Source organism: Streptomyces sp. NPDC047079, from assembly GCF_040643755.1.
Lineage (GTDB): Bacteria > Actinomycetota > Actinomycetes > Streptomycetales > Streptomycetaceae > Streptomyces.
Map to the genome: position 1 here is coordinate 173015 of NZ_JBEYUZ010000003.1, position 55464 is coordinate 228478.

Consider the following 55464-nt stretch of genomic DNA (forward strand, 5'->3'; position numbering starts at 1 on the left):
CCGGGGGAGCGCAAGCCACAGCAGTCCGCTGGGCCCTACCACCCGCCTCAGGCCTACTCGGCGCAGTCGGCGACGGGCGCCGTGCGCCGCCCCCGGACCGGCGCGTCCACCACTCCGCGCACCCGCAAGGCACGGCTCAGAGTGGCGAAGGCCGATCCGTGGTCGGTCATGAAGGTCAGCTTCCTGCTCTCCATCGCGCTCGGCATCTGCACGGTCGTGGCGTCCGCGGTGCTGTGGATGGTCATGGACGCCATGGGCGTCTTCTCCTCGGTCGGCGGCACGATCTCGGAGGCCACCGGCTCGAACGAGTCGAACGGCTTCGACCTCCAGTCGTTCCTGTCCCTGTCGAACGTGCTCATCTTCACGACGATCATCGCGGTCATCGACGTGATCCTGGCGACCGCCCTCGCGACGCTCGGCGCGTTCATCTACAACCTCTCCGCGGGCTTCGTCGGTGGTGTCGAGCTGACCCTCGCGGAGGACGAGTGAGCGAGGCGCCGAGGAGCCCCGCCGAGGCCCCCTGAGCGCTGCACCGAAGAGGGCCGCACCCCGGAGGGGCGCGCCCTCTCGTCCGTCCCCGGGTAACCGATTTTGGGACTTCCCACGTCGTGCGCTAATCTTCAGGGGTCAGCGCGCGGGACATACACCGCAGAGCGCGGCGGGGCTATAGCTCAGTTGGTTAGAGCGCATCCCTGATAAGGATGAGGCCACAGGTTCAAATCCTGTTAGCCCCACCAGCGAAAAGACCCCCGGCCCACTAGGGCCGGGGGTCTTTTGACACCAACGGTTGACACCAACAGCAACGGTCAGCCGATGAGCGGATCTTCCAGCAGCTCGGCAAGCATCGCGACGGCTTCCCGCTCACTGTCGCCGACCACGTGCGTGTAGACGTCCATGGTCATGCTGATCTGGCTGTGCCGAAGGATCGCCTGAGCGACCTTGGGATGCACCTTCAGGAAGGCGAGCAGGGTGCCGCAGGTGTGCCGGGCGAGCCGGACCGTGATGCGGCGGACGCTGGCACGCTTCACGAGCCGATCGAAGGTCCGGGAGAAGCCCACCGGGTCGATCATGCCGCCATGCTCCGAGGAGAAGATCAGATCGTGGTCCGGCTCCTGCGACCAGTGGTCACCGGCGATCTTCCGCTCCAGCTCCTGAACCTCCCTGCGCTCCTCCAGGGCGCGGGCGCAGAACTCCGGCAGCGGGAGCACAGCCTGTGAGGACTCAGTCTTGAGGTCTTTGAGGACCAGGCCGACGCCCTTCTCGCGCTGTACCTGCTTGACCGGCGTGAACTGGCGAGCCTCGAAGTCGATGTCTTGCCAGCGCAGGCCCAGGACCTCACTGCGACGGAGGCCGAGCACGAGCACCAGGACGCAGGCCGCGTAGAGGCGGTGAGCGCGGACCGAGCGAAGGAACGTGATCGCCTCACGCGCGCTCCATGCCTTGCCCTTGTCCTTGGTGACCTTGGGCATGTCGACCAGCAACGCGACGTTGCGCGTGAGCAGCTCCTCACGGATGGCCCGGTTGAGCGCGTTTCGGAGGACGCGGAGCACCTCGAAGCGGGTAGCCGAGCCGACCTTCTCACGCTTCAGCGTGGCCATGAACGTGCGGAGGTGGGCGGGCGTGAGCTTCACCAAGGGCTTCTTGCCGAGATACGGCAGCAGGTAGAGACGGATCTTGGACTCGTACTTGGCGTAGGTGTTGTGCTCGCGCTCCGGCTCGACGATGTGCTCAAGCCAGTACGTCAGCCACTCGCCGACTGTCCAGGAGCGGGAAGGCACCGGGACGCCGTTGCGCTCCTGGTCCTGAAGCTTGCCGAGCTTCTCGTTGGCTTCGTCCCAGGTGGCGCCGTAGACGGTCCGGCGGACACGGTTGCCGTCCGTATCGGTGACGTACGCGCGGCCCATATAGCGGCCGTCCGTCCGCTTTGAGATCGTGCCGCCACCGTTGGGGCGCCTCTTGGCCATCAGACACCCCTCTCGATCTGCCGCCGAATGAAGTCCCCGACTGAGTCAGCAGGGACACGGCGGCATCCGTCGACCTTGATCGAAGTCAGGCGGTGCGTGCGGATCAGGTCGTAGACCTTGCCCCGGCCGACTTTGAGCCGCGCCATGACTTCCGGCACTGTCAGGAGTTCGGCGGTAGCGGTGGTCATGCGGCGGCTCCTTCCTGGGCGAGTTGGTCTTGTAGGGCTTCGCGAGCGGTCTCGCGGTTGAGCTGGATGTCCCGGCGGATGTTGGCGGCGAACCAGGATTCGCCGGGAGTGTGGCCGTGGCCGGCATACGTCCAGTGGGCGAGCGTGAGCGTGGTCGTCTCCGGGGCGTCGTTGAGATCGGGCAGGCCGAGGGCTTCGCGTTGCTGCGCTGCGCGGTAGTCAGCGCGGGCCTGGCGGAGGGCGCCGAGGGTGGTCGAGTAGCGGCGGGACTTGGTGGAGAAGTAGCCGCGGAAGCCGAGCATGTGAGCCCAGTCCCGGAGCTTGCGGTCGGGGTAGAGCGGGTGCAGGTCGAGGCACGCCTCGATCAGCCTGCGCGGGTGGTCAGGTACGCCGAGCAGGACGAGGGCTTCTGTGTTGCCGATGCGACGGTCCACGGTGCCGGTGGTCTCGGCCGCCTTGGTGGCGTACTTGGCCACGTAGGAGGCAACGGCCTGTTCGGTGATCTCCTCGCCGTCGCCGAACGCGCCGATGGGCTGGACGTCGAGCTGTGTGCCCCAGCGCAGCGTGCGCGCTGGCTGGTCTCCGGCAGGCGCCACCTCGACCACGACGCGGGCCGCGGCAGCGCGGATCGCGTCGGCGAGCAGCTCGAGCGTGGCCCAAGCCGGGGGCGGGGTGTCTGGCCCCTCGGGGCCGTCGAAACGGACCACGGCGTGGAAATGGACGGCTCCGCGCTTCTGATACTCAGCAACCTTGCCGAAGGAGACGCGGGACTGTTCCCGGGCGGCTTTCTGGGTGAGTCCGGCGCGACGGGCGATCTCGCGGCGCAGGTAGATCGTGAAGTAGCGCCACAGCTCGGAGGCGTGGTTGTTCCACAGCACGGCGCCCGCGTAGTCGTACGCCGCCGGATTGAGGGGGGTACCCAGCTCCGGGGCGTCCTCGGGGTGGCGGGTGCCGCAGCGGCAGGGCCGGTTGCCGGGGCGGTTGTGTACGGGGCCGAACGAGGGGGCTGTGAGGGTGGCGAAGACGCGGGGATGATCGCGCACAGTGTGCGGGGTGCCCTTGGCCAGGTCACCGACGAGTCCGGCGCGGATGAGGTGGTAGGTGTCTCCGGCGTAGGTCCAGGCGCAGGCGGGGCAGCGGGAGGCGCGGCGGTTGCCGCAGGCGACGCGGAGTCGGCCGCCGGGTTCGGTGTCTGTGGAGTAGTGGTGCAGGACCTGTCCGGTGACCGCGTCGCGGGTGACGGTGGAACCTTGCAGGTGGATGGGGTCGGAGCAGCCGCCGGTGCGGCGGATCTGTTCTTGGATGCGGTCGTAGTCCGGAGACCCGGCCAGCCTCAGCACGTCTGCGAGGGTGGCCGGGTCCAGGCCCGCCATGGTGGCGGCGGTGGTCACGCGGTTACTTCCTTCCGTGTGCGGGGCCGTGGTTGGCGGTGTAGCCCTCGACCAGGGCGCGGACCTGGGCGTCTCCGGTGGCGGTGGCTTGGGCACCGCAGCGGCAGACGGCCGAGGCTTGGGCGGGGTCCGACGGCGACGGCTTGCTGACGTGCAGGCCGGGGCGGTCCGGGGTTGGGGTGAGGTCATCCATGGCCGATCACCTCCGGCGCGTCGGCGACCATGGCGTCCAGGGAGCCAGCGGCTTCGATTGCTGCGGCGGCCAGGTTGCGTAGGGCCTCAGCAGTGCCGGGGGAGGCGATCAGCGCGATCTCGACGAGGTCGCCCTCGATGCGGAGGCTGACGAAGGGGGTGGCGCGATCCGCGAACGGCGTGACGCGGAAGCGAGTGTCTGACTCGATGTGGGCCGAGGTGGTCAGGCTCTTCACGCGGTCACCTCCCCGCCCGAACCAGGGCCGGGGCGGCGGTGGCGTGGCCGGTGCCCTTGCAGGTCAGGCAGTGGACGCGGAGGGTGGCGCGGGTGCCGTCGTGGTGGCGGGTGCCGGTGGTCACGGCGGCAGTGCCGAAGCCGTCGCACTCGCGGCAGACGCGCGTGTTCTGGGCGTGCTGAGGCATGATGGGGCTCCCTTTCGGGTCCGTTGGATCAGGAAGAGGTCCAGGCGCCCGGGGCGGCGGAAGTTTGGCGACCGAGGCCGCCCCGGGGGCCGTTCAGTGCTGGTGCAGGTCCTTGATGAGCAGGCGCAGGACGACCGCGACCACGGCGACGGAGACGCCGGTGATGGCGACCGCGAGCAGCAGCGAGACCAGGACCGCGCCGACGACCAGGACCACGGCTCCGCCACCGGCGGCGAGGGCGAGCGCGCTGCCGGGGGTGAGCTGGACGGTCGGCCGGGCCGGGGCGACCGGCGCCGGGGCTGGTGTCGACGGAACGGGCACCGGAGTGTGGACCGTCGAGGCGGCGGCTGCGGCAGGCGGCGCGGTGTCCTGAGGCGGGTACTTCGGGGTGAACATGGGCGGGTCTCCCTTCCGGGTCAGGGGTTGCAGCGGTGGGAGCGGGCGGCGAGTTCAGCGGCTGAGCGGTCGCGGTGCTCGGTGGAGAAGCCGCACTTCGGGGCGGTGCAGGCGGCGGTGTGGCGGGTCTGGCCGCGGCCGTTGTTGTAGGTGCCGACCTTGACGGGACCTATCTGGATCACGTCGTAGAAGCGGTTCGGGCGCACTGGGTGGAACCTCCCTAGCTGTCAGGCGAGTTGGGCGGCGATGGCTCCGGCGAGGTCCTCGGGGACACCAAGGCGGGCACGCAGGGTGGCGGTGTCGATGTCCGTGCCGGTGCGGGTGCGGTGGTCGGCCGCGACCTTGCGGGCGTGGTCGACCAGCGCCGGGGGCACCGGAGGGGCCGGAGCCGCTTGAGGCAGAGCCGGAGCAGGCGCTGAGGTGGCGACCGGTTCGCGCTCGGGTTCCGGGGCCGGTTCGGTGGGCTGCGGTGCCGTGACCGCGGGTGCCGGCAGGACCGGCTCCCGGCCGTCGGCATGGCTGTGCGTGTGGGCGAGCAGGGTGCCGCCGAGGAAAGCCAGGGCTGGCCATCCGGCGACGAGGATCCGGAGCCAGGCCGGTACATGGCCCAGGTTGAGGAGTCCGGCGGTGGCGATGTTGGCGCCGAGCGAGGCGACCAGGGCCACGAGGAACCAGAGCCAGGCCAGGCGGGACGGGCCGTCGGTCCGGAGCCGTCGCCACACGGCGACCAGGAGCAGGTCGACACTGACGGGGTAGGCCCAGGCTTTCCAGCCGGTCTGTCCAGCGGCTGCGGCCAAGTCGTGGAGGTGGGCGAAGGACAACGCGCCAGCAATCACGGCCTGAACCAGCACGGCATCCAGGCGGATCGAGCGAGTCATGCCCTCACTTCCCTCTCGATGACCGGGCGCGCCTTGACCAGCGGCGGCACCGGCTCAGGCACCGGGGCGGGGCGGACGGTCGGCCGGAACGGAGCCAAGAAAGGCAGTTCCGGGGTGAGGTCGGCGAACTGGCGGCACACGGCCACCACGTCGTCCTTGGAGGTCTCGGGGGTTCGGATGCGGGACCAGCCGCCGGAGGTGTCACCGGCCACCGCTACACCGGGGCGGTCCGGGGCGATCGTGGTCGCCGCCATCACCGCGTCGGGGGCGATATCCCCTAAGCCCATCTCGGCTGTTTGCTTATCGTTGACGCGGTGCACCACGCGCCCAGTGAGCTGAGCGCGGAGCGCGGTCGCGCCCCTGCCCAGGTCCGAGCCGAAGCGCTGGCCGCAGACTTCCAGGAAGATGCCGACCGCACGGGCCATCTGGCCCAGGCGGACCATCTGCATGACCGAGCGGTCCCGGCGCTCCTCCTCCTTCTTCGAGGTGACCAAGAACAGCTCTGCCACCTCGTCGACCAGGACGACCAGAGGCACCGGCCGCACCGCATCCGGGAGTTCCCACACATCCGACGCCCCGTAATCGGCGAGCAGATCGAAGCGGACTTCCATCTCGCCCACCAGCGCATCCAGCAGACTGGAGGCGTCATCCGGCGTGGTGACCAAGGCGGACAGACGGGGCGCGTAGCGGGACTGTTCGACGCCTCGTTTGCAGTCGATGCCGACCAGGCCGACCGGTAGCCGGGCCAGGCCCTTGACCAGGTTGCGCTGATACATCGACTTGCCGGACTGGTTCGCCCCGAGCGTCAGCGCGTGCGGCACCTTGCGGTAGTCCCGCTCGAACACCGAGCCGTCCTCGCGCAGCGCCACCGGCACCACCAGGTCTCGGGAGCGCACCGAGCGCGGCAGACGCACCCGCTTGAGCACGTCATAACCCGTCATGCGCAGTTCGACGTAGCCCGGCTTGGTCTCCGCCACGGTCACCGACCGCACCCCCCAGGCGTGGCGTAGCCGCTCGGAGGAGGCGGCGACATCCGCGGGCTCCAGTCCGGCCGGCAGCCGGAGCGAGACCCGCAGGCCGGTGGAAGTCGGGCGGACCCGGCGAACCTTCGGCGGCACCGGACGAACCTCGCGGCGGACGACGTTGCGGGTCATGAAGGCCCGCAGACCGGACGGCTGCACTGTCAGTCCGCACACGTCCATCGTTGACCGGTAGGTCCAGGTGAACCGGCCCCAGGTGACCGGCAAGCCGACCAGCGACCAGTACACGCGCGGGGCGCGTACCTTCGCGTAGCCGAGCCCTCCGGCACTGGCCGCCGCAGTCCCGGCTTCGAGCCAGGTGGACAGGTCGGTCATGGTCAGGCCCCGGCCGTGATCGCGACCGCGCGGAACGAGATCCCGTGCCGCTTCTGGCCGTTGAACTCGTTCTCCCAGTCCCGGGCCTTCAGGCCGACCACGCGCACCGGCATGCCCGGCGTCAGGCTCTCGGGGAGACCCGTCTCCGGGATCGTCACCTGGTAGAGGTTCCCCTCCCCCTCATCCGAGACCAGCAGGCCCACCGTCGACAGGCTTGCACCGGTCTCCCGGTCCACGGCCCGCTCGCCGGTCTTCTGGCTCACCAGCTTCGGCGCGGGCGGAGTCGCGACGAACACCACAGCAGTCGAAAGGTCGATCTTGAACGACGGCATGAGCACATCCCTCGTGCAGAGGAGGCCGCCCGATGCGACCTCTCTAGACATCTCCATTGGAGCGCAGATCTCTAGAGACGTCAAGCAGGATGTCTAGAGACGTTCAGAGCGTCAGATTGGGGCTACACGCATCGAGCAGGTGACGTACGCATGGCCTAGGCTGTCTAGAGATGAGAGGAGGGCTCCGGAATGGCCAACACCGACGACGACCGTCGGCCGAAGTACCAGAAGATCGCGGACTCTTTGCGCGAGGCGATCGAGTCGGGCGGGTACGGCCCCGGTGATCGGCTTCCGGGGGAAAACGAGCTGATGGCCACGCATGGCGTGGCGCGTATGACGGCCCGCCAGGCCTTGAGCGTGCTCAAGGATGAAGGAGTCGCGGAGGCCCGCAAGGGTGCGGGCGTGTTCGTACGAGACTTCCGCCCCCTGCGGCGCAAAGGCATCCAGCGGCTCGCGCAGGAGCAGTGGGGAAGCGGCCGGTCCATCTGGTCTGCCGACATCGAGAACCGCACGCTAGTGGTCGACCAAGTGACGGTGTCGGAAGAAGCGGCACCGGAACGCATTGGGCAGGTTCTGGATCTGGGGGAGGAAGACACCGTCTGCGTGCGGCGCCGACGGTTCGTCTTGGACGGGAAGCCTGTTCTTCTCGCGACGAGCTACCTTCCGACCGCGGTAGTCGCAGGTTCGGCGATCACCCAGCAAGACACCGGCCCAGGCGGAACATACGCCCGCCTTGCCGAGCTCGGTTACAAGCCGGTGCACTTCCGCGAAGAGATCCGCTCACGCATGCCCACGAAACACGAAGCGGCGCAGTTGAGCATCTCCGCGGGCACGCCTGTCATCCTCATTTGCCGTACCGCCTTCGCGGACGAGGGCCGCCCCGTCGAGATCAACGAGATGACGCTCGACGCCGCCTCATACATCCTGGAGTACGACTTCGACGCGTAGCCCAGCGCGAGCTGTTACAGGTTTCTCTACCTCATCAAGCCCCGGCTGCGCTCCGCTCCGCCGGGCGCGCTTCCCGGCTCCGCTGCGGGCGCCGCTCCTGCCTCCGGCCCGCTCCGCCCGCGCTGCGCCGACGCGCGCCCACATGTGGATAGGGCCCGGAGGCCATGAGTCGAGCACCGCATAGAGCGGCGACGGTCAGAACGTGCCTCCGGCGGGGGCGCTCAGGCTCCGAGATGGAGGGGGCGCCGTTCGCGAGTGCCGGCCGAGTGGTGGCGTGCGCGGGGAGCTCCCATCCCGTCTGCCATCGACCCAGGCAGAGCCGAGCAGACGCGGTCCCTGGCGTCAAGGTCGTTCGTACAGTGGCGCGCTCCACCTTGACGCCAGGGACCACGCCCGCTCCACGGTGTGTGGGTCGACGGCAGACGGGATGGGAGCTGGGGTTAGTGGTGGCTTAGGTGGAGAGGGCCAAGCCGCGGAGGGGGGCCGCGCTGAGATGAACTACTACTTCGACGGTGACATGGCCAAGTGCATCCGCGAGGTACTCGATCCTTATGCTGCCGAGGTGATGAAGCGCGGCAAGACACCATCTCGGCAGGTCAGGCACGTTAAGCCGCTGTAGCTGACGTGCTTGTTTCACGTGAAACGGTGCCCCTGATGGTGTCAACGCGCGGTGTACGAAGCGGACTTGGGCTCCTCGCTTTGTCAGTGTCGTGCCCTAGAAAAGACGAGGCCCGACAAGACGCGGGGCGCGCCCGAGCACTTTGGCGAGAGACGGGCGCGCCCCCGGAGAGAACCAGGAGAGACACGGCGTGTCCATCCCGACCCCTCATGCCCCACTTCCGAACGGCAGCGGCGACACTACTGCCACTGTTCCATGGACCACTGACATCAACGCACGATGGCCGATGATCGCCGCTGTCGCCGCTTGCGTCATCAACCCAGATGCCATAGCGGCGACGCTCGACTCAGCATCCCAGTTGATCACTGTGATCATCGTGCTGATTCTCGTCCGGTCGCAGCTACGAGGAACCCGGTACGCCCCAGCTGGGCAAGCGTCAAGCACCCCCTTGGTGTCTGACACCAACGCCTGACACCAACAACCATGGACGATCACGGACTGGCGCGGACTCTAGCGACCGCTACAACGCCGCACGGCAGGTGACCGCCAGCATCGACAGCCCGTAGTGATCGACCTGATAAGGATGAGGCCACAGGTTCAAATCCTGTTAGCCCCACCAGCGAGAAGACCCCCGGTCCACTAGGGCCGGGGGTCTTTTGACGCAGGCGGTCGACACCGACGGCCGGGGGTTGCGTCAGGTGGCGCGGAGGGGGCATCGCTCGTCGGCTGCCAAGTGAATGGCTCCCTCCCAGACGCAGAAGCCCCCGTCCAGCCAGCCTGTCCCTCCACAGGCGCAGTCGGCGGGGTCCGGGCAGAGCCGCGGGCCCACGGTGTAGTGGGCTCCATCGGGTACCTCGCCGGAGCGGTGGGAGCCTAGGGGGCTTCGACTCCGTCGAATCGGACGAGGCCGCACCCGGTGTTCGACGGGTGCGGCCTGACTTTCACTGCTCCGTGCTCTTGCCCCAGCGGGCTACGGTCGCGCGGGAGATCCCGGTGAGTTCGGTGACGCGGCGGTAGGGGACCCCAGCGCCGATCGCTTCGAGGATCAAGGGGCGGAGGGGGCGCCGTACGGGGTGCGGGTCCGGAGGGGCGTGCGGAGAGGGGTGGGCGAGGGAAGTGGGCGGCTAATCAGTCACGCTTGGGCCAGATCGGGCCCTGGTCGGTCCAGATGACGCCCTTGTTGCGGCACAGGCAGAAGGGGTGGCCGACCGGGTCGGTGTAGACCTGCCAGCCGTAGCCGTTGGGGCCGATGAAGTCCTGCCTTAGCGTCGCGCCGAGGTCGAGGACGCGGCGCTGCTCGGACTCGATCTCGTCCACTTCGAAGTCGAGGTGGAACTGCTTGGGGTGCTCGCTGTCGGGCCACTGCGGAGCGCGGTAGTCGTCCACCCGGATGAATGCCAGCTCGATCTCGCCGAACTGGATGCCGGCCCAGTGCTCGGAGCTGCCTTCCTTGATCGGTCGGCCCGTCACCTCGGAGTAGAAAGCCGCCAGTTTCATCGTGTCCGGGCAGTCGATAATGAAATCGGTGAGTCGCAGCATCCCGGGATCTTGTCACAAGCTCACACCCGACTTCGGGACCGGCCCTAAGCGGCTCCACTGAGGTGTGGGAACAAAAAGTTCCTGGGGCTTCGCCCCCAGACCGCGTTCACCAGGGGCGGCCGGGTTTGTCCCGCAGGTGTGGATCAGCAGGGGACACCGCTCGTCGGCCGCCAGGTGAGCCGCTCCTTCCCGACGTAGAAGGCGCCGTCCAGCTGTCCAGCTACGAGGCGCAGCTTCAGTAGGTTCTGCGGCGCAGGCTCAGCACGAACAGTGGCACCGACAGCAGGAGCAGGGCTCCTTCGACGGCCAGGCTGATCAACCCGAGCGGTTCCGTCCAACGGCCGATGTCATCGCTGAAGTCGGGCAGTCCCGGACCCCTGGAGAGGATGTAGCCCAGCAGGGGTCCGGCGGCCACCCCTGCTGCCAGCAGCCATCCCAGTCGGATGACGCCGATGAGGAGCAACACGGCGGTGATCGCGGCCGCGATCTCCAGGACGTGGAAGGCGACGCCGATGTAGTAGGGGTCCCTCGTCGCCGTGATGCCGCCTTGGTCCACGACGTGGATGACGGCCACCGCGAAGCACAGCAGAGCTCCCGCCCACCTGGCCACCCAGGTAGCCCCCGGCACTGTCGCGGCCTGGTGTGACATGCGGAGGTACCTTCGCCCTTCTTCAGCAGCGCGTGCATGCCGCGCCGCGATCGCATCCGCCGGGTCGGCTCCTGAACAGGCAGTGCGCCGCACCTGTGTCAGGTCCCAGCCTCAGCGGACGGCTGCTCGCCGTCGTCCCCGACGGTGCAGACGAGTGACACGGACCGGGGTACCGCTGCGGACGGGGCTCCTCCACCAGCAGCCGGGGCGTCCACGGCGTTGGGACTTCAGCAGGCCTGGTGGGCAAAGTTGCCGGAGGAGCGGTGCGGCTCGCCGTTCGCTGGTGGGCGTGCCGACGGCCCGGCACCTGGGAGCAGGTGCCGGGCTGTCTGCCGTGGGGGCGTCGTACGCAAGAGCGCCCGGGGCGGAGCCGCGCTGTTCCCATGAGGGGTGCGGCCGGGAGGGTCGGTTCAGTGCTGGAGCCGCACGGTCGCTTCGGGAGGTTCGGCGGGCCGGCTGGGGGCTCTGAGGGCGCAGCGGGCGAGGCGGAGTGTCGGGGCGGAGGCCGGCAGATGGTGCCGGCAGGTCGGAGAGGAGCCGTGCGCCTCGGCGCGGATGCGTTGTTTCATCGTGGGGGGCAGGGACCGGTCGCGGGGCCAGTGTCCGTGGGCCGGTCGCGGCGGCGTCACCTGCGCCGCGGTGTTGCGGGCCGGCTTGGTCTGGGGTACCTCCGCGGCGGCGGTGGTCGTGGTGATGAATCCCAGCGCGGTGAACAGCGCGAGGAAGGCACTGACGACGGCGGTCCACAGCTTCATGACCTTGTTGCGGGCCATGACCCCTCACTTTCGGGTCGGGCGATTTGCGTACTTTCCTCATGATGTGTATGGGGGCTCCGAAGTGGTGGACCAACGCCCGTGGCGCGTCGATCTTCGGATGAACACCACTCGGATGGACGCACCGGACCCGGAAGAGTCAGGAAAGACGGGAGAGGGCGTCGATCGTCACCCTCTGTGAGGTGTGATGACGGGGAGCGCACCGGCGGCGCCCGGCCGTACTGCGGTGCCCGGGCCTGGAGTTGGGCACCGGCTGAGGTCACCGAACGGTATCGATCGGTGTGTATAGTCGGGCGCCAGAAGTCCCCTACGTCAAGGAAAGACGAGGTCGCGCGGTGAAGAAGCTTCTCCTGGTAGCACTGGCCGCCATCGGCGGGCTCCTCGTGTACCGCCAGATCCAGGCGGATCGCGCCGAGCAGGATCTGTGGACGGAGGCGACCGACTCCGTGCCCACGGGTTCGTGAGTCCTCACGGACAACAGAGACATCAGAGCAGGCCCCGACCGCCGGTGCGGTCGGGGTTTTGTGTTTCCCCGGCTCCTTGCCCGGGGGAGCGTTTCGGCCGCTCGCACACAAGAACGGGGTACGGCCGTGGCCTGCGGGGCAGGATGGGCGGCGGTCCGGGACGGCGGAGCACGGCGGGGGTGGAGCGTGAGGAAGCGGTGTACGGAAGCGGGACGCGGGTGCCCGCGGCGCGGTCGTACGACGGCGCACGCGGCCGTGGCCCTGTGCGCGGCGGTGGCGCTCGGCGTGGCCTCGGCGCTCCCCACGCGGGCCGCGCAGGCATCCTCGGCCGACGACGGCACCCCGGCCGCGTACGCGTTCGCCCGTGACGCCAGGACGGTCGCCGGCGCGTCGGGCACCACGGGTGCCGTACGCCTGGATCCCGGGCACACCTACAAAAGCGCCCTGCCCGCGGGCGCCAAGCGCTACTACCGTCTGGACCTGGACGCCTCCGCCAGCGCCTACGTCTCCGCGACGGCCGTGCCCCGGGCCGGGGCACGGGTCTCCTCCTCCGACGGCCTCAAGGTGTCCGTCCAGGACGCCGCCGGTACCACGTGCTCCTCGGAAACCTCCCACTTCGGGCCCACTCAGAGCCCGCACCCGATCGCCGCCTGGGCCTCGCGCGAGACCGGCCCCGGCACCTACGGCTGCAAGAGGGCGGGGACGTACTACATGGTCGTCGAACGGCGCGATCTGACCGCCTCCGTGCCGGTCGACTGGGACCTCGAGCTCGACTACGTCTCCGAGCCGGCCCCGCGCCGGGCCGGGGCCGCGACCCCGCCCGGGACATGGGACTCCGCGCCTGCCGAGCCCGTACCGGGGGAGGCCGCGCGTCGCGCGGGCGGGGCGGGCTTCGCCGCGGCGAGCGCTCTGGGGCAGGGCCTGTGGCAGGACGGGATCAGGCCCGGACAGACCCTCTTCTACAAGGTTCCCGTCGACTGGGGACAACAGCTTTCCGCCACCGTCGAGATGGGCGGCTCCGAGGGCGGCGAGGGCTATGTCGGCACCGCCCTGGCCATGTCGCTCTACAACCCGGTCCGGGCCTACGTCGACGACGCCGACGCCGGTTACAGCGGGGCGCGGATCTCGGCGGCGCTCGATCCGCTGCCGCCCGTGGACTACGCCAACCGCGGTGCCGTGGGCCACCGTGCGAGCGGGATGCGGTTCGCGGGCTGGTACTACCTCGCCGTGCATCTCGGCGCACCCGTCGCGGAACGGTTCGGCAACGGACCGTTCGGGCTGACCCTGAGCGTACGGGTCAGCGGGACACCGGTGTCCGGACCGGTGTACGCCGGGCGGTCCGTCCCACGCGACGTGTTCGAGGTGACGGCCGCGGACCGGGAGGAAGCTGCGGCCAGGACGGAGACCGACGCGGGCGGACACAGCGGCTCCGGCCGGTCCTGGTCTCCCGCCCCGACCGGCGTCGGCGGCGAGGCAGCGGGGGACACCCGCACCATGAAGATGGTCGCAGCGGGCGGGATCGGCACCGGAAGCGCGCTGGTCCTGTGGCTTGGGGTGTGGACCGTCGCCGCCCGTCGGCGGGGCAGCCGCCGCTGGGCGGGGTGAGCGCCGTTCAGATACGGGTCAGGGCCCAGAAGCCCACCGCGTAGCAGACGAGCGCGAGGAGCAGGATCGGTACGGCGACCTTCGCGGGCGGTCCGGCGCGCCGGGCGGCCGCTCTCCTGCCGTGCCGTGCGGTCCGCTGCGGCTGAACGGGGGTGTACGGCGACGGCCCGGTGTGCTCGTGGGCGGCCCGTGGGGCGGCCGCCGCCGGGCCCGTGGCCGGGCCGGGGGCGGGCATGTACGTGGGTGCGTGGTGCGGGGCGGGCGCCGTGTACGCGGGGGCCGGAGCCGCCACGGTGGCGGGCGGCGTGGGCGGCTGCTCGGGCGGGCCCGGCACCGCAGCGAGGGCCGTGCGCGGCACCGGAGGCGGCAGAGGGAAGCTTCCGGTGTCCGACATCGTGGACGGCCGCGACGGAGGCGTCGGATCGACGGCCGGGCGGGGCGGTACGCCGCGTGGTGCTGCCTGTGGTCGTGCGGCTTGCGGTCGTACGGCGGGGGGAGGGGACGCGGGCGGGCGGGCGCCGGAGGACGGTGACGGCGTGGGCGTGCAGGTGCCGGGAGGGGGCGATGGTGTAGGAGGGGCAGATGGTGCCTGAGGGGTGGGGGCGGGCATGTGGGAGACCGTCGGAGCGGTGGCCGGCCGCGGCGGTATCGCGCCGGTCGTGAGCGGTGCCGGTCCGGCGCCGGTCCCGGCGGACCCACCGTGTGCGCCCTCCGTCGCGGTGCCCGGTGTGCCGGCTGCGGCCCCCGGTGTGCCGGCTGTGGTGCCGAGTGTGCCGGCTGCGGTGCCCGGTGCCGCCCGATGCACCACCCCGGACGCCTCACCCAGCGGCCCCTCGGGCCCGAACCCCGCGGGCAGCGGCCCGAGTTGGTCGAAGATCTCGACCTGTTCCTCATCGGCCCCCGGCTCGGGCAGCAGCTCCCGGGCCGACGCGAGGGCCTTGCGCGCCCCCGTGGCGGTACGGAAGCGCACGGCCGGGTCTGGTTGCAGCAGCGTCGCCACGACCTCCCACAGCGGGCCGGGAATGCCGCGCGGTGCGCCGGGCGTGCCATGGGAGGCGAAGCGCTCGACCAGTGCCCTGGCGTCCGGCTTGGCGCCCTGGAGCAGATACAGCGCGACCAGACCCACGGCGAACAGGTCGGCCGCGAAGTCGGGCTCCGCGCCCAGCAGTTGTTCGGGCGCCAGATAACCGGGCGTACCCACCACGTAGTCGGTTTCCGTCAACCGCGGCTCTCCCAGGCGCATGGCGATGCCGAAGTCCGAAAGACGCAGCCGGGGCCGGGCGGTGCCGGTGGCCTCGAGGAGCACATTGGCGGGTTTGACGTCCCGGTGCACGACCCCCTCCGCGTGCACGGCCGCGAGCCCGGACAGCAGTTGGTCGAGCAGGGTGCAGACGAACGCGCAAGGCAGCGGGCCGTAGTCCCCGACGAGGTGCACCAGCGAGCCCCCGGCGACCAGGTCCATGGTGAACAGGACCTTGTCGTCGTCCGCGGCCCAGCTGGCGGGCGCGAGGACATGGGGGTGGTCGATGCGCAGCGCCTGCTCGCGCACGAACCGCAGCAGCGCATGGGCGTCGCTCTGCTGAAGGACCTTGGCGGCCACATAGCGGCGGCGCCGGTGGTCCCAGGCGCGCCAGACCGCACCGACTCCCCCGCGCCCGATGGGATCGACCAGTTCGTACCGTCCGGCGAAGACCTCACCCATGGTCGTACGTCGCTCCCCCTTCCGGACGGCCCGGGGACTCCCCCGCCCCCCCGGGCGCGAGAGCCCCCGGCGGCCGAGGCGTCGGCTAGCTCTGGTGGGACTGGTAGTGGGCGACCGCGTCGGAGGTGCGGCCGGCGCCGTACACCCGGAGGAACTCTGCCAGCTCCGGGTGGCTCGGGGCGAGGGTGTCCGCCGCCTCGATGATGTCGCCGGCGGCCGCGACCGAGCGCAGCAGCGACTGGATCTCGCGGACCACCCGCTTGACCGTGGGTGCTCCCGAACTGCTGGTCGTCTGCGTGGTGTTGTTGAGCACGGAACCCCCCTGCGACTTTCTGATCTCGTCCATCCGCTCGGTCGCCTCGGCCGCGCTCACGCTGCCGTCCGCGACCTGTCCCGCCAGGTCCTGCAACAGCTGCACCCGCTGGACCACCGCAGGATTGCCGATCTTGGCGCGCTGACCGCTCATCAGCTGCGACAGCATCGGCGCGGACAGCCCCAGTACGCCGGCGAGACGCGCCTGGTTGAGACCGAGATCTTCGATGAGCCTACGGAAGAGCGCCCCCAACGGCTCTCCGTACCAGTTCCGCTGCAGCTCCCGCGCTCTTGCGGTGGCTTCCTGCTGTGCGGCGTCCATTGCGTCTCCCCATCGCTTCCCCAAAACCGGGTTCGCTGTCGCGAACCACGACGAGCATCTTACGGAGAGTGGTCGTCCACGGGGACCCCCCTCTTTTTGCGAGATACCGGGGGTGACCCGGTACGCTGGTCCGCAGCGCCCGCCGGTGTGTGTCCGCGCCGGCCGGACGTGTCTTCTCGGGGCCTTAGCTCAGTTGGTAGAGCGCTGTCTTTGCATGGCAGATGTCAGGGGTTCGACTCCCCTAGGCTCCACATCCCGGACCGGTCAGACGCCCTTCTCGGCGGCTGACCGGTTTTTTCATGGGGTGATCCGTGTCACAGGAGTGGATTTGCAGCCGTTGCATTCCTTTGCGCAAACGCTCGGAGTGACTCCGGAGGCGTGAGTCCCAGCGTGAGTGGCTGGTGGGGTCGGGGGGCGGTGCGAGGTGATTTGAGGCGTCTTGTGGGGGACGATGCGTCCAGAGATGTGTAAGCAGGGGGATGCGGTCCGTAAGGAAAGTCTCCACGGAATGTGCACACATGACGCGTTGCAAACGTCATCGCGCGGGGAAGGCGTGGACGCTCCGCTCCCCTCGGCGTTCCACGTGAAACATCACCAGGGCAGCACTGTGGGGCAGGAGCCGTTCAAATCCCCTGCCCCACCAAAGTGTTGGAGCCCGGCCCGGGAGCCGGTCCGTTCAGCGCCGGTCGTCGTTCTCCGTGGAACCCTCCTCGGACTGCTTCGCCTGTACCTCCGGGTCCAGCTGGCCGCTGCCGTCCACCGACGTCAGACGGTCGTCCTGCGGGACCTCGGTCGCGGCGGGCGGCTCGACGAGCCAGTCGGGGTTCGCCTGCTTGTCCCACCACTTCCAGGCGGCGAAGGCGCCCCCCGCCAGGAGACTGAGCACGGCCAGCCCCTTGAAGGCACGGCCGGCCCTGGCCCGCCGCTGCTGCCGGCGCACGAGCTTCTGAATCTGCCGCGGGGAGACCTGCCCGCGCAACGCGGCCAGCGCCGCGGCTCCACGGGCCACCGCCTCCTCCCGCGCCGGACCGGCGACGGCGGCGGCATGCTCGATCTTCGGACGGGAGTAGTCGGCTGCCTGGCGGGCGGCCTTGCGGGTGTAGACGGCTGCTCCATGTGCGGCCAGGTCCACCTTGGGCGGCACATGGGTGCGAGCCTGTTCCAGCCGCGGGGCGAGATGGGCGTCGTACTGGACGCGGGCCTGTTCGGCGGCCTGCGACACCTTGGGCGCGAGACGAACGCGCGCTTCGTGTGCATAGTGCGCTGCCTTGTCCTTGGCCGTGTCGGCGTAGGGCGCCACCACTTCCGCGGCATGCAGCACGCTGTCCTTCGCCGAACCGGTCGCGGCGCGCACGCTGTCGATGCGGGTCACGGGGTTCCTCCTCCTCGGTGGCGTACGGTAATTCGACTTTCCAGCCTTTTACGGATCATGCCTCGCGAAGGACATCCGGGCATGCGAGGGCGGGCATCCGGGTCATGCGTCCCGCCAGGAGTCAGCGCGGAACGCCTACGGTCGGCATCCGGACGGGCGACCACCGGACGATCACGCGCAGGGAACGGGACCGCCGCGGGCACCGGCACCAGGTGCAGAAGCTGATCATGCATGGGCTGATCACGTGTGATAGCGGATGAATACGGGCAACAGAGGCTTGTCGACGACAATGCCACGGATCGCCGCACCGCGCCCCCGAGACGGGGCGACCGGGCCGATTTTCTCCAACACATCCCGGAAGTGACGGCAGAGGCGGGGCCGGACGATCCCGGACGCGTACCGTGCGAGGATCAGGGAGTCACAGAGGGACAACGGAAGGCACATCGTGGCTGAGCAGCTTTACGCCACCCTGAAGACCAACCACGGCGACATCGTCGTCCGGCTCCTGCCGGACCACGCGCCCAAGACGGTCCGTAACTTCGTCGAGCTCGCCAAGGGCGAGCGTGAGTGGACCCACCCCGCCACCGGCGAGAAGTCCACGGAGAAGCTCTACGACGGCACGGTCTTCCACCGGGTGATCAACGGATTCATGATCCAGGGCGGCGACCCGCTGGGCAACGGCACCGGTGGCCCGGGATACCAGTTCGAGGACGAGTTCCACCCGGACCTCGCCTTCGACAAGCCGTACCTGCTGGCCATGGCCAACGCCGGCCCGGGCACCAACGGCTCGCAATTCTTCATCACGGTCTCCCCGACGGCCTGGCTGAACCGCAAGCACACGATCTTCGGCGAGGTCACCGACGCGGCCAGCCAGAAGGTCGTGGACTCCATCGCCACCACGCAGACCAACCCGCGCACCGACCGCCCGGTCAACGACGTCGTCATCGAGTCGGTCGTCGTCCAGACCCGCGAGGGCTGACCCGCAGGGGTACCCGCACGAGGGAACAAAAGTGCCCCGCCCATCCGTAAGAGGAAGGGCGGGGCCACCCCGTCGTACGGAGAGTGAGGGGACCCATGGACCAGGCGCCAGGCAGCCCACAGGATCCGCCGAACCAGGACTCGAACGGCGCCCGGGAGCTGCCGGTCTGCTACCGGCACCCGGACCGCGAGACAGGCGTCCGCTGCACTCGCTGCGAGCGCCTCATCTGCCCGGAGTGCATGGTCAGCGCCTCGGTCGGCTTCCAATGCCCTGAGTGCATCCGCAGCGGCTCCGGCACGGGCCGCGCCCCCGCCGCCTCCCGGCCGCGCACCCTCGCGGGCGGCACGGTCACCGCCGACCCCCGGCTGGTCACCAAGGTCCTGATCGGCATCAACCTGCTCGTTTTCCTGCTCCAGCTGTCGCTGGGCGACGCCTTCACCAACCACTTCGAGCTCGTCGGGCACGCGAGATTCACGGACGGCGGCCCGTTGGAGGGCGTCGCGGACGGGCAGTGGTACCGGCTGCTGACGGCGATGTTCCTGCACGCCAACTACGTCCACATCCTGTTCAACATGCTCAGCCTGTGGTGGATCGGCGCCCCCCTGGAGGCGGCCCTCGGCCGGGCCCGCTATCTCGCCCTCTACTTCACCTCCGGGCTGGCCGGCAGCGCGCTCACCTATCTGCTCGCCGCCGCGAACGAGCCCTCGCTCGGCGCCTCCGGCGCGATCTTCGGGCTCTTCGGCGCCACCGCCGTGCTCATGCGCCGGCTCAGGTACGACATGCGCCCCGTGATCGGTCTCCTGGTGGTCAACCTGATCATCACTTTCGGCTGGGGCAACATCGCATGGCAGGCCCACATCGGGGGACTCGTCGGCGGTGTCGTGGTCGGCTACGCCATGGTCCATGCCCCGCGCGAGCGCCGGAACCTCGTCCAGTACGGGACGTGCGCGCTGGTGCTGGCCGCCGTGGTCGTCATGGCCCTGGTGAGAACCGCCCAGCTCACCTGAGCGGCGGATCCCCACGGGCCGTAGCCCGAGGTTGTACCCAGCGTTGTCCACAGCATGTCGCGGATCTTGTGCACGCTGCGGGAACAGGCGTGCCCCCTGTAACCGAGCGAAGTTTTCGCAGGTGGGACAGGGGGCGAACAGGTTTGCGGAGGGCCGGTGATTCCGTCGTACCGGCGTCAATGCCCGATGGGTTATCCACAGATCGTCGTTCTTTTTCCACTGGCGATCAGGTCTGTGGAAAAAGGCTGTGGATAACTCACCGCGCGGCCCTGGTCAGGGCGGCCGCGCGGCCGCCGGAGGCGGCTACTTCCACTGCGTGGAGACGCCGAACCCCGCGGCGATGAAGCCGAAGCCCACCACGATGTTCCAGTTGCGCAGCGCATGGATGGGCAGCGAGCCGTCTGTCACGTAGAAGACGACGATCCATGCGAGACCGATGAGGAACATGGCCAGCATGACCGGCGCGACCCAGCCCCGGCTGTCCAGCTTGATGCTCGCGGCCGGCTTGGACGGCGGCGGTGTGTAGTCGGCCTTCTTGCGGATACGTGACTTCGGCACGAGGGTCTCTCCTGTCGATGCGCTGCGTGGCCGCGCAGGGAACGGGGCGGGCTCCGGGGCAGCGTACAAGGGGACACTGAGCGCTCCCCCGGGCGTCCGTTAGCGTAGTGCTTCCGCGGCGCCGAAGGAGATAAGGGTACGTTGAGCAATACGGCCGACTCCCCCCAGGCGGGTTCCGTTTCCCCCCGGACGGGGCCCCTGCCCCGCCCTGCGCGCCGGCTGCGGCCTGTGCGTGTGCTCACGGTGGGAGTCTTCGCTCTCGCCGGGCTCCTCTTCTTCACGAGCTTCAACACGGCCAGGGGTACCAATATCCGCACGGACTCCTCGCTGCTGAAGCTGTCCGACCTGATCCACGACCGCAGCCACAAGAATGCCCGTCTCGACGAGTCCAACGCCGCGCTGCGTGACGACGTCGAGGCCCTCGCCAGGCGGACCGGCGGCGGTAGCAGCAAGGCCGAGGAGGCCCGGCTCGCGGCTCTGGAGGAGAACGCCGGTACCCAGAAGCTCACGGGCCGGGCCGTCACGGTCACCCTCAACGACGCACCGCCGGGCGCGACCGCCAAGCTCCCCGGGTACCCCGAGCCGCAGCCCGACTACCTGGTCATTCACCAGCAGGACCTCCAGGCCGTGGTGAACGCGCTGTGGCAGGGCGGCGCCCAGGGCATCAAGGTCATGGACCAGCGGCTGATCTCCACCAGCGCCGTGCGCTGCGTGGGCAACACCCTGATCCTCCAGGGCCGCGTCTACTCGCCGCCGTACAAGATCACCGCGATCGGCGACCCGGGCAGGCTTCAGAAGGCGCTCGCCGCCTCGCCCGCGATCCAGAACTACATGGTGTACGTCAATGTCTACGGCCTCGGCTGGAAGGTGACCGAGGACGGAACGGTGACTCTTCCCGGCTACTCCGGCGCAGTGGACCTGCACTACGCGAAGCCCGTGAAGTAGGGGCCCGGGGACAGCTGCCGCGGGGTTGGTCCATGTCCTGTTCCGGACCGGGGTGCGGGCGGACAGGGCGATGAACGAGCAGCTCGACCGGCTGCGACGGCAGTGGGCGGAAGGGGCGGTGACGACCGCCACCCCCGCGCCCGGCGGCTCCGCCGGCCCGGGGAAGCCCGGGCCGTACGTTCCGGGCAGGCCGCGTCATGTACGTTCCCCGGCTCGGTTTCACGTGGAACAAGTCCGCGCTCGAGGACACCGCGGCGGGCACCCTGAAGAAGAGCCTCGGCCACTACGCGGGTACCGCCCGGCTCGGCCTGGAGGGCAACTTCGCCGCCGCCGGGCACCGGCGCACCTACGGCACCCCTTCAAGGCTTCGCCCGGCTGCGGCCCGGCGACGCGGTCGTCCTCACGGACGGAGTGACCTGGTTCACGTATCGGATCGACAAAAGCCCTTACAAAACCATGCCCACGGACGTTGAAGTAATCGACCCTGTGCCACGTACGTCCGGTAGGAGCGCCGGGGACGGTGTCTCACACTGACCTCGTGTGATCCGGAACGGGGGCACGGTCGCCTGCTGATCGTCTGGGCGCACCTCGATTCCACACAGCCTGTGGACACAGGGAAACCGGCGGCCCTGCGCCGTTAGTCTGGTGGCGTACGGCGGGAGTCTGGTGCCGTGACGAGAGGGAAGGGACGGCATGTACGGCTGGATCTGGCGGCATCTGCCGGGGAACGCTTGGATGAGGACGCTGATCTCGGTCGTGCTGGCCCTGGCCGTGGTCTACGTCCTCTTCCAGTACGTCTTCCCGTGGGCCGAACCGCTGCTGCCCTTCAACGATGTGACGGTGGACAACCAGTGAGTGCGCGCATTCTCGTCGTCGACAACTACGACAGCTTCGTCTTCAACCTGGTCCAGTACCTCTACCAGCTGGGCGCCGAGTGTGAGGTTCTGCGCAACGACGAGGTGTCCACGGCTCACGCCCAGGAGGGGTTCGACGGCGTGCTGCTGTCCCCCGGCCCCGGCACGCCCGAGGGGGCCGGAGTCTGCGTCGAGATGGTGCGGCACTGCGCCGCGACCGGCGTGCCCGTCTTCGGTGTCTGTCTGGGTATGCAGTCGATGCAGGTGGCGTACGGCGGTGTGGTCGACCGGGCACCGGAGCTCCTGCACGGCAAGACCTCCCTGGTCGAGCACGAGGGCAAGGGAGTCTTCGCCGGGCTCCCGTCCCCCTTCACCGCGACCCGCTACCACTCCCTGGCCGCCGAGCCGGAGACGGTGCCGGCCGAGCTGGAGGTCACGGCGCGCACTCACGACGGGATCATCATGGGTCTCAGGCACCGGGACCTTCCCGTCGAAGGGGTGCAGTTCCACCCCGAGTCGGTGCTCACCGAGCACGGCCACCGGATGCTGGCCAACTGGCTGGCGGAGTGTGGTGACCAGGGGGCCGTGGCGAGGTCCGCGGGGCTGGCCCCGGTGGTGGGCAGGGCCACGGCGTGACCGCGCTGCGCCCCGAGCGCGAGAGCGGCGCCGCCTACGGGGGCGCCGCGGACCACGGATCCCCGTACGGGCAGCAGCCGTACGGGGACGGCGGCGCGTGGCAGGGGCAGGCGTGGCAGGGGGCAGGCGGGCAGGGCGACCAGCCTTACGGACAGCACATACCGCAGCAGGCGCAGGACCGGACGGCGGTGCTCCCCGCCTACGAGGACGCCGTGGCCGCCCCGTCCTACGACCCGTCCCTGCCGGTGGACAGCGAGACGGTCGCGCTGCGTGCCCTCGACGTCGAGGAGGCGCGGCGGGCCGTGGACCGTCCCGTCGGGTCCGCCGCCCCGCAGGGCGGCCGTGCCGCGCGACGCAAGGCGGCCAGGAGGCATGGACGGCACGGGGGAGGCCCAGCGGGCCCCAGCGGGCCGCAGACGGGCGCGAGAGGCCCTGGGACGGCCTCGGGGGCACCCCGGTCCCGAGTGGAGGCCCGGCGGGCCGCACGGGCCCAGAAGCCGGGTGCCGCGGTCCTGGTGAGCCGGCTGGTCGGCGAGCTGTTCATCACCACCGGTGTGGTGATGCTGCTGTTCGTGACCTACCAGCTGTGGTGGTCGAACGTGCGGGCGCACCAGGAGGCGGGCAGCGCCGCACAGCACCTCCAGCAGGACTGGGCGAGCGGCAAACGGGCGCCGGGGGAGTTCGCGCCCGGGCAGGGGTTCGCCCTTCTGCACATCCCGAAGCTGGACGTGGTCGCGCCGATCGCGGAGGGCACCAGCAAGACCGCCGTCCTCGACAAGGGCATGGTCGGCCACTACGGCGAGGGCAGCCTCAAGACGGCCATGCCGGACGCCAAGACCGGCAACTTCGGCCTCGCGGGGCACCGCAACACGCACGGCGAGCCGTTCCGGTACATCAACCGTCTCCAGCCGGGCGACGCCATCGTGGTGGAGACACAGGACGACTACTTCGTCTACCGGATGACGTCCATCCTTCCGGTGACATCGCCGGCGAACACCAGCGTCCTCGATCCCATACCGAGGGGCTCGGGCTTCACCAGACCGGGCCGCTACATCACCCTGACCACCTGTACGCCGGAATTCACGAGCAAGTACCGGATGATCGTCTGGGGCAAGATGGTCGAGGAACGGCCCCGCAGCAAGGGTAAGCCGGACGCCCTCATCCCGTAGGGCACGCCGGGTTCCGCAGGCCGCTCATTTCGTAGGGCACGTGGACGCACGGGCACATGGAGCAGACGGAGCAGATGCAGTGGGCGTGACGACCGACCAGGACGAGCAGACCGACGCGCCCGCGCCCGGTCCCGGCTCCCCCTCCACGCCGCGGCGCCCCCGGCCGGGCCGGATCGCGTTCGCCGTCAGCGTCTTCGGGGAACTCCTCATCACCGCAGGCCTCGTGCTCGGCCTGTTCGTCGTGTACTCGCTGTGGTGGACGAACGTCCTCGCCGACCGCAAGGCGGACCGGCAGGGCGACAGGGTGCGTGACCACTGGGCCGCCGGGCAGGACAGCGGTCCGGGTGCGCTGGACACCGGGGACGGCATCGGCTTCCTGCATGTGCCGGCCATGGACAACGGCGAGGTGCTGGTCGAGAAGGGCACGTCGGCGAAGGTCCTCAACGACGGCGTGGCCGGCTACTACACGGACCCTGTCAAGGCGACCCTGCCGACGACGGGCAGGACCGGCAACTTCTCGCTGGCCGCGCACCGCGACGGCCACGGGGCGAAGTTCCACAACATCGACAAGCTGAAGAAGGGCGACCCGGTCGTCTTCGAGACCAAGGACGACTGGTACGTCTACAAGGTCTTCGCGATCCTCCCGGAGACGTCCAAGTACAACGTGAACGTCCTCTCCGCGGTCCCCAAGGAGGCGGGCGTGAGGAAACCGGGCCACTACATCACCCTGACGACCTGCACCCCGGTCTTCACCTCGGAGTACCGCTACATCGTGTGGGCCGAACTGGTGCGGGTGGAGAAAGTGGACGGCAAGAGGACGCCGCCGAAGGAGCTGGACTAGCGTGACCTGCAGTCACGCTTGATGAGCCGGGCCCGAAGCCGCAACCATCCTTTGCGGCTTCGGGCCCTTCTGTTCGCTGCGCCTAGCCAAGGACTTGGAGGCGCACTCCGGCGCTCCACGCTTCCAGCTCACCGCGGTCCACGAGGACGATCCCGCTCAGACGCGCGACCGCCTGTGCCTCGTGGGTGAAGGAGCAGGTGGCGGCGAAGATGGCGACGTCCACCGGATCGACGGCACGTGCGGCCCCGGCGAACTTCTGCATGTCGGCGCTCGACACGTACTGCCGACCGGTCAGCTTCTTGCACTGGACGGCCACCGTACGTCCGTCGGCCGTGCGCCCGTGACATCGATGCCACGGTCGCTCTGGGCCTTCCGTACGACGACCTTCGTGCAGCCGTCGCTCCGCAGCAGCCCGGCGATGTGGTGTTCGAACGCCTGCCAGGTCATCGCACTGATGGATGCGCCGACCTTGTTCCTCGGCTGCCCACCCTCCAGCGCGCTGATCCGTTGGTGATGCCGGCAGAGCCTGCGCTCGACGTTCTCGATGTCCTCGCGGAGGGTGACGAGCTCTCGGCGGTGCTCGCCGGAACTCTCGATCAGCACGTTGAACATGGGGACGACGGTCTTGCCGAGGATGTGGTCGATGCGGTCGTCGAGAGAGACGCGGTTGGTGTGGGCGGGGTTTTCCACAGGCTGTGTGCGAGCCAGGTACTCCATGTCGAGGAGGTACACACGCACCTGACGTGCGACTTCGCTGTCTCGCAGCAGCATGGCGACGTTGAGGACGGCGCGGCGGGAAAAGAGCGCCAGGGAGCGTGTGCGTGACTCAATCCCACTGAGTTCCTTGAAGGAGCTCAGTTCTGTACCTGTCAGAACTCGGTAGCCGCTGGCCTCCAGCTCCGTACGGTGGTCAAGTACGAGAGAACGGATGGCCTTGATGCCGACCTCGAAATAGGACGCCACCATGGCGGTCGTCACATGCGTACCGTCCGGCAGCAGTGACAGTGTCCTGACCCGGTCGAGCACATCCGTGCGGTCCAGCACGCTGCTGCGCAGAGCTTTCGATTCCAGCAGAGCCGCTTCGTCGATCACGTCTTGTGTCCCTTCCCTTGCTGCGGTTGCCGTGTGGCTGGAGCGGAGACACGATCTCCTGCCCCCATCCGTGCAACGAGCCGGGACATATGAAGGTGTGGTCGAACTTCGTATGACCGGTCGGACGGCCAGGCCCGGTCGTACCGCCGGTCCTTCCCCGGCGGTACGACCGGGCCCCGGCATCGTGCCGGGGCCCAGTCGTCGTACGGGCGGGTCAGTTCCCTCTGCCGCCGAAGGCACCGCCGAAGATGCCGCCGTTGTTGCCGTTGTTGCCGCCCTGGTCGGTGGTGACGAGGTCCACCGCGGAGCCCTGCTGGACCTGGGTGCCGGGGGGCGGGTTCGACCCGACGACGGTGGCGTTGTCGTCCTGGGGGCCGACGATGTTGCCGACCTGGAGACCCGCCTGCGCCAGCGCCTGCTTGACGTCCTTCAGCTTCTGGCCCTGGATGTTGTTCGGGACCTGGGTCTGCTGGGGCGCCTTACCGATCTGGATGGTGACCGTGGAGCCCTTCTTGACCGTGCTGCCCGCCTGGGGCACGGTCCGGACGGCCTTGCCCGCCTGGTTCGGGTCGGTGACGTCCACGTCGACGCAGTTGGCCGTCAGGCTGCTGGCCTGCATCTGCTGCTTGGCGGCGTCACAGCCCTGGTTCGTCACATCCGGCACGGTGGTCGTAGCCGGGGCGACGGCGACCGTGAGGGTGATCGTCGAGCCCTTCTCCTTGTCGACACCGCCCTCGGGGTTCTGGTCGGTGACGACGCCCGGGGTCTGGTCGGACTCCTGCGTCTTCTGCTCGACCTTGAAACCCTTGTCCTGGAGCTGGGACTTCGCCTTGTCGAACTGCACGCCCCGGACGTCCGGAACGGTCACCTTCGGGGCGCCCGTCGACACCACCAGGTTGACCGTGGTGCCCTTCTTGACCGAGGTCTTCCAGACCGGGTCCTGGGAGCAGATGTTGCCCTTGGCCTGGTTGTCGCAGGGCTTGCTGGAGAAGGCCAGCTTCAGGTCGGAGTTGTCCGCCAGCTTCCGTGCGTCGGACTTGGACTGGCCGACGAAGTTGGGCACGGGTACGTCCCCGTTGCCGGCGCCGCTGCCGCTGAACATCCACTTGCCGATGAGGATCGCGCCGACAAGTACCAGTACAGCCGCGACGACCAGCAGGATCGTCGAGGTGTTGGTCTTCTTCTGGCGGCGGCGGTCCGGACGGTCGTCGTAGCCGAAGCCGCCTTCGTCCGGGTTCATCGGCGGCAGCATCGTCGTGGCGCCGGCGCCGGCGCCGGGCTCGGCGCGCAGGGCCGTCGTCGCATGGTCGTCGTGGTAGCCGCCGTAGCCGACGGAGCCCAGCGCCGCCGTCGCCGCGACCGGCTGGCCGTCGAGGCACGCCTCGATGTCCTGGCGCATCTCGTCGGCGCTCTGGTAGCGGTAGTCCGGGTCCTTGACCAGTGCCCGCAGCACGATCGCGTCCATCTCGGGCGTGATCTCGGGGTCGAAGACGCTCGGCGGCTGGGGCTCCTCGCGCACATGCTGGTAGGCGACCGCGACGGGGGAGTCGCCCACGAACGGCGGGCGCACCGTCAGCAGCTCGTACAGCAGGCAACCCGTCGAGTACAGGTCCGACCGGGAGTCGACCTGCTCGCCCTTCGCCTGCTCCGGCGAGAGGTACTGGGCCGTTCCGATGACCGCCGCCGTCTGCGTCATCGTCATACCGGCGTCGCCCATCGCGCGGGCGATACCGAAGTCCATCACCTTGACCTGGCCGTTGCGCGTCAGCATGACGTTCGCGGGCTTGATGTCACGGTGGACGATGCCGTTGCGGTGGGCGTACTCCAGGCCCTGGAGGATGCCGATGGTCATCTCCATGGCCCGCTCGGGCAGCAGCTTGCGGCCGCTGTGAAGGAGCTCACGGAGCGTGGAGCCGTCGACGTACTCCATGACGATGTACGGGATCGAGACCCCGTCGATGTAGTCCTCGCCCGTGTCGTACACCGCGACGATCGCGGGGTGGTTGAGTGAGGCGGCCGACTGGGCCTCCCGGCGGAACCGGGCCTGGAAGGAAGGGTCGCGCGCCAGGTCGGCGCGCAGCGTCTTCACCGCCACGGTGCGGCCGAGGCGTGTGTCATGCGCGAGGTAGACCTCCGCCATGCCACCACGGCCGAGCACATGGCCCAGTTCGTACCGGCCGCCGAGGCGACGCGGCTCTTCCATAGCTTCCTACCAGCCCTCTCCGTCGGTCCCGACCACACCCGCGTATGGTCCGGCGGTGTGCTGTCCGGGCATACGGTACCCGGCTCGCTTTGTGTGACCTGGCCACATCCGCCACCCGATACAGGACCGGTATCGCAACGTGCACTGATGTGAAGGGGACGTGACGGGGGTCACTTCTTGCTGTTGATGACGGCCTCCATGACGTTCTTCGCAATCGGGGCGGCAAGGCCGCCACCGGAGATGTCGTCACGGTTGGCGTTGTTGTCCTCGACCACCACGGCCACGGCGACCGGCGAACTGCCGTCGCCGAGCTTGGCGAACGAGATGAACCACGCGTACGGCTTCTCGCTGTTGTTCAGACCGTGCTGGGCGGTACCGGTCTTGCCGCCCACCGTCACGCCGCCGATCTGCGCGTTCTTGCCCGTACCGTCCTTAACGACCGTCTCCATCATCGACTGGAGGATCTGGGCGTTCTTCTGGGACAGCGGCCGGCTCAGCTCCTGCGGCTGGGTCTGCGTGACCACGTCCAGGCCGGGCGTCTGAAGCTTGTCCACCATGTAGGGCTTCATCAGCTTGCCGTCGTTGGCGACCGCCGAGGCGACCATCGCCATCTGGAGAGGGGTCGCGGCGGTCTCGAACTGGCCGATCGAGCTGAGCGCCGTCTGCGGCTTGTCCATGTTCTTGGGGAAGTTGGAGGCGTTGGACCGCACCGGCGTGAACTGCTGGGAGTCGAAGCCGAACTTCTTCGCCTCCTCCAGCATCTTCTCCTTGCCGAGGTCGGCGCCGATCTTGCCGAAGACCGTGTTGCAGGAGAACTGCAGCGCGACTCGCATGGTCGCGTTCTTGCAGGGGATGTTGCCCTCGTTCTTCAGCTCGGTCCTGGTGTTCGGGAGGATGTACGGCAGCGGCGAGTCGGTGTTCCGGTCCGCGCTGTCGTAGAGCCCGTTCTCCAGCGCGGCCGCCGCGGTGACCACCTTGAACGTGGAGCCCGGCGGGTAGGTCTCGCGCAGCGCCCGGTTCAGCATCGGGTCGCTCGGGTTGTTCTTCTTCAGCAGCTGCGTCCACGCCTTGGAGTCGGTGGTCGTGGAGTTGCCCGCGAACGACGACGGGTCGTACGAGGGGTAGGAGGCGAGCGCCAGGATCGCACCGGTCTGAGGGTCGAGCGCGACGGCCGCGCCCTTGCCGCCGACCTTCTTCAGGCCGTCGTAGGCGGCCTTCTGCGCGGCCCCGCTGAGCGTGGTGACGACGTTGCCGCCCTGCTGCTGCTTACCGGTCAGCATGTTGAGCGTGTTGCGGAAGAACAGCCGGTCGTCGTCGCCGGTGAGGATGCCGTCCTCGATGGACTCCAGCTGCGTGGCACCGAACGCCTGGGATGCGTAGCCGGTGACCGGCGCCCACATCGGGCCGTCCTTGTAGGTGCGCTTGTACGCGAAGTCGTTGAGGCTGTCCGCGGACGTCTTCTTGGACCCGGTGATCGGGTTGCCGTCGACGATGATGTCACCGCGGGGCTTGGAGTACCGGGCGATCAGGACACGGCGGTTGTTCGGATCGGTGCGCAGGCCGTCGGCCTTGAGGTACTGGAGCCAGTTGTCCCGGACGAGCAGCGCGAGGACAAGGAGCCCGCAGAAGATCGCGATCCGGCGCAGGGGCTTGTTCACGGGCGGACCACCTGGGTCATCTCGGCGTCGGGGTTGGGAGCGGGGGACGGGGCCGGACGGCGCGCGGTGTCGCTGATACGCAACAGGATGCCGACCAAGGCCCAGTTGGCGATGACGGAGGAACCGCCGTACGCCAGGAAGGGCATCGTCATACCGGTCAGCGGGATGAGGCCCATGACACCGCCGGCGACCACGAACACCTGGAGCGCGAACGCGCCGGACAGGCCCACGGCGAGCAGCTTGCCGAACGGGTCGCGGGCGGCGAGGGCGGTGCGCACGCCGCGCTCCACGATCAGGCCGTAGATCAGCAGGATCGCCATGATGCCGGCGAGGCCCAGCTCCTCGCCGAAGGTCGCGAGAATGAAGTCGGAGTTGGCGGCGAACCGGATGAGGTCGGAGTGGCCCTGGCCGAGGCCGGTGCCGAGGGTGCCGCCGGAGCCGAACGCCCACAGTGCCTGCATGGCCTGCTCGGAGTGGCCGACAACATTCTGCCGGGAGAGCGCGTACTCCTTCATCGGGTCGAGCCAGGCCTGGACGCGCTGCTGCACATGTGGTTCGAAGGAGGCCACGCCGACGGCGCCCGCCGCGGACATCAGCAGACCGAAGACGATCCAGCTGGTCCGCTCGGTGGCGACGTACAGCATGATGACGAACATTCCGAAGAACAGCAGCGAGGTACCGAGGTCGGTCTCGAAGACGAGGATGAGGATCGAGATCGCCCATACGACGAGGATCGGGCCGAGGTCGCGGCCGCGCGGCAGGTACAGGCCCATGAAGCGGCGGCTGGCCAGGGCGAGCGCGTCACGCTTCACCATCAGGTAGCCGGCGAAGAAGACCGCCAGCACGATCTTGGCGAACTCACCGGGCTGGATGCTGAAGCTGCCGACGTGGATCCAGATCTTCGCGCCGTAGATGTTCGCCCCGAGACCCGGGATGAGGGGCAGGAGCAGCAGGACGATCGCGCCCACCATGGAGATGTACGTGTACCGCTGAAGGACCCGGTGGTCCTTCAGGAAGATCAGCACGACGACGAAGAGGGCGATGCCCATCGCGGTGTACATCAGCTGGCGGGGCGCCGCGGTGCCGGCCTGCTTGATGGACTGCAGCAGCTTCGACTGGTCCAGCCGCCAGATGACGACCAGGCCGAGCCCGTTCAGCAGCGTCGCGAGCGGCAGCAGCAACGGATCCGCGTACGGGGCGAACTTCCGTACGACGAGATGGCCCACCCCGGCCAGCAGACCGAGGCCGACGCCGTAGCTCAGCAGGCCGGGCGGCACCTTGTTGTTGATGGCGAGGCCCACGTTGGCGTAGGCGAACACCGGAATGACGACGGCGAACACCAGCAGCGCCAGTTCCGTGTTACGGCGGCTCGGCGCGCCGATCGCGCCGATCGTGGACGTGTGATGCGTCGTCGTGTTCGTACTGCTGCTCATGGTGTGACAGGGCCCCTCACGGCTTGCTTACTGCTTACCGCACAGCGAGACGACCTTCTGCTCCTCCTCCGAGAGGCTGGGGCCGGGTGTGGGAGTGGGTGCGGTTGGGGTCTTGGTCGCCGGCGGCGACGCCGAGGACGTCGGGGTCGGCGAGGCCTTGGACGTCAGGGAGACCCTGGTGGTTCCCGTGGTGTCCCCGGCCCGGCCCGTGCCGGTCTTGGCGCTGGTCCGGGTCGTCTGGCTCTGCGGCGTGTTCAGGCGCTCGCTCTCCTTGCGGCACGCGGACGCCTGCACCGACAGCTCGGAGATCTTCGACTGGGCCGCCTTGAGACCGCCCTCGGCGATGGTCGCCCTGACCTGCTTCTGCTGGTACGGCGGCAGGTACTTCAGTTCGATCTCGGGATGGTCCTTCTCCACCTTCGACAGCGACACCCAGGCGAGGTCCTGGCTGATGCCGCGGTAGAGCGCGACGTGCTCGCCGTTGGCGCCGACGTAGTACTGCCCTTGCGTCCAGTGGTAGGCGCCGTAGCACCCGCCGCCGATGACGCCGAGCACGAGAGCCGTGTAGAAGGATCTCTTCAGCCACTTGCGGCCCTTGCGCGGCTTGACGAAGTCCTCATCGGTGTAGTCGCCGAAGCTGCCCGCCGGGATGTAGCCGGTGGTGTCGCCGCTGCCGGGGGGTCCGAACTCGCCGCCGCCCTGTCCGGGCACCTGCCGGCCGAGACCTGCGGCGCGGCCCGCGGGCGTCTGCATGATGCCGTTGTCGTGCAGGTGGTGCTGGTTCTCGGCGACCGCGCCCACCACGACCGGGGTGTCGGACAGCTGCCCGGCGAGGGTGTCCCCGGTGTCCAGGTCGAGGACGTCGGCCACGATGACCGTGATGTTGTCGGGGCCGCCGCCGCGCAGGGCGAGCTGGATCAGCTCCTGCACGGTCTCCTGCGGGCCCTGGTAGCTGGCGAGGGTCTCCTCCATCGTCTGGTGGGAGACCACTCCGGACAGCCCGTCGGAGCAGATCAGATACCGGTCGCCGGCCCGCACCTCGCGGATCGACAGATCGGGTTCGACGTGGTCGCCGCTGCCCAGCGCGCGCATCAGCAGCGAGCGCTGCGGATGGGTCGTGGCCTCTTCCTCGGTGATGCGGCCCTCGTCGACGAGCCGCTGCACCCAGGTGTGGTCCTGGGTGATCTGCGTCAGGACGCCGTCCCGCAGCAGATACGCACGGGAGTCGCCGACGTGGACGAGGCCGAGGCGCTGACCGGTCCACAGCAGGGCGGTGAGCGTGGTCCCCATGCCCTCCAGCTGGGGGTCCTCCTCCACCATCGCCCGCAGCTGGTCGTTGGCGCGCTGCACGGCCGTGCCGAGCGAGGTGAGGATGTCGGAGCCGGGGACGTCGTCGTCGAGCGCGACGATCGTGGAGATCACCTCCGAGGAGGCGACCTCGCCGGCGGCCTGGCCGCCCATCCCGTCGGCGATCGCGAGCAGGCGCGGCCCGGCGTAACCGGAGTCCTCGTTGCCCTCGCGGATCATGCCTTTGTGCGATCCGGCGGCGAAGCGCAGTGACAGACTCATGCGCACCTCGCCCGTCGGCTCCGGGTACATCCGCACGGTGCCCACCCTCCGGTCGGGAGCGCGCCGGGGCCCATCGTGTGGTCCGCCGCTGCGTGCTCGCTCCGCTCGCTCATTGTCGTACTACTTCCGCAGCTCGATGACGGTCTTGCCGATGCGGATCGGCGCACCCAGCGGAATCGGTGTGGGAGTCGTCAGCCGGGTCCGGTCGAGGTACGTGCCGTTGGTGGACCCGAGGTCCTCGACGATCCACTGGCCGTCCCGGTCGGGGTAGATCCGGGCGTGCCGGCTGGAGGCGTAGTCGTCGTCCAGCACGATGGTGCTGTCGTGGGCGCGGCCGAGCGTGATGGTCTGGCCCTGGAGTGCGACCGTCGTGCCGGTCAGGGAACCTTCGGAGACGACCAGCTTGGTGGGGGCACCGCGGCGCTGGCGGCTGCCGCCCGGCTGCTGCCGCTGCGGCGGCGGCCCCGCCGGCCGGGCGGCCTGCTGCGGCCGTCCGCCGTCCCGGCGCGAGCCGCGCTGTGTGACGCGCGTACCGAACAGGTCGCTGCGGATGACCTGCACGGCCACGATCACGAACAGCCACAGTACGGCCAGGAAACCCAGCCGCATGACCGTGAGGGTCAGCTCTGACATTGCCCCCGCTTCACCCTTCGGCTTGCCGGTAAATGATGGTGGTGCTGCCCACGACGATCCGCGAGCCGTCGCGGAGCGTAGCGCGGGTGGTGTGCTGCCCGTCCACCACGATGCCGTTGGTGGACCCGAGATCCTGGATCGTCGAGGGCGTTCCGGTCCGGATCTCGCAGTGCCGGCGGGAGACGCCGGGGTCGTCGATCCGCACGTCCGCGTCGGTGCTGCGGCCCAGCACCAGGGTCGGACGGGAGATCTGGTGGCGTGTGCCGTTGATCTCGATCCAGTAGCGGGTGCGCCCGCCGGCCGCCGGGGCGGCACCGGGGCGCTGGCCTGCGGGCTGCGGGTAGCCGTAGCCGCCGGAGCGTGCGCCGGGCGGCGGCGCGGACGGCATGGGCGGCGCCCCCGCGGGCGTGGCGGCCGGCGGATAGCCGTAGCCGCCGGGGCCCTGCTGCCCGGAGGGGGCGGGGCCGGGAGTCTGCTGGCTGGTGGAGGAGGCCAGTGTGCGGCTGCGCACCCGGTACAGGCCGGTGTCGAGGTCGTCGGCCTTCTCCAGATGGACCTTGATCGGGCCCATGAAGGTGTAGCGCTGCTGCTTGGCGTAGTCGCGCACCATGCCGGCGAGCTCGTCGCCGAGCTGGCCGGAGTAGGGGCTGAGGCGCTCGTAGTCCGGCGCGCTCAGCTCCACGATGAAGTCGTTGGGGACCACGGTCCGGTCGCGGTTCCAGATCGTCGCGTTGTTGTCGCACTCGCGCTGTAGCGCGCCGGCGATCTCCACGGGCTGGACCTCGGACTTGAAGACCTTGGCGAAGGTGCCGTTGACCAGACCTTCGAGACGCTGCTCGAACTTCTTCAGGACTCCCATGGGGCACCTCCTCCGTCGTTGCCGTCCTGGGTACTGCTTACCTGGTACTGCTTACTGATCGTATCCACGCGCCGGAAAATCGGCTGGTTCCCCCTGTCGGCGCTGTCGACGGGTGTCGACGCCTGCGGAGTTCCCGCCGGACGACCCCTTCGAACTCCTCCTGCTCGGACTCCCTGCTCGTACTCCTGGCATGGATCGTAGAGGCGGCCGCAGACCAGTGTCCCGCACCTGACCGTGGAGCCCGCCCCCTCCTGGAGAGATGGGCGGGACCGGTACGAGGTTGATACGTGAACCGATTCTGGTCGAGACGTTCTGGGCGTGGCGTGGCGGGGCACGGTGGCCGGGGTGCGGGGCGGGGCGTCGTGGCTGCGGCGGGTGCCGGGTGCCGGGTGCCGGAGGGGTGGAGGCCGAGGGCGGGCGCGGAGGGGTACGGGGCTCTTCTCGCTGGTCGGAGCGGTGTCCGCGAGGGCGGGCCGGGCCCCCGGGGAAGGGATGTGAACCCGCCCTCTCCAGCGTGCTAATGTTCTGGATGTCGGAAGGCGCCGGCACCGAAAGGGCCGAAGCCGGAAGACACACCCAATGCGCGGGTGGCGGAATAGGCAGACGCGCTGGATTCAGGTTCCAGTGCCCGCAAGGGCGTGGGGGTTCAACTCCCCCCTCGCGCACCAGAGAAACCGACGAAACGGGTCTCTGCCGGTGACGGAAGTCACGGCGGGGCCCGTTTCTCGTTGTGTTGGTGGTTGTGAGACATCGCACAACTTGGTCAAGGCAGACGGCGGGGCCCCGACGCGTGAGCTATCTCACGTCGGGGCCTGTCTGTGTTGTGCTGCGGTGCTGGGGCCGGGTCGGCTGGGCTCGGGCTATGCCGCCGGTGTCAGGTGGCCCGTCGGTGTCCAGGTCTTCGGTTCTCTGGTCCGGCGGCGGTGGTGGGTCCGGCGCCGTGGGCGTTCGCCGCCGAGAGCCAGGGTGCCGAGCCATTTCCTGATCTTGCGGCGGTTGGCGTGGGCCAGTCGGAAGGCGAGCAGGATCGTCTGGGCGGCGTTGCCGCGGATGCGGCGGGAGCCGGCTGCTTCGATGCCCTCGGCCGGAGGCTTCATGGCGTAGCCGTTGTAGCCCTCGATGCTGTTGCGGAGCCGGAAGTAGACCTTCTGACCACCTCGAAGCGTCCACCGCACGCGAGCACCGGTTCATCGCCGACGCCAGCCACGAACTGCGCACCCCGCTCACCCTGCTGCGTGCGGAACTCGGCCTCGCCCTGCATCGTCCCCGCACCGCAGAGGAGCTCACCGACACGCTGCGCGCGGTCGACACCGAGGTGCGCCGCCTGATCGAGCTGTCCAACGCCCTGCTCGACCTGGAGCAACTGGGCAGCGGCGAACCGATCCACCGCATCCCCGTCGACCTGGCCGGCCTCGTGCACACGGCAACCAACCGGCACCGCAAGGCCGCCGCCCGCGACGGCCGCACCCGGCTGGTGCGGGACCGCGTCCGCGTTGAAGTTCAGGCCGGCCTCCTTGATGCGGTGGCTGACCTCCAGCTCAAGCCTTCCCTGGAGGAGAGCAACGCCCGATTTCCGCCATGGAGTTGCCTGGCGCCCTGGACAAGGTGCGCACTGCCGGTCCGTACGGAGAGGCAGCGGGAGTCAGCGAAGGCTCTCGCTCGAGGTGTTGATCACACTGTGCGCGAGCTGTTCGAAGATCCCCCAGTCGGCCTCGGCCGGGCGGCGCAGGCGCTGATCGCCGACATCGGGGTTGAGGCCGACGTACTGGGCGCCCAGCTTCTCGAGGGTGACCAGGTCGGCATGCAGCTGCTCGATGCTGCCCTGCCCGAGGCGTCGGCTTCTGTCCGGCAGAGGACGTGCTGTCAGCGCCAAGGGGATGGTCGGGCAGAACGCCGGAGTGGCGCGACCGGCCGCGGCGGCGTCCTCGGCCAGGACTTTCAGCGCCGGCGCCAGTTCGGGCCCCTGGGGCCACAGGGGATGCCAGGCGTCACCGTACAGCGCGGCCCGGCGGACGGCGGCGCGACTGTTGCCGCCCACCCAGATCGGTGGGTGGGGGGAGCGCGCCGGGCGCGGATCGGTGTGGACGTGGTCGAAGTGGACCGTGTCGCCGTGGAAGCTGGCGATCTCCTCGGTCCACAGCACCCGCAGCGCGGCCAGGTACTCGTCGGTCAGTGCGCCCCGCCGGTGGTAGGGGACACCGAGCGCCTGGAAGGCCTGCCGGGCCCAGCCGACTCCTACGCCGAGCACCAGGCGCCCACCGGAGAGCCGGTCGAGGGAGGCGGTGATACGGGCGAGGTGCAGCGGGTGGCGCTGCGGGGCGATGGCCACGCTGGTACCGAGCTCGATGGTGCTCGTCTGGCCGGCCAACCATGCCAAGGTCGTGAAGGAGTCGTAGAAGGGGGCAGGCGAGCGGCGGTCGGCATCTGGTGTCAGCGCGATGTGGTCGGACACCGTCAGTAGGTGATAGCCGAGCCGCTCGGCTGTCGTGGCCCATCCCCGCAGGGTGTCGGGTCCGATGCCCGCACCGAAGTTGGGGAGATTGATGCCGAAGCGCACGGCGTCACCTTTCAGGAGTCGGGCCCGTGGCCGTGGGCGGCACGGGAGCGGATGCGGCCGGGCTCGGGAGCCGCGGCGCGAGGTCGGGGGGCCGCGTACGGCGGCTCGATGACGCCCAGTAGCGCATTGCCGGGCGTTCCACCCCCATGTACAGCAGCCAGGCGAGCAGCATGCTGAGTGCTCCGCACAGCACGATGAGACCGATACCGACGGGCAGGCTGTACTGCCGCTGCTCGCCCAGGAGGTGACGTCCGTACGTCAGTACCGGCCAATGGACGAGGTAGAAGGCAAAGGACACCTCGCCCAGCCACTGCAGGGTCCGGCAACCCAGCCACGTCTTCCGGGCCCTGATGTCCACGGTCGCGACGGCTGGTATAAGCAGGGCCAGCGGGACGACGGTGGCCGCAGTCAGGGCATACAGAGCCGGCAGGTACAGCGATCCGATGTAGCAGGCCACGAAGAGCACGGCCGGAAGGAGCGGTCCAACGCCGATCCAGCGCCGTTCCAGCACGATCCTGGCCATGACGATGCCGAGGACGAAGTCGAGTACGCGGGTCAGCGGGAAGATGTAGACCAGCCAGAAGGCGAGGGCGGGCGCGGCCTTGTCCGGCGCCATGATGCTCGGCTCGCTCGGCACGACCGCGGACAGCACGGCCGGCAGCGTGATGATCACCCCCATCAGCGTCGCGGCGCACCACCACAATCGGTGCGCCGCGATGCGTGCGAGCCACCGGTGCAGCAGGGGAAACAGCAGATAGAAGATCAGCTCACAACCCAGCGACCAGCTCGGGTGGTTGACACTGAAGTACACCGCTTCATCGGGTACCCAGGGCTGGAGCAGGAGCAGGTTGAGCACCGCGGTCGTACCTGTGACGGTGGCTCCGGCGTACAGCACCATCGTCACGGCGTAGGTGACCAGATGGTTGGGGACCACCTTGGTGACCCGTCGGCGCCAGAAGGAGCGGACGGAGTCCTGCGGGCGGGCCGACCAGGTCAGGATGAATCCGCTGAGGATGAAGAAGAAGGAGACTCCTGCCCAGCCGGCCTTGCTGAAGACGGTGAACAGACCATCTGACACACCGCGGTCGGCGAAGGGACTGCTGATGGCGATGTGGAACAGGAACACCATGAACGCCGCGAAGAACCGGACCCCGGTGATCGACGTCAGTCGGGGACGGGTGCCGCGCTCGGCGCTGTCGATGCTCATGGCCTCGCCTTCGGGTGGGGGCGGACGACGACGGGTTCCACGCTGCTCAGTTGACGGTGGCGGTGCGCGCCGACGGCTCGGTGGTGTCCTGCGTGGCTCGCGCGCGCCGGTCGCGCAGTAGTTCCAGGACGCCGAGCCCGAGACCCAGGACCGTGACCGCGGCACCCGCGACGGTCGTCCACCGCACCCCGGCCATGTCGACGACCCGGCCGCCGAGCCAGGAGCCGCCCGCATTGGCGAGCTGGAATGCGGAGATGTTCACCGCGAGAGCCAGCGTCGGAGCGCCCGCCGCGGAGCTGAGGATGCGTGCCTGCAGACCAGGGATGATCGAGAAGGAGGCCGCACCGAAGACGAAGACCAGTACGGCGGCGACGACCTGCACCGAAGCGGCCGCGCCGAACAGCAGTTGCACGATGGCCAGGCCGGCGAGCAGACCGCACAGGGCGGGCATGAGCGAACGGTCGGCCAGCTTGCCGCCGAGCATGGTGCCGAAGACCGAGCCCACGCCGAACACGATGAGCAGGGCTGCCACGGCGGTCGTCGAGAAGTCCGTCACATCGGTCAGCAGCGGTGCGATGTAGGTGAAGACGGTGCCGAAGCCGGCGTTGCCGAGGACCGTGATGGCGATGGCCGCCTGGACGCGCCGGTTGCCGAGCACCTTGAGTTCGGAGGCGGCTCCGTCGCCGGTCGCTGCGGCGGGGGGCACCACCGCAGCGACGAGCAGCGTGGCCAGGGTAGTGATTCCGGCGACCGCCCAGAACGTGGCCCGCCAGCCGTAGTCCTCGCCGATGAACGTACCGAGGGGAACACCCAGGACCGTGGCCAGATTCAGGCCCAGCGACACCTTGGCGACCGCCGTCCCCGACTGGCCCTCGGGGACCATGTTGACGGCCAGCATGATGCCCACCGCGACGAACGTGCTGTGCACCAGGGCTGCCACGACTCGGGCGACGACGATGACCCAGTAATTAGGCGCCACTGCGGCAAGCACATTGCCCAGGATGAAGACGGCCATGAGCAGCAGCATCAGCGTCTTCCGCTGGATGCGGGCAGTCGCGATGGTCACGATGGGCCCACCGATCACGACCCCCAACGCGTAGGCGGTGACCAGGAGTCCGGCCGTGGGGATGTCGACACCGAGGTCCTGGGAGAGCCCCGGCAGGATGCCGGCGATGACGTATTCGGACGTCCCGACGCCGAACACGCACAGCATCAGTGCGAAGAGCGGGAAGGTCATGGTGGTCCTTCGAAGTAGCTAGGCGAACAAGGTGAGTTGGGGCCGGGAGGAGAGCCGGGCTCATGCGCCCTGCGGACTGCGCCCACCGTAATGCACGCAACAAGCATTTGAAAGTACTTGACTAATCATGGAATCAGGATGAGAGTTCGACTGGTGGGCCGATCCGGCTGCCTCACCGACAAGGTGTCGCCCGGGGTGTTCCCCGCCGACCTTCCACATCGCGGTCCCCCTCCACCTACGAGGTGAACTCCCATGTCCCATTCAGACCTTCTGCGGCCTCACACCAACGGGTTGCAGACCAACGCCGGCGCCATACCGGAACCGTCCGGGCTCTTCACGTTCAGTCAGCAGGTCGACTCCTGGGTCGTCCGCACGGCCAAGCCGGTCAGTTACGAGATCCGCATCACCGAGGACGTGCTCAACCCCTCCCGCAGCGACCTGCTGGATGCCGGCGCGCACGGCGCCGTCCTCGGGACCGCGACGCGCCGTTTCGTGGTCGTCGACGCCAATGTGGACCTGCTGCACGGCGACCGCATACGCGCTTACTTCGAGCACCACGGAGTGGACCACCGGCTGTGTGTCGTCCCGGCCGACGAGTCGGTCAAGGGCTTCGACACAGCGGCCCGCATCGTTCGTGAGATCGACGACTTCGGTATCGCGCGCCGCCACGAGCCCGTGATTGTCATCGGCGGCGGCGTGTTGATGGACATCGTCGGCCTGGTGAGCAGCCTGTACCGGCGAGGTACCCCCTTCGTGCGCGTCCCCACCACCCTCATCGGCCTGGTGGACGCCGGTGTCGGCGCCAAGACCGGCGTGAACTTCAACGGCCACAAGAACCGGCTGGGCACCTACTTCCCGGCGGACCTGACCCTCCTGGACCGCTGCTTCCTCAACACCCTGGACCGACGGCACATCAGCAACGGGCTCGCGGAGATCCTCAAGATCGCCCTGATCAAGGACGAGGGCCTCTTCCAGCTGCTCGAACGCCACGGCACCCTCCTGCTGCAGGAGAAGCTCCAAGGGCTCTCCTCCACCGGCGAGCTCGCCGGTGCCGAGACGCTGCGCCGAGCCATCCACGGCATGCTCGAGGAACTCCAGCCCAACCTGTGGGAGGCCGAGCTGGAGCGCGTCGTCGACTACGGGCACACCTTCAGCCCCACCGTCGAGATGCGCGCGCTGCCCTCACTGCTGCACGGCGAGGCGGTCTGCGTCGACATGGCCCTCACCACCGTGCTGGCCCAGCAGCGCGGCCTGGTCAGCGAGACGGACCGCGACCGCGTACTCGCCACGATGCGCGCCCTCGAACTGCCCAGCTGGAACGACCTGCTGACGGGGGAGATCCTCGCGGACGCCCTCCAGGACACCGTCCGCCACCGGGACGGACAGCAACGGCTGCCGCTCCCCGTCGGCATCGGCAAGGCGACGTTCGTCAACGACGTCACCGCCGAGGAACTGGCCGACGCCGTTGCCGGTCTGCGCTCCCTCCAGACCGAAGAGGCCAGCCGATGACCGAGGCCGCCACCGCTGAACCGCCCGCGACGGCCTCCGGTGCAGCGTCGCCTACCGGGACCGTCCTGCTGGCCGACGTCACCACCCCGGCGGACGTGCACGGTGTCCACGGAGCGAAGGGCCTCTCGCACTGGAAGTGCCTGGCCGGCCGGCACGACCTGGCCGGCGAGTGGGAGGCCGTGGAGTGGGCCAGCATCCCACCCGGGGGCGTCAGCGGCGAACACCGGCACACTCGCACCGAGGAGCTGTACTTCATCCTCTCCGGCGAGGGCGAGATGTACCTGGACGGCGTCCCGCACGCCGTGGCCCCCGGCTCCCTCATCCTCACCGGCCTCGGCACCGTCCACGGCCTGAGGAACACCGGCGGCGTCCGCCTTGACTGGCTCGTCACCGAGGTCCGCTCCCCCCACACCAGCGACGCCTTGCGCGGCCGCGCCACGAAACCACCGGGCACCGCGCGCCGGAAGACGGAGGACGACATGAACGCTCAGGTCCACCACCTGCTCGACCAGCAGCACATCGACCCCACCGAACTTCTCACCGGCCCGCTGCGGCTGATCGAGACCGTGTCGCTGGCCCCGGGTGAGCACCTAGACCTGAGTTCGACCGGCAGCGAACACACCGTGTTCGTCCTGTCCGGCTCGGGCAGCGCCGCCACCGCCGACAGCGAGGCGGCCCTGCACGGCGGAGTGTCGGTCACCCTGCCCAAGGGCACCTCCGTCCGACTGACTGCGGACCAGGACGGCCTGCGGCTCTTCCACGCGGAGCTCGCGCTCGTGACATCCGGCGTGCGGGAGGGACGGTGATCGTCACGTCCCCAGGCACCCCCACCCGCGCCTTGCGGCCCACCGGCGCTCCCACGTCGACGTGGCGCTGTCTGGCCCGGCGCGGCATGCTGCACAGCGAGTGCGAGAGCTTCGACCATGTCGTCCTTTCGCCGGGCCTGCTCAGCAGGCACGACGACCCGGGAGTGGAGCAAGCGGTCCATGTCGCGAGCGGCTCCGCCACCCTGCGCGTGCGCGACGGATCCCGTCAGCTGAGGGCGGGTGACCTGGTGCTGGTGCCGACGACGTCCGGTGCCGTCCTCGAAGCCGGGCCAGAGGGCGCAGAACTCCTCGTACTCCGGGTCCTGTCGAGCGCGTCCCGGGCGGCCATGCCGCCGCGCGTACCGGAACTGCCCGTGCACGAGCGCGCCATCGGTGTTCCGGCCCAGGCGTCCGCGGAGCGTGTCGCATGACCCGCGTACCCATCGCGGGCGGATGGCCCGCGGGGGCGATGCGTGCCGCCGCCGTCGTCTCCCCGAACGTGGCCAAGGTCATCGACTTGCCGATACCCGAGCCGGCTCCCGGTGAGGTCCTCGTGTCCCCGCTGCGCGTCGGGTTGTGCGGTACCGATCTGGAACTGCTGCACGGCACCGCCAGTTACGTACGCGACGGCCGGGCGCCCTATCCCCACGTTTTCGGCCACGAATGGGTCGGCCAGGTGGTCGCGTTGGCATCCAGCGGGCCGACGGGCACGGGAGGACGGATCTCCGTCGGGGACCGGGTGGTCGGCCACACCATGATCAGCTGCGGCGACTGCCGGGCCTGCGATCGAGGGCGGCGCAACGAGTGCGGCCGGCTGCGCGAAGTCGGCCTGTACGGACAGCAGGGAGCCGCCGCCCAGTACCTGCGGATGCCCGCCCGTGCGCTGAGCGTCGTACCCGACGACGTGCTGGACGATGCCGCCATGCTGGTGGAGCCCGCCGTCACCGTGCTGGAGGGCCTCGTACAGGTGCGCTGCGCGCCGGGCGATCGGGCGCTGGTCATCGGCACCGGCACCATCGGCCTGCTGGCCGTGCAGCTTACGGGCCGCCTGGCCGGCACAGTCGACGTGGTCGGGGTCGAAGACAACGGCCTCGCCGCGGCCCGACGCATGGGCGCGCGCCAGGCCTTCCACCCCGGCGAGGCTCCGGCCGGTCACTACGACGTCGTCGTCGAGGCGTCGGGCGCGGCCCCCGCTTTTCACGAGGCCCTGCGCACCGCCGGCGTCGGCGGCCGGGTCGCCGCGGTCGGCGTCACCACCGAGGCCGTCGACGACGTGCACGTGGGCGACCTCGTCCTGCGCGGTGTCACCGTCCACGGCATCCGGCACGGACTCGACCAGTACGACCGTGTCCTGCAGCTTTTCGGGGACGGCGCGCTCGCTGCGGACGGCATGATCGCCGACGTTCTGCCGCTCGACCGGGTCGGTGACGCTTTCCGGCTCCTCCAGGACGGCAGCCGCCCGGCGCCCAAGGTGGCCCTCGACCCGCGCGCCGCCTGACTCGCTTTTCCCCAACACCGCCTTTCCCCTGACAAGGAACCTCATGACCAGGCCCATCAGCCTCATCACCGGTGCCAGCTCCGGTATCGGCGCGGCGACGGCCCGCGCTCTGGCGGCCGCAGGCCACGACGTCCTCATCGGCTACGGCGGCAACGAGGGGGCGGCCAAGTCGCTGGCCAGCGCACTCGCGGCTGAACACCGAATCGATGCGCAGCCCGTGGCGTTCGACCTCACCCAACCGGCCGTGGCCGTCGACCAGTTGCGCTCCGCGGTGGCCGCCGCGGGCGGTGTGGACGTCCTGGTGAACAACGCCGGCGTCAACCGGCGCTCACCCATCGTCGAGGAGAATCTGCGGTCCTGGTACCGGATCCTCGACATCAACCTCACGAGCCCGTTCGCCCTGGCTCAGGAGGCGGCGCGGACGATGATCTCCCAGGGCCGGGGCGGCCGGATCATCAATGTCACGAGCGTCCACGAGCACATTCCCATCAGCGGCGGCAGCACCTACTGCGCCGCCAAGAGCGGCCTCGGCATGCTCACCAAGGTCATGGCGATGGAGCTGGCGGCCCACGGGATCACCGTCAACTCCGTCGCCCCGGGCGAGACGGCCACCCCCATGAACGGCGTACCGGCAGGCCACCCCGCGAGCGGTATCGAGCGGCCCGACATCCCGGCCGGACGCCCCGGCAGCCCGGACGAGGTGGCGGCCCTGATCGCGCACCTCGCCTCCGCCGAGGCGGCGTACACCACCGGCACCTCACTGGTCGTCGACGGCGGCCTCAGCCTGGTCGCCGCTGAGGCCAACGCCGCCCGGGCCGGAAAGCTCTGACGCCGCGCCCAGCCCTGTCCGCCATCCCTCACCCGCAGCGTAAGGAAGACACCAGGTGAAACCCGCGACCTCCGCCCCCGCCGTGCAGACCACCCGTATCCCCGGCGCACGCAACGTCGACCACCACGCGTTCACTGTCCCCGACCTCGGCCAGGCCGTCCGCTTCTTCGTCGACGTCCTCGGCGCCGAGGTGCTCTACGTCCTCGGACCCGTGCAGGACGACGGCGACTGGATGGCGGTGCAGCTCGGCGTCGACCCGCGCGCCAGCGCCCAGATCGCCCTGCTGCGGCTCGCCGACACCAACATCGAGCTCTTCGAGTACAGCGCCCCCGAGCAGCGCACCGAACACCCGCGCAACAGCGACATAGGCGGCCACCACCTGGCCATCGGTGTGACCGACATCGAGGCGGCCGTCGCCTTCCTGCGGCAGCAGCCCGACGTCACCGTCCAGGGCGACATCCAGACCATCACCGACGGCCCGATCGCCGGCAACCGCTGGATCTACTTCCGTGCGCCGTGGGGCCTGCAGATGGAGCTTCAGCAAGTGGCCGAGGAGCTGCCGTACGAGAAGGAGACCGACGCCCGTCTGTACCGGCCCGCCGCGGACCCCTCGCGGCCCGTCCCCGGCCTGCCCACGGCGCTCGGCGTCGACCACATCTGCTACACCGTGCCCGACCTCGACGAGGCGCTCGACTTCTTCACGGGCGTTCTCGGCGCACAGCTCCTCTACCGTGTCGGCATCGAGGCCGACGCCGACTACTGCGACCGGCAACTGTCCGTCACCCAGGACATCGCGGTCGACGCGGCCATGGTCCGCCTGGGCCCGGTCACCAACGTGGAACTGTTCCAGTACACCGTCGCCGACCAGCGCACCGAGCTCCCGCGCAACAGCGACATAGGCGGCCACCATCTGGCCTTCTACGTGGACGACGTGGACAAGGCCGTCGCCCATCTGCGCACCGTGCCCGGTGTCGAGGTGCTCGGCGAGCCCCAGCTGATCGAGGACGGCGGCCCCATCCACGGCGACCGCTGGGTCTACTTCCGTGCGCCGTGGGGCCTGCAGATGGAGGTCCTCAACATGCCCGACGGCATGCCGTACGAACAGCACACCAGTGCGCGCCGCTTCGGCCCCAGCCCGTCCTGGGACCACCGCTGAGCAGCCCTGTCGACCGACACCCCACCACGGAAGGACAGCCATGCGCTGGGACGACATCCACATCGCCGGACTCGGCACGCACCTCCCTCCGCCCGTCGGCGCGCGCGAGGCGATGGAGGCAGGGCGCTACCCGGCCGACGAGTTCGAGGAGAACCAGCTCATCTCCGCGCTCGAGTCGGACGATCTGAGCGCGGTCGACATGGCCGTGGCCGCCGGCCGGCAGGCCATGGAGCGCAGCGGACGGGCGGCCGAGGACATCGCCCTGGTCCTGCACGCGAGCATGTACCACCAGGGCGAGGACTTCTGGACCCCCGCCTCCTACGTGCAACGCCACACCGTCGGGGGCACCGCACCCGCCATTCACGTCGACCACGCCTCCAACGGCGGCATGGCCGCCCTGGAGCTGGCCGCGTCCTGGCTGAACGGCCGCACCGACGCCTCCGCGGCCCTGGTCAGCACCGGCGATCGCTACGCCCTGCCCGGCTTCGACCGCTGGTACAGCGACAGCGGCCAGGTCTTCGCGGACGGAGCGACGGCGCTGGTGCTCTCCCGCGGCAGCGGATTCGCCCGGCTGCTGGCCACCCACTCCACCTCGGACCCGGAGCTCGAGGACGCCTACCGTGACGTCGACGGCGGCTTCACGCCGGTGCCGCACGCCACCGGCAAGCCCCTCGACCTCCGCGGCCGCAAGCGCCGCTACATGAAGAGGGTCGGCCACGACTTCGTGGTGGAGCGGCTGGTGACCGGGCTGCTGGCCAACACCGAGCACACCCTCGCCGAGGCCGACACGTCGATGGACGGGATCGCCCGGGTCGTGGTCCCCAACGTCGGCCGGGAACTGCTGGAGTGGGAGTTCCTGACCCCGTACAAGATCGATGTCGAGCGGACCGTGTGGGACTGGGGGCGCCGCACCTGCCACATCGGTGGCGGCGACCAGTTCGCGGGCCTCACCCATCTCCTGGAGTCGGGGCAGCTGCAGCCGGGCGACCAGGTGCTCGTCGTCGGGGTCGGCATCGGATTCAGCTGGACCACGGCAGTGGTCCAGGTGGACGAGGTGCCCGACTGGACGGGCCCGGACGCCGGCACCCTGCGCGTGCTCGGCCGGGCCTGAGCGCCCACCGCACCAGACAGGACACCAGCAACCCACGGAGCGGGGAGGAACGGCCTTGCGCTGGTCAGGGATATACATCGACGCCGTGTCAGCCAAACTCGGCGAACCGGTGGACACGGGCACCGCCATCGCCGAGGGGCGTTACAGCACGGAGGAGGCCGCGCGCGCCCGGCAGCGGGCGGCCCGGGTGAGTGACCGTCCCGCCCCCGACCTGGCGGCGGACGCGGGCCGTCTGGCGCTGAGCCGAGCGGGCCGTGATCCGGGAGAGATCGGGCTGCTCGTCCACGCCGGCTGCTTCCACCAGGGCGTCAGCTTCTGGAACACCGCCTCGTACGTCCAGCGGAAGGTACTGGGGCACGGCGAGGTCATGGCGTTCGAGCTACGTCAGATGTCCAACGGCGGCATGGCCGCGCTGGAACTGGCGGCGATCCACCTGAGCGCCGTCCCCACGGTGCCAGCGGCTCTGCTGACCACGGCCGACCGGTTCGCCGAGCCGCGCTTTCCCCGGTGGTCGGCGGACCGGGGTCTGGTCTTCGGCGACGGCGGCACGGCCATGGTGCTCTCGCGGGACCCGGGGCGGCTGCGGCTGGTGTCGACCGCGACCTACTCGGAGCCCTCGCTGGAAGGCCTGCACCGGGGCGACGACCTCCACGAACCGCCCGCCGATCCGGGGGCGCCCCTCGACCTGAGGGCGCGCAAGCAGGTCTTCCTGAAGGATCTGCCGGTCACCGAGACCATCGCCCGCAACGAGGCCGGGATGCTGACGGCGGTCAAGCGCTGTCTGGAGGACAGCGGCAGCGACATCACCGGGATGGCGGCCGTCGTGGTGCCGTTCTTCGGGGCCGACCTGGCCCACAAGCAGTGCATCGACCCGCTCGGCATCCCCGAGGAGGTCACCCTCCTCGACTACGGACTCGGCATCGGCCATCTCGGCCCCGGCGACCAGTTCGCCGGTCTGGACCACCTGATCGAGACCGGGCGGGTCCGGGCCGGCGACCGCGTCCTGCTGGTGGGCGTGGGCGCCGGATTCGTCTGGACGTGCGCGGTCGTGGAGGTCACGCATGACTGACCGGCCCTTCTACGTGCTGCTGGGCCCGGACGGCGCGGGCAAGTCCTCGGTCATGGCGGAGGTCGCGGCCCGGCTGCCCGGGTGGCGGACGCTCTCCACCGACGACGCCTTCCTGGAGCCGAGCCACGCACTCCTCGGCGCCCTGCGCCGCCATGTGGTCGAGGACGTCCTGCCGAACCTCGGAACGTCCTACTCGGCGGATTTCCTGGCCAGCCTCCTGCAGACCGCCGTCGTCCACCTCAAGGACCAGGTGGAGCGCCAGGACGGGAACGCTCCGCTGCTCATGGACTCCTACTACTACAAGATCCTCGCCAAGTGCCGGCTGGCCGGAGCCCGGCAGAACCCCATGTACACCTGGTGGCGCTCGTTCCCGCGCCCCCGCGCGGTGCTCTACCTCGACGTGTCCCCCGCGACCGCGTGGCGGCGTTCCGCCGCGGGCGCCCGGCTCAACCCGCTGGAGCACTTCGGGGAGCGGCCCGAATGGCTGGGCTTCGAGGACTACCAGAAGAGCCTTCGCAAACTGATGCTGGAAGAGGTACGGGACGTGCCCGTCACGATCATCGCGGAGCAGCCCAGCGTGGCCCGGACCACGGACGCCGTACTGGAGGTGCTCGCCCCGTGACCACGGACCAGAGGTGGGGGGCCGCCGGCCACGCCGAGCGCTACCGCGAGCGGGTCCTCGCCGAACGCGAGCGGCTGACCCGGGCACTCGGCGACCCGCACGGGCAGCAGCGGCGCGTTCTCGCCGACCTCCTCGACTTCAACGCGGGGACCGAGTTCGGCAAACGGCACGACTTCGCCCGGGTACGCGACATCGACGACTTCCGCAGAGCCGTTCCGGTACAGGACTACGCCGCACACGCGCCGCTGATCGAACGCACCGCGCAGGGCGAGCCGAACCTGCTGTCGGCGGACCGGCCGGTCGTGTACTTCACCAGCAGCGGCAGCACCGGCGCCCACAAGAAGATCCCGGTCACCCCGCGTTTCATGCGCACCACGTTCTTCCCCTTCTACTACGCGGCCTGGGCGCCCCTCATCGAGAACTTCCCCGATGTCACGCACCGGCCCGACGCCGTGCTCAACCTCAAGCACGATCCGCTCGCCGCGCCCCCCACCACAGCCGACGGTCATCCCCATGTGGGCGCCAGCCAGGTCGACTTCGGTGCGAAGTTCGGTGAACCCCTGTCCGCCGAGCTCGGAACCGCCGCGCCCTGGGCCACGCTTCCCGTGGACGTCGCGCCCGACGACCACCTGGAGAAGATGTACCTGCGGCTGCGGCTGGCCGTGCAGAGCGACGTGCGCTGCCTCATCGGCATCAATCCGGCGATGATCGCGGCCGTCCCGTACCAGCTGAACCTGTGGTGGGACCGCATCGTCAAGGAAGTGCGCGACGGAACCCTGGGTGGTGTTCCGCACGGCAGCCCCGACCCGCGCCGCGCCGCGGAACTGGAGCGGCTCGCCGACTACTTCGGCACGGTCTCCCCGGCCCATGTGTGGCCCCGGATGCGGGCCCTGTTCGGCTGGACGACCGGCGTCGCCTCGCTCTACCTCCCCGCGCTGCGAGAGCACTTCGGCCCCGGCGTGGCGGCGCTACCCGCCCCGGTGGCCGCGTCCGAGGGACCCGTGGGCGTGCCGCTGGACCGGCACGGCAGCGCGGGCAGCCTCGTGGTGACGGCGTCCGTGTACGAGTTCGCCGACGCCGACGCCGACCTCGGGCCCGACACCGCGACGCTGCTGCCGCACGAGCTGGAAGCCGGGCGCGAGTACCACGTGATCTTCAGCCATGTCGGCGGGCTGTACCGCTACGCCGTCGGCGACGTCGTCCGGGTCGTCGACCTGGTCGGGGGCGTGCCGCGGGTGGCGTACGCCGGCCGGGCCGGGCGCTGCGACGCGGCCGGCGAACGGCTGCGCGAGTCACAGGTCGTGCGTGCGCTGCGCTCCGCTCTCACCGCCACGGGCCTCGAACTCGGCAACGTGGCCTGCCGGGTCGAACCAGCCCCTGACACGGCATCGCCCCGCTACGTCTTCGCCGTCGCGCCGCACAGCCGGTGGCAGAACGCCGAAACAGCACGCTTCGCGGTCCTGCTGGACGCCGCCCTCGAGCGGGAGTCGGCCGGCTACCGGCGGGCCCGCGCGGATGACCGGCTCGCCGCTCCCGAGGTACGTCTGCTCGACCCGGACGCGTTCCACCGGGACTGGCACCTGGCCGTGGGCAGCGGCATCCGCCCGACCCAGGTCAAGGACCGGCTGTTCCGGCAGGACGACGCCCTGTGGCGCCGCCTGACCGGCGCGGCATCCCACTGACCCCCGAGCAGCAGCACAAGGAGCCTTCATGCCTGCCCTTCTGGATCCGGTGGAGCGGACCGCCCTGCTCACCGCCGCTCTGCGCGCCGCCGAGACCCGCCGCGAGGACCGCCTCTACGAGGATCCCTTCGCCGCCCGGCTCGTCGGTGACGTGGGCCCCGAACTGCTGGCCGAGATACGCGCCGCGACCTTCCCGCCGGACCGGCCGCGTTCCCTGCCCAGCACTCCCGACTACAACGCGATCCGCACACGGTTCTTCGATGACTTCCTGCACGGTGCCGCGCAGGACCCTCGGATGACGCAGATCGTGCTGGCCCCGTCCGGCATGGACTCGCGGGCCTACCGGCTGCGGTGGCCCGAGCACATCCGCTACTTCGAGGTCGACCGCCCGGCCGTGCTGGAGTTCAAGGCCGAGCGCCTGCAGGGTGTCGCCCCGCAGGTGACCCATCGCACCGTCGCCGTCGACCTCACCGCGCCCGACTGGGAGAAGCGGCTAGTCGACGCGGGGTACGACGCCTCGCTGCCCTCCACCTGGCTGCTCGAAGGGCTGCTCTACTACATCCCCGAACCCGACACGCACCGCATGCTCGAGCGGGTGGCGGCCATCTCCGCGCCCGGCAGCCGTATCGCCGCCGACTTGGTCAACGCCGCAGCACTGACCCTGCCGCACATGCGCGGACTGCTGGACGTCTTCGCCCGCTGGGGCTGCCCGTGGCTCTTCGGCAGCGACGAACCGGAGGCGCTCTTCGACCGCTACGGGTTCGACGTCGAGGCCACCCAACCCGGCGAGCCGGGCGCGGACTTCGGCCGCTGGCCGGATCCCGTCCCCGCACGTGAGGTCAAGGACGTCCGCCGGGTGTTCTTCGTCCATGGACGGCGGCGTTGACCGCGCCCGCCGCCGTGGTCGTGGGAGGCAGCGTCGCCGGTCTCGCCACGGCACTGGCCCTCGCCGAACGGGGCTTCGCCGTACGCGTCCTGGAACGCTCCGCCCCGCCGCCCGAGGGCCCGGCCGAGAAGGCCGCCGAGGACTGGCACCGGCCCACCGTCCCGCAGGCCGACCACTCCCACATCCTCAACTCACTCGGGGTGCGGGTCCTGCGCCGGTCGGCCCCGCACCTGCTGGAGACCCTGCTTCAGGGCGGCGCGCGGCTGCTGGACCTCACCGGGGCGGCACCCCCCGGCGCGGACGACGCCGCGGACCGTGAACTCGAGGCTCTGGCCGTACGCCGGGGTGTGCTCGAACTGCTTCTCCATCGTGCGGTGTCGAGCCTGCCCGAGGTGACGATCGACCACGGTACCGCGGTCCGGGGCCTGCTCCTGGACCCCTCCCGCTCACGCGTGCGCGGGGTGCTGACCGACGGCGGTGGACAGGTGCCCGCGCGGTTCGTCGTGGACGCCACCGGGCGCAGGGCGGCCGCCCGGTCCTGGCTGACCGCGGCCGGCTTCCCGGTGGGTGACGACCTGACCGACCCCACTCGGCTGCGCTGCTTCACCCGCTTCTACCGGCTGACCGACCCGGACGGCGCCCCACCCGGACCGCTCAACCGCGGCAACGCGGCCGGCGGCATCTGGGACCACTACGCGGCGGTCGTCCATCCCGCCGACAACGGGTCCTTCGCCGTCGCCCTCGGATCGCTCACCTCCGATCCGGCCACCACCGTGCTGCGCGATCCCACGGCCTTCACCGCCGCCGCCCGGCTCTCCCCCCATGTGGCGGAGTGGACCGGCGAGCGGGCCGCGGCACCGATCACGGACGTACGGGTCATCACCATGCCGCCGAACGTCCTGCGTGCCACGATCCGTCCCGGGTGGCGGCAACCAGCCGGCCTCTTCGCGGTCGGGGACGCCGCCTGCGTCACCGACCCGCTCTACGGGCGCGGCGTGTCACTCGCCCTCGACCACGCCTTCCGGCTGGCCGGACTGCTCGACGCCCACCCGACGGTGGGAGAGCCGCAGACCGAGCTCGCCGTGTGCCTCGCCGACGAGATCCACCGTCCCTGGTACGAGCAGGCCGTCCACGACAGCCGGGCGCGTGGCCGGCTCTGGCGGGCCCGGGCCGACGGCACCCCGCCCCCCTCGGTGCCGCCGGCCGCACCCGGCCGTCCGGATCTGGCCGAGGTGGCCCGGGCCGCCGCCGCGGACATCACGGTCTGGCGCGGTCTCGTGCGGGTCCTGATGGGCCTCGAAACCCCGGCGAAGATCTTCGACAGTGCCGCGTTCCGGCAGCGGGTGCGCGCTGCCCGCCCCGCCCCCGCGGCGACCGGTCCCCGCCCGCCGACCCGACAGGAACTGCTGGCAGCCCTCGGCACGGGGAGGCAGGAGTGAGGACCGGGACGCCGCGCAGGGTGCTGCTGGCACCGATCACCGTCACCCCTTCCAAGCCGTTGACCCCCAGCCACCTCAAGGGCCTGCTGTGGACGGACGTGATGTTCCGGGCCACGGCGCAGCTGGCCGATGTGACCTACCGCTACAGCCCCACGGTGTACCACCTGACCGAACAGACCCTGGGTTTCTGGGAGTTCCTGGACCGTACCGAGGGCGACGTCGACTACGGCGCGCTGTCCGAAGGGGAGATCGGCGACCTGTACGTGCGTTTCCGGGCCGAGGGGACACCACCCAGCGCCCGGGACCTGCGCCCGTACGCGGAGGCCGTCGAGCACGCCGGCTTCGTCCACCCCGCGAGCCTGCGCGTGCTGCAGCTGTGGAGCGGGCACTACGAGCGGCTCGGGCTGCACGACCCCGGACTGCTGGCGGTCCGGCCGCCCGGATTCGAGCTGGAGGAGATGATCGAGGACGTGGTGGCGGCCGGCCTGGGGCTGGACCAGCGGAACGAGGGCGGCCCCGTCTACCTCGACACCACCCGCTTCGGCCTTCCGCTTCGGCAGATCGTCACCGCCGACGGCCGCCCCAACTACCTCGCCTGTGCCCTGCGCGAACTGCTGCCGCTCGCCCCTCGGTACGACGAGGTCGTGATGCTGTACGACCGGGAACTGGATCCCGACTACCAGCTCCTGGAACGGGTGCTCTCCGGGAAGGGGGTCACTGTCCACCGGGTGCCCATCGGGCGGGTACCGATCAACGGCAGGATCACCTCCGCCCGGTACGGCGGCTGGCACGACCACACCGTCGACGCCCTACTGCGTTCCCTCTGCGACGGGCACGACCCCGCGGTGCTCCGGCTCGGCATGCGCCTGTACTTCATCGCCACGCTCGGGCCGGGGCAGCAGGAGTCATTCCGGTACGACCTGCTGCGCAAGAGCCTCGCCCGCGCGGAACGGCTGATCAGCCGCGCGCAGGAGACGCCGCAGCCCGCCGGGCTGATGCCCGCTCTGCTGGAGCGGCATCGGCGCGGCCATACGCACATCGACCCCTACCGGCTCACCTCGTCGCTGCTCGGCCGCAGCCGCCGGCCTCCCGCCAACGACCTTCTCACGACGGTGTTCCTATGACCCTCAGCCCCGAACTCCTTCTCACCGTCGCGGCCGACAGGCTGCGGACGACCCGCCCCGAACTCGCCGCCCACCTCGACCTGTCCACGCTCGACGCACTGCGCGAGGCCAAGGCCGCCATCGCCGGAGACGAGGCGGCCGGTACTGCCGACGGTGCCGTCGTCGTCGCTGTCATCGGCAGGCTCTCGCTGCCGCTCTGGGTGCGGGAGACCTGTCGATTCGCGCTGACGGTGCCGGCCGACCGCGCCGCGGCCTGGCGGCGCTCGTTCACCCGCACCCTCTATCTGGCCGGCCGGCCGGACAACCTCAGGGAACGCTTCACCTTCGACCACATCGCCGATGACGCCTCCATGGCCTGGGTCGGCCCGGTCGCCGACGAGGCCACCACCACCCTGCGCCGGCTGCTCAAGACATTCAGCGGCACCCGTGAACTCTCCGCCTGGGCTCCGGTCACCGTCGACGTCCCCGGGCCCGACGCGTCCGGGCCGCCGGGCCTTACGGTACGCGGCCCGCTCCACCGGGATCTGTACATCGCCACGGCGGGCGTCACCGTCTCCCAGCTGCTCGTCCAGGTGAACCACCTCCTCGCCGAGGCCGTCCTGGACGGGCTGATCCGGCCCGGAGACAGGCTGACCCTGCGTTCCGTGCCACGCCTGTCCGGCCTGGCCAGGCCGCTGGCCGCACTGCGCGTCGACACCGAGGCCCACCGGCCACACCGGCTGCGGGCCTACGCCGCACTGACCGAGGAGATCTGAAGGTGCCCGAACGCCGGCTCACCGTCCCACGCGGCGCCACGCGCCCCGTCCGCCTGGGCATCCACGGCTCACCGCACCTGGCCACCCGCATCATCACGGTCGCCGGCCACAGCCCGCACGAGGTGGAGTTCGTCCCGTACGACGTCTCCGAACCGTTCCGTCCGCTGCGCGACCGGGCGCTGGACCTCATGATCGTTAAGTACGGCCTGCGGGAACCGGACGTCGCCGTCAGCCGACCCGTGGCCTTCGACGGCCGAGCGCTGATCGTCGGCGTGAACCACCCCCTTGCGGACCGGACCACGGTCTCGATCGAGGAGGCCGCCCGCTACGACGGTTTCCGCTGCCCCGGCGACTTCCCGCCGTACGTCTGGGACCAGGTCGTACCGCCGCACACCCCGTCGGGGAAGCCGATACGCCGCGTCCACCCGATGACGACCGTGGAGGCGATGGTCGAGGTCCTTGCCGAGGGCCGGGCCGTCCATGCGTCGTTCCAGTCGCTCGACGCGGTGCTACCGGCGCACATCAGGGCCGTACCCGTGCACGATCTGCCACCCGCTCCGGTGACCCTCGCCTGGCTGCGCGACGTGGAGCTCTCCCCGTCGGCCGCCGCCCTCGTCGCCAACGCGGAGCGGAGTGTTCGCCCGTGAGCCCGACCGAGAAGTCTCCCGTCGCCCTGTTGCACGCCCTCCCGCTGAACTCTGCCATGTGGCAGGCCCAGGCGGCCGCGCTGCGGGCACGCGGCCACACGGTCCTCACCCCGGACCAGCGAGGCTTCGGCAGCACGCCCCTGGGCACCGTGCCCCCGTCCCTCGACACCGTCGCCGACGATCTCGCCGCACTGCTCGATGAGCACGGTATCGGATCCGTGGCGCTCGCCGGCTGCTCCATGGGCGGCTACGCGGCCATGGCCTTTCTGCGCCGCCACCCCCACCGCGTCCGCGCTCTCGCCCTGCTGGCCACCCGGGCCGCTGCCGACACTCCTGAGGCGGCGGCTCAACGGACAGGCTTCGCCGATCTGATGCTCGACGACACCCGGCGCGACCATCTGATCGCCCACACCACACCACTGCTGCTCGGTGCGACCACCAGGGCCCGATGCCCCGGCCTGGTCGGGCAGGTCACGGCGATGGCGGCGAGTGCCGATCCCGAGGCGGTGGCCTGGGCCCAGCGCGCCATCGCGGCCCGCCCCGACTCGCTGGACCTGCTGCGCGGCACCGAGGTGCCGGCCGTCGTCGTCACCGGCGCCGAGGACGAACTCGTGGCGGCCCACGAGGCGGCGCAGACGGCTGATGCCCTGCCGCGCGGACAGCTCGTGACCCTGCCTGCGGTGGGCCACCTCCAACCCCTCGAAGCTCCCGACAGGATCACGGAGCTCCTCATCTCACTGCTCGACGCCTCCGCCATGGCGGACCTGCACAGGGAAGGCACATGCTGACGAAGGATCACGCCTCCTGGGGTTACGCCGCGTCGACCGGACTCGGATTCACCCACGAAACGATCGTCGACGCGCACTTCGAGGCCTGTGCGCCGTACTACCAGACGGCGCTCGACGAGGTGGGCATCCGTGCCGGCTGGCATGTGCTGGACGCCGGCTGCGGCAGCGGCGCGTTCCTGCCCTGGCTGGCCGATCTCGTCGGCCCCGAAGGCCGGGTGTCGGCGATCGATCTCGCCGCCGAGAACACGGAGCTCGCCGCCGAGCGGATGCAGCGCTGTTCATCCCGGTGCGCCTTCGACGCGCGGCAGGGCGATCTGCTCGATCTGCCATACCCGGACGACACCTTCGATGCCGTCTGGTGCGCTAACACCACTCAGTACCTCGACGACGAGGAACTCGCCCGGGCGCTGCGGGAGTTGTGCCGTGTGGTGCGACCCAGTGGGGTCGTGGCGGTCAAGGATCTCGACGCCTCCCTGATCACCGTGCGCCCGGCGGATCCCTTCCAGTTCACGGATTTCTTCCGGCACGCCGCCCGCACTCCGGGCTACGCCCGGCAACTGCTGCGCACCCGCGATCTGCACCGCCGACTCGACGAGGCGGGGCTGCTGTCGGTACGGCAGCGGACCCTGCTGATCGAACACCACGCGCCGCTCAGCCCGGCCGCGCTGCGCTTCTACACGCT

At 70.0% G+C, this 55464-nt stretch carries 58 protein-coding genes, 3 tRNA genes and 2 pseudogenes (2 of these 63 only partly in view); 33 read left to right on the plus strand and 30 right to left on the minus strand.

What is annotated here, in order from left to right:
• Together ABZ823_RS05605 and ABZ823_RS05610 are read left to right on the plus strand one after the other, a co-directional pair.
• Nucleotides 1-489, plus strand: the 3' portion of a protein-coding gene (locus ABZ823_RS05605; protein WP_361654001.1) for a DUF3566 domain-containing protein. 228 nt of this gene lie to the left of the window's left edge; the window shows 489 of its 717 coding nt (coding positions 229-717); its start codon lies beyond the left edge, outside the window; its stop codon occupies nucleotides 487-489.
• Nucleotides 490-660: 171 nt separating this feature from the next.
• Nucleotides 661-737 (plus strand) — tRNA-Ile (locus tag ABZ823_RS05610).
• A gap of 69 nt (nucleotides 738-806) precedes the next feature.
• On the opposite strand, the gene ABZ823_RS05615 is transcribed toward ABZ823_RS05610, so the two are convergent.
• The 11 genes from ABZ823_RS05615 to ABZ823_RS05665 all read right to left on the minus strand — a co-directional run bounded on the left by ABZ823_RS05615 (nucleotide 807) and on the right by ABZ823_RS05665 (nucleotide 7119).
• Nucleotides 807-1964 (minus strand): site-specific integrase, encoded by a 1158-nt coding sequence (locus ABZ823_RS05615; protein ID WP_361654004.1) that lies wholly within the window; start codon nucleotides 1962-1964, stop codon nucleotides 807-809.
• Nucleotides 1964-2152: a helix-turn-helix domain-containing protein gene (locus ABZ823_RS05620; protein WP_361654007.1), complete on the minus strand. Its 189-nt coding sequence runs from the start codon at nucleotides 2150-2152 to the stop codon at nucleotides 1964-1966. Before ABZ823_RS05620 ends, ABZ823_RS05615 begins: the two co-directional genes overlap by 1 nt.
• Entirely contained in the window at nucleotides 2149-3543 is a 1395-nt protein-coding gene (gene repSA / locus ABZ823_RS05625; RefSeq protein ID WP_361654010.1) for a replication initiator protein RepSA, read from the minus strand. The genes ABZ823_RS05620 and repSA overlap by 4 nt, the downstream gene beginning before the upstream one ends.
• Nucleotides 3544-3547: 4 nt before the next feature.
• Nucleotides 3548-3736: a hypothetical protein gene (locus ABZ823_RS05630; RefSeq protein ID WP_361654013.1), complete on the minus strand. Its 189-nt coding sequence runs from the start codon at nucleotides 3734-3736 to the stop codon at nucleotides 3548-3550.
• Nucleotides 3729-3971, minus strand: a complete 243-nt coding sequence (locus tag ABZ823_RS05635) for a hypothetical protein (RefSeq protein WP_361654014.1) — start codon at nucleotides 3969-3971, stop codon at nucleotides 3729-3731. The genes ABZ823_RS05630 and ABZ823_RS05635 overlap by 8 nt, the downstream gene beginning before the upstream one ends.
• Nucleotides 3972-3975: 4 nt before the next feature.
• Nucleotides 3976-4158 carry a hypothetical protein gene (locus tag ABZ823_RS05640; RefSeq protein WP_361654017.1) on the minus strand — a complete coding sequence of 61 codons (183 nt, stop codon included), beginning with the start codon at nucleotides 4156-4158 and terminating at the stop codon, nucleotides 3976-3978.
• A gap of 93 nt (nucleotides 4159-4251) precedes the next feature.
• The gene (locus ABZ823_RS05645; RefSeq protein ID WP_361654019.1) at nucleotides 4252-4554 is read right to left on the minus strand and encodes a SpdD protein; all 303 of its coding nucleotides are present in this window, start codon (nucleotides 4552-4554) and stop codon (nucleotides 4252-4254) included.
• A gap of 20 nt (nucleotides 4555-4574) precedes the next feature.
• Nucleotides 4575-4760, minus strand: coding sequence for a mobile element transfer protein (locus ABZ823_RS05650; protein WP_361654022.1), 186 nt, complete (start codon nucleotides 4758-4760; stop codon nucleotides 4575-4577).
• Between the two features lie 21 nt (nucleotides 4761-4781).
• Entirely contained in the window at nucleotides 4782-5432 is a 651-nt protein-coding gene (locus ABZ823_RS05655; RefSeq protein WP_361654025.1) for a DUF2637 domain-containing protein, read from the minus strand.
• The gene (locus tag ABZ823_RS05660) at nucleotides 5429-6787 is read right to left on the minus strand and encodes an FtsK/SpoIIIE domain-containing protein (RefSeq protein ID WP_361654028.1); all 1359 of its coding nucleotides are present in this window, start codon (nucleotides 6785-6787) and stop codon (nucleotides 5429-5431) included. The genes ABZ823_RS05655 and ABZ823_RS05660 overlap by 4 nt, the downstream gene beginning before the upstream one ends.
• A gap of 2 nt (nucleotides 6788-6789) precedes the next feature.
• Nucleotides 6790-7119 carry a hypothetical protein gene (locus ABZ823_RS05665; protein WP_361654031.1) on the minus strand — a complete coding sequence of 110 codons (330 nt, stop codon included), beginning with the start codon at nucleotides 7117-7119 and terminating at the stop codon, nucleotides 6790-6792.
• A 189-nt stretch (nucleotides 7120-7308) separates the two neighbouring features.
• Between ABZ823_RS05665 and ABZ823_RS05670 the strand changes: the two genes are divergently transcribed.
• Together ABZ823_RS05670 and ABZ823_RS05675 are read left to right on the plus strand one after the other, a co-directional pair.
• Nucleotides 7309-8067: a GntR family transcriptional regulator gene (locus ABZ823_RS05670; protein ID WP_361654034.1), complete on the plus strand. Its 759-nt coding sequence runs from the start codon at nucleotides 7309-7311 to the stop codon at nucleotides 8065-8067.
• Between the two features lie 493 nt (nucleotides 8068-8560).
• Complete coding sequence (locus ABZ823_RS05675) at nucleotides 8561-8686, plus strand: hypothetical protein (protein WP_361654037.1); 126 nt, start codon at nucleotides 8561-8563, stop codon at nucleotides 8684-8686.
• A 1128-nt stretch (nucleotides 8687-9814) separates the two neighbouring features.
• On the opposite strand, the gene ABZ823_RS05680 is transcribed toward ABZ823_RS05675, so the two are convergent.
• The 3 genes from ABZ823_RS05680 to ABZ823_RS05690 form a co-directional block, all read right to left on the minus strand.
• Entirely contained in the window at nucleotides 9815-10225 is a 411-nt protein-coding gene (locus tag ABZ823_RS05680) for a VOC family protein (RefSeq protein WP_361654040.1), read from the minus strand.
• 235 nt (nucleotides 10226-10460) lie between these two features.
• Nucleotides 10461-10874, minus strand: coding sequence for a hypothetical protein (locus tag ABZ823_RS05685; protein ID WP_361654042.1), 414 nt, complete (start codon nucleotides 10872-10874; stop codon nucleotides 10461-10463).
• 410 nt (nucleotides 10875-11284) lie between these two features.
• Nucleotides 11285-11647 carry a DUF6344 domain-containing protein gene (locus ABZ823_RS05690; RefSeq protein ID WP_361654045.1) on the minus strand — a complete coding sequence of 121 codons (363 nt, stop codon included), beginning with the start codon at nucleotides 11645-11647 and terminating at the stop codon, nucleotides 11285-11287.
• A gap of 335 nt (nucleotides 11648-11982) precedes the next feature.
• Between ABZ823_RS05690 and ABZ823_RS05695 the strand changes: the two genes are divergently transcribed.
• Together ABZ823_RS05695 and ABZ823_RS05700 are read left to right on the plus strand one after the other, a co-directional pair.
• Entirely contained in the window at nucleotides 11983-12111 is a 129-nt protein-coding gene (locus tag ABZ823_RS05695; protein ID WP_003999697.1) for a DLW-39 family protein, read from the plus strand.
• Nucleotides 12112-12366: 255 nt separating this feature from the next.
• Nucleotides 12367-13716 (plus strand): hypothetical protein, encoded by a 1350-nt coding sequence (locus ABZ823_RS05700; protein ID WP_361654048.1) that lies wholly within the window; start codon nucleotides 12367-12369, stop codon nucleotides 13714-13716.
• A gap of 7 nt (nucleotides 13717-13723) precedes the next feature.
• On the opposite strand, the gene ABZ823_RS05705 is transcribed toward ABZ823_RS05700, so the two are convergent.
• Together ABZ823_RS05705 and ABZ823_RS05710 are read right to left on the minus strand one after the other, a co-directional pair.
• Nucleotides 13724-15418 carry a protein kinase gene (locus ABZ823_RS05705; protein WP_361654051.1) on the minus strand — a complete coding sequence of 565 codons (1695 nt, stop codon included), beginning with the start codon at nucleotides 15416-15418 and terminating at the stop codon, nucleotides 13724-13726.
• 85 nt (nucleotides 15419-15503) lie between these two features.
• The gene (locus ABZ823_RS05710; RefSeq protein ID WP_361654054.1) at nucleotides 15504-16052 is read right to left on the minus strand and encodes a DNA-binding protein; all 549 of its coding nucleotides are present in this window, start codon (nucleotides 16050-16052) and stop codon (nucleotides 15504-15506) included.
• A 178-nt stretch (nucleotides 16053-16230) separates the two neighbouring features.
• Between ABZ823_RS05710 and ABZ823_RS05715 the strand changes: the two genes are divergently transcribed.
• Nucleotides 16231-16303, plus strand: a tRNA-Ala gene (locus ABZ823_RS05715).
• A 425-nt stretch (nucleotides 16304-16728) separates the two neighbouring features.
• Here the strand turns inward: ABZ823_RS05715 and ABZ823_RS05720 are convergent.
• Nucleotides 16729-17424, minus strand: a complete 696-nt coding sequence (locus ABZ823_RS05720) for a DUF5324 family protein (RefSeq protein WP_361654057.1) — start codon at nucleotides 17422-17424, stop codon at nucleotides 16729-16731.
• 445 nt (nucleotides 17425-17869) lie between these two features.
• On the opposite strand from ABZ823_RS05720, the gene ABZ823_RS05725 reads away from it, so the two are divergent.
• Both ABZ823_RS05725 and ABZ823_RS05730 read left to right on the plus strand, forming a co-directional pair.
• Nucleotides 17870-18403 (plus strand): peptidylprolyl isomerase, encoded by a 534-nt coding sequence (locus ABZ823_RS05725; RefSeq protein WP_361654060.1) that lies wholly within the window; start codon nucleotides 17870-17872, stop codon nucleotides 18401-18403.
• Between the two features lie 95 nt (nucleotides 18404-18498).
• Nucleotides 18499-19410: a rhomboid family intramembrane serine protease gene (locus ABZ823_RS05730; RefSeq protein WP_361654063.1), complete on the plus strand. Its 912-nt coding sequence runs from the start codon at nucleotides 18499-18501 to the stop codon at nucleotides 19408-19410.
• A gap of 303 nt (nucleotides 19411-19713) precedes the next feature.
• Here the strand turns inward: ABZ823_RS05730 and crgA are convergent, their stop codons facing one another.
• Complete coding sequence (crgA, locus tag ABZ823_RS05735; protein ID WP_361654066.1) at nucleotides 19714-19968, minus strand: cell division protein CrgA; 255 nt, start codon at nucleotides 19966-19968, stop codon at nucleotides 19714-19716.
• Between the two features lie 141 nt (nucleotides 19969-20109).
• Between crgA and ABZ823_RS05740 the strand changes: the two genes are divergently transcribed.
• The 5 genes and pseudogenes from ABZ823_RS05740 (at nucleotide 20110) to ABZ823_RS05760 (ending at nucleotide 24413) form a co-directional block, all read left to right on the plus strand.
• The gene (locus ABZ823_RS05740) at nucleotides 20110-20913 is read left to right on the plus strand and encodes a DUF881 domain-containing protein (RefSeq protein ID WP_361654069.1); all 804 of its coding nucleotides are present in this window, start codon (nucleotides 20110-20112) and stop codon (nucleotides 20911-20913) included.
• 25 nt (nucleotides 20914-20938) lie between these two features.
• Nucleotides 20939-21554, plus strand: a pseudogene (locus ABZ823_RS05745) (class E sortase).
• 210 nt (nucleotides 21555-21764) lie between these two features.
• Entirely contained in the window at nucleotides 21765-22403 is a 639-nt protein-coding gene (locus ABZ823_RS05750) for an aminodeoxychorismate/anthranilate synthase component II (protein WP_361654072.1), read from the plus strand.
• Entirely contained in the window at nucleotides 22400-23572 is a 1173-nt protein-coding gene (locus ABZ823_RS05755) for a class E sortase (protein ID WP_361654075.1), read from the plus strand. The genes ABZ823_RS05750 and ABZ823_RS05755 overlap by 4 nt, the downstream gene beginning before the upstream one ends.
• Nucleotides 23573-23651: 79 nt before the next feature.
• The gene (locus ABZ823_RS05760; protein WP_361654078.1) at nucleotides 23652-24413 is read left to right on the plus strand and encodes a class E sortase; all 762 of its coding nucleotides are present in this window, start codon (nucleotides 23652-23654) and stop codon (nucleotides 24411-24413) included.
• An 82-nt stretch (nucleotides 24414-24495) separates the two neighbouring features.
• Here ABZ823_RS05760 and ABZ823_RS05765 read toward each other — a convergent pair whose 3' ends face one another.
• The 8 genes from ABZ823_RS05765 to ABZ823_RS05800 form a co-directional block, all read right to left on the minus strand.
• The gene (locus ABZ823_RS05765; RefSeq protein ID WP_361654081.1) at nucleotides 24496-24729 is read right to left on the minus strand and encodes a restriction endonuclease; all 234 of its coding nucleotides are present in this window, start codon (nucleotides 24727-24729) and stop codon (nucleotides 24496-24498) included.
• On the minus strand, nucleotides 24705-25505 hold the full coding sequence (locus ABZ823_RS05770) for a restriction endonuclease (RefSeq protein ID WP_361654084.1): 801 nt from the start codon (nucleotides 25503-25505) through the stop codon (nucleotides 24705-24707). Before ABZ823_RS05770 ends, ABZ823_RS05765 begins: the two co-directional genes overlap by 25 nt.
• A 214-nt stretch (nucleotides 25506-25719) precedes the next feature.
• On the minus strand, nucleotides 25720-27708 hold the full coding sequence (gene pknB / locus ABZ823_RS05775; RefSeq protein WP_361654088.1) for a Stk1 family PASTA domain-containing Ser/Thr kinase: 1989 nt from the start codon (nucleotides 27706-27708) through the stop codon (nucleotides 25720-25722).
• 170 nt (nucleotides 27709-27878) lie between these two features.
• Nucleotides 27879-29366 carry a penicillin-binding transpeptidase domain-containing protein gene (locus ABZ823_RS05780; protein ID WP_361654091.1) on the minus strand — a complete coding sequence of 496 codons (1488 nt, stop codon included), beginning with the start codon at nucleotides 29364-29366 and terminating at the stop codon, nucleotides 27879-27881.
• The gene (locus tag ABZ823_RS05785; protein ID WP_361654094.1) at nucleotides 29363-30799 is read right to left on the minus strand and encodes an FtsW/RodA/SpoVE family cell cycle protein; all 1437 of its coding nucleotides are present in this window, start codon (nucleotides 30797-30799) and stop codon (nucleotides 29363-29365) included. Before ABZ823_RS05785 ends, ABZ823_RS05780 begins: the two co-directional genes overlap by 4 nt.
• A gap of 27 nt (nucleotides 30800-30826) precedes the next feature.
• Nucleotides 30827-32368 (minus strand): Stp1/IreP family PP2C-type Ser/Thr phosphatase, encoded by a 1542-nt coding sequence (locus ABZ823_RS05790; RefSeq protein WP_361654097.1) that lies wholly within the window; start codon nucleotides 32366-32368, stop codon nucleotides 30827-30829.
• Between the two features lie 120 nt (nucleotides 32369-32488).
• Entirely contained in the window at nucleotides 32489-33001 is a 513-nt protein-coding gene (locus ABZ823_RS05795; RefSeq protein WP_361654099.1) for an FHA domain-containing protein, read from the minus strand.
• 10 nt (nucleotides 33002-33011) lie between these two features.
• Nucleotides 33012-33860, minus strand: a complete 849-nt coding sequence (locus tag ABZ823_RS05800) for a DUF3662 and FHA domain-containing protein (protein ID WP_361654101.1) — start codon at nucleotides 33858-33860, stop codon at nucleotides 33012-33014.
• 581 nt (nucleotides 33861-34441) lie between these two features.
• Here ABZ823_RS05800 and ABZ823_RS05805 point away from each other — a divergent pair.
• Nucleotides 34442-34528 (plus strand) — tRNA-Leu (locus tag ABZ823_RS05805).
• Between the two features lie 192 nt (nucleotides 34529-34720).
• Here ABZ823_RS05805 and ABZ823_RS05810 read toward each other — a convergent pair.
• The gene (locus ABZ823_RS05810; protein ID WP_361654104.1) at nucleotides 34721-35035 is read right to left on the minus strand and encodes a hypothetical protein; all 315 of its coding nucleotides are present in this window, start codon (nucleotides 35033-35035) and stop codon (nucleotides 34721-34723) included.
• Between the two features lie 14 nt (nucleotides 35036-35049).
• On the opposite strand from ABZ823_RS05810, the pseudogene ABZ823_RS05815 reads away from it, so the two are divergent.
• A pseudogene (locus ABZ823_RS05815) lies at nucleotides 35050-35223 on the plus strand (histidine kinase dimerization/phospho-acceptor domain-containing protein); the annotation flags it as partial.
• A 279-nt stretch (nucleotides 35224-35502) separates the two neighbouring features.
• Here the strand turns inward: ABZ823_RS05815 and ABZ823_RS05820 are convergent.
• The 3 genes from ABZ823_RS05820 to ABZ823_RS05830 are packed head-to-tail and all read right to left on the minus strand — an operon-like array spanning nucleotide 35503 to nucleotide 38861.
• Nucleotides 35503-36417 (minus strand): TIGR03619 family F420-dependent LLM class oxidoreductase, encoded by a 915-nt coding sequence (locus ABZ823_RS05820; protein WP_361654107.1) that lies wholly within the window; start codon nucleotides 36415-36417, stop codon nucleotides 35503-35505.
• A 4-nt stretch (nucleotides 36418-36421) separates the two neighbouring features.
• The gene (locus tag ABZ823_RS05825; protein WP_361654110.1) at nucleotides 36422-37624 is read right to left on the minus strand and encodes an acyltransferase; all 1203 of its coding nucleotides are present in this window, start codon (nucleotides 37622-37624) and stop codon (nucleotides 36422-36424) included.
• Between the two features lie 46 nt (nucleotides 37625-37670).
• Nucleotides 37671-38861 (minus strand): MFS transporter, encoded by a 1191-nt coding sequence (locus ABZ823_RS05830; RefSeq protein WP_361654113.1) that lies wholly within the window; start codon nucleotides 38859-38861, stop codon nucleotides 37671-37673.
• Between the two features lie 252 nt (nucleotides 38862-39113).
• On the opposite strand from ABZ823_RS05830, the gene ABZ823_RS05835 reads away from it, so the two are divergent.
• The 17 genes from ABZ823_RS05835 to ABZ823_RS05915 all read left to right on the plus strand — a co-directional run.
• A complete protein-coding gene (locus tag ABZ823_RS05835) occupies nucleotides 39114-40370 on the plus strand; it encodes a sedoheptulose 7-phosphate cyclase (RefSeq protein WP_361654116.1) in 1257 nt (418 codons plus the stop codon).
• Complete coding sequence (locus ABZ823_RS05840; protein ID WP_361654119.1) at nucleotides 40367-41176, plus strand: cupin domain-containing protein; 810 nt, start codon at nucleotides 40367-40369, stop codon at nucleotides 41174-41176. Before ABZ823_RS05835 ends, ABZ823_RS05840 begins: the two co-directional genes overlap by 4 nt.
• Nucleotides 41173-41607, plus strand: coding sequence for a cupin domain-containing protein (locus tag ABZ823_RS05845; protein ID WP_361654122.1), 435 nt, complete (start codon nucleotides 41173-41175; stop codon nucleotides 41605-41607). Before ABZ823_RS05840 ends, ABZ823_RS05845 begins: the two co-directional genes overlap by 4 nt.
• A complete protein-coding gene (locus ABZ823_RS05850; protein WP_361654125.1) occupies nucleotides 41604-42674 on the plus strand; it encodes an alcohol dehydrogenase catalytic domain-containing protein in 1071 nt (356 codons plus the stop codon). The genes ABZ823_RS05845 and ABZ823_RS05850 overlap by 4 nt, the downstream gene beginning before the upstream one ends.
• Before the next feature lie 43 nt (nucleotides 42675-42717).
• Entirely contained in the window at nucleotides 42718-43503 is a 786-nt protein-coding gene (locus tag ABZ823_RS05855) for an SDR family oxidoreductase (protein WP_361654128.1), read from the plus strand.
• A gap of 55 nt (nucleotides 43504-43558) precedes the next feature.
• The gene (locus ABZ823_RS05860; protein ID WP_361654131.1) at nucleotides 43559-44659 is read left to right on the plus strand and encodes a VOC family protein; all 1101 of its coding nucleotides are present in this window, start codon (nucleotides 43559-43561) and stop codon (nucleotides 44657-44659) included.
• A gap of 40 nt (nucleotides 44660-44699) precedes the next feature.
• The gene (locus tag ABZ823_RS05865; RefSeq protein WP_361654134.1) at nucleotides 44700-45770 is read left to right on the plus strand and encodes a ketoacyl-ACP synthase III family protein; all 1071 of its coding nucleotides are present in this window, start codon (nucleotides 44700-44702) and stop codon (nucleotides 45768-45770) included.
• Between the two features lie 85 nt (nucleotides 45771-45855).
• The gene (locus tag ABZ823_RS05870) at nucleotides 45856-46839 is read left to right on the plus strand and encodes a ketoacyl-ACP synthase III family protein (RefSeq protein ID WP_361654137.1); all 984 of its coding nucleotides are present in this window, start codon (nucleotides 45856-45858) and stop codon (nucleotides 46837-46839) included.
• Nucleotides 46832-47461, plus strand: a complete 630-nt coding sequence (locus ABZ823_RS05875) for a hypothetical protein (protein ID WP_361654140.1) — start codon at nucleotides 46832-46834, stop codon at nucleotides 47459-47461. Before ABZ823_RS05870 ends, ABZ823_RS05875 begins: the two co-directional genes overlap by 8 nt.
• Nucleotides 47458-49143 carry a GH3 auxin-responsive promoter family protein gene (locus ABZ823_RS05880; RefSeq protein ID WP_361654142.1) on the plus strand — a complete coding sequence of 562 codons (1686 nt, stop codon included), beginning with the start codon at nucleotides 47458-47460 and terminating at the stop codon, nucleotides 49141-49143. The genes ABZ823_RS05875 and ABZ823_RS05880 overlap by 4 nt, the downstream gene beginning before the upstream one ends.
• A gap of 28 nt (nucleotides 49144-49171) precedes the next feature.
• Nucleotides 49172-50029 (plus strand): SAM-dependent methyltransferase, encoded by an 858-nt coding sequence (locus tag ABZ823_RS05885; RefSeq protein ID WP_361654145.1) that lies wholly within the window; start codon nucleotides 49172-49174, stop codon nucleotides 50027-50029.
• Nucleotides 50026-51468 (plus strand): FAD-dependent monooxygenase, encoded by a 1443-nt coding sequence (locus tag ABZ823_RS05890; RefSeq protein ID WP_361654148.1) that lies wholly within the window; start codon nucleotides 50026-50028, stop codon nucleotides 51466-51468. Before ABZ823_RS05885 ends, ABZ823_RS05890 begins: the two co-directional genes overlap by 4 nt.
• The gene (locus ABZ823_RS05895) at nucleotides 51465-52592 is read left to right on the plus strand and encodes a hypothetical protein (protein ID WP_361654150.1); all 1128 of its coding nucleotides are present in this window, start codon (nucleotides 51465-51467) and stop codon (nucleotides 52590-52592) included. The genes ABZ823_RS05890 and ABZ823_RS05895 overlap by 4 nt, the downstream gene beginning before the upstream one ends.
• Complete coding sequence (locus ABZ823_RS05900; RefSeq protein WP_361654153.1) at nucleotides 52589-53347, plus strand: DUF6182 family protein; 759 nt, start codon at nucleotides 52589-52591, stop codon at nucleotides 53345-53347. Before ABZ823_RS05895 ends, ABZ823_RS05900 begins: the two co-directional genes overlap by 4 nt.
• A 2-nt stretch (nucleotides 53348-53349) precedes the next feature.
• Complete coding sequence (locus tag ABZ823_RS05905) at nucleotides 53350-53994, plus strand: LysR substrate-binding domain-containing protein (protein ID WP_361654155.1); 645 nt, start codon at nucleotides 53350-53352, stop codon at nucleotides 53992-53994.
• On the plus strand, nucleotides 53991-54782 hold the full coding sequence (locus ABZ823_RS05910; RefSeq protein WP_361654158.1) for an alpha/beta hydrolase: 792 nt from the start codon (nucleotides 53991-53993) through the stop codon (nucleotides 54780-54782). The genes ABZ823_RS05905 and ABZ823_RS05910 overlap by 4 nt, the downstream gene beginning before the upstream one ends.
• A protein-coding gene (locus ABZ823_RS05915) for a class I SAM-dependent methyltransferase (protein ID WP_361654161.1) crosses the window boundary here: on the plus strand, nucleotides 54776-55464 show its 5' portion. 166 nt of this gene lie beyond the right edge of the window; only the first 689 of its 855 coding nucleotides appear in the window; the start codon lies at nucleotides 54776-54778; its stop codon lies beyond the right edge, outside the window. The genes ABZ823_RS05910 and ABZ823_RS05915 overlap by 7 nt, the downstream gene beginning before the upstream one ends.

What these genes read in the sequence shown, in the direction of transcription:
- ABZ823_RS05670 (WP_361654034.1), top strand. Translation starts at nt 7,309, where the DNA reads ATGGCCAACACCGACGACGACCGTCGGCCGAAGTACCAGAAGATCGCG.
- ABZ823_RS05685 (WP_361654042.1), bottom strand. Translation starts at nt 10,874, where the DNA reads ATGTCACACCAGGCCGCGACAGTGCCGGGGGCTACCTGGGTGGCCAGG.
- ABZ823_RS05630 (WP_361654013.1), bottom strand. Translation starts at nt 3,736, where the DNA reads ATGGATGACCTCACCCCAACCCCGGACCGCCCCGGCCTGCACGTCAGC.
- ABZ823_RS05710 (WP_361654054.1), bottom strand. Translation starts at nt 16,052, where the DNA reads ATGGACGCCGCACAGCAGGAAGCCACCGCAAGAGCGCGGGAGCTGCAG.
- ABZ823_RS05665 (WP_361654031.1), bottom strand. Translation starts at nt 7,119, where the DNA reads ATGCCGTCGTTCAAGATCGACCTTTCGACTGCTGTGGTGTTCGTCGCG.
- pknB (WP_361654088.1), bottom strand. Translation starts at nt 27,708, where the DNA reads ATGGAAGAGCCGCGTCGCCTCGGCGGCCGGTACGAACTGGGCCATGTG.
- ABZ823_RS05690 (WP_361654045.1), bottom strand. Translation starts at nt 11,647, where the DNA reads ATGGCCCGCAACAAGGTCATGAAGCTGTGGACCGCCGTCGTCAGTGCC.
- ABZ823_RS05900 (WP_361654153.1), top strand. Translation starts at nt 52,589, where the DNA reads ATGACCCTCAGCCCCGAACTCCTTCTCACCGTCGCGGCCGACAGGCTG.
- ABZ823_RS05645 (WP_361654019.1), bottom strand. Translation starts at nt 4,554, where the DNA reads ATGTTCACCCCGAAGTACCCGCCTCAGGACACCGCGCCGCCTGCCGCA.
- ABZ823_RS05835 (WP_361654116.1), top strand. Translation starts at nt 39,114, where the DNA reads ATGTCCCATTCAGACCTTCTGCGGCCTCACACCAACGGGTTGCAGACC.
- ABZ823_RS05825 (WP_361654110.1), bottom strand. Translation starts at nt 37,624, where the DNA reads ATGAGCATCGACAGCGCCGAGCGCGGCACCCGTCCCCGACTGACGTCG.
- ABZ823_RS05680 (WP_361654040.1), bottom strand. Translation starts at nt 10,225, where the DNA reads ATGCTGCGACTCACCGATTTCATTATCGACTGCCCGGACACGATGAAA.
- ABZ823_RS05855 (WP_361654128.1), top strand. Translation starts at nt 42,718, where the DNA reads ATGACCAGGCCCATCAGCCTCATCACCGGTGCCAGCTCCGGTATCGGC.
- ABZ823_RS05705 (WP_361654051.1), bottom strand. Translation starts at nt 15,418, where the DNA reads ATGGGTGAGGTCTTCGCCGGACGGTACGAACTGGTCGATCCCATCGGG.
- ABZ823_RS05620 (WP_361654007.1), bottom strand. Translation starts at nt 2,152, where the DNA reads ATGACCACCGCTACCGCCGAACTCCTGACAGTGCCGGAAGTCATGGCG.
- ABZ823_RS05830 (WP_361654113.1), bottom strand. Translation starts at nt 38,861, where the DNA reads ATGACCTTCCCGCTCTTCGCACTGATGCTGTGCGTGTTCGGCGTCGGG.
- ABZ823_RS05795 (WP_361654099.1), bottom strand. Translation starts at nt 33,001, where the DNA reads ATGTCAGAGCTGACCCTCACGGTCATGCGGCTGGGTTTCCTGGCCGTA.
- ABZ823_RS05730 (WP_361654063.1), top strand. Translation starts at nt 18,499, where the DNA reads ATGGACCAGGCGCCAGGCAGCCCACAGGATCCGCCGAACCAGGACTCG.
- ABZ823_RS05790 (WP_361654097.1), bottom strand. Translation starts at nt 32,368, where the DNA reads ATGAGTCTGTCACTGCGCTTCGCCGCCGGATCGCACAAAGGCATGATC.
- ABZ823_RS05885 (WP_361654145.1), top strand. Translation starts at nt 49,172, where the DNA reads ATGCCTGCCCTTCTGGATCCGGTGGAGCGGACCGCCCTGCTCACCGCC.
- ABZ823_RS05875 (WP_361654140.1), top strand. Translation starts at nt 46,832, where the DNA reads ATGACTGACCGGCCCTTCTACGTGCTGCTGGGCCCGGACGGCGCGGGC.
- ABZ823_RS05865 (WP_361654134.1), top strand. Translation starts at nt 44,700, where the DNA reads ATGCGCTGGGACGACATCCACATCGCCGGACTCGGCACGCACCTCCCT.
- ABZ823_RS05675 (WP_361654037.1), top strand. Translation starts at nt 8,561, where the DNA reads ATGAACTACTACTTCGACGGTGACATGGCCAAGTGCATCCGCGAGGTA.
- ABZ823_RS05850 (WP_361654125.1), top strand. Translation starts at nt 41,604, where the DNA reads ATGACCCGCGTACCCATCGCGGGCGGATGGCCCGCGGGGGCGATGCGT.
- ABZ823_RS05660 (WP_361654028.1), bottom strand. Translation starts at nt 6,787, where the DNA reads ATGACCGACCTGTCCACCTGGCTCGAAGCCGGGACTGCGGCGGCCAGT.
- ABZ823_RS05800 (WP_361654101.1), bottom strand. Translation starts at nt 33,860, where the DNA reads ATGGGAGTCCTGAAGAAGTTCGAGCAGCGTCTCGAAGGTCTGGTCAAC.
- ABZ823_RS05655 (WP_361654025.1), bottom strand. Translation starts at nt 5,432, where the DNA reads ATGACTCGCTCGATCCGCCTGGATGCCGTGCTGGTTCAGGCCGTGATT.
- ABZ823_RS05640 (WP_361654017.1), bottom strand. Translation starts at nt 4,158, where the DNA reads ATGCCTCAGCACGCCCAGAACACGCGCGTCTGCCGCGAGTGCGACGGC.
- ABZ823_RS05615 (WP_361654004.1), bottom strand. Translation starts at nt 1,964, where the DNA reads ATGGCCAAGAGGCGCCCCAACGGTGGCGGCACGATCTCAAAGCGGACG.
- ABZ823_RS05840 (WP_361654119.1), top strand. Translation starts at nt 40,367, where the DNA reads ATGACCGAGGCCGCCACCGCTGAACCGCCCGCGACGGCCTCCGGTGCA.
- ABZ823_RS05785 (WP_361654094.1), bottom strand. Translation starts at nt 30,799, where the DNA reads ATGAGCAGCAGTACGAACACGACGACGCATCACACGTCCACGATCGGC.